Origin of the sequence: Levilinea saccharolytica, assembly GCF_001306035.1 — a bacterium.
Taxonomy (GTDB): Bacteria; Chloroflexota; Anaerolineae; order Anaerolineales; family Anaerolineaceae; genus Levilinea; species Levilinea saccharolytica.
The window spans coordinates 1-57671 of the sequence record NZ_LGCM01000064.1 but is presented as its reverse complement, the minus strand read 5'-3'; the positions used below and the strand labels follow the sequence as shown (position 1 = coordinate 57671).

The window sequence follows — 57671 nt, the reverse complement described above, 5'->3', positions numbered from 1 at the left end:
CAGCCTGGCTCAGCGCCAGGCGGCGCGCGCAGCTTCCCCAGGCGCGCACACTCTGCCCCTCATGCTCATAAAAATGCACACGCCCATCCGCCCCCTGGCTGCGCGTGTGCGCCTTGCCCGCGTCGTGATACAGCGCCGCCAGAAACAGCAGCGCGCGCATGGGGCGGTCCATGTGCACCCGCTCGGCCAAATGTTCAGCAAAGCGCTGACGGTAGCGCCCCAACTGCGTCACCGCCAGCCCCATCATCAAATTGGCGGACGCCTCTTGATCAGCGTCCTGGGCCAGGGCCGCCAGCACATCTTCCAATTCCTGCACCACCGCCAGGGTGTGTTCCCAGGCGTCCAACTGGTGCGGCGGAGATTGGCTTAGCCCTTTCAACGCGGTCAGTTCCGGCAAAACCGCCTGCAAAGCGCCCAGGGTGTCCATCAGGCGCAGGCCGCTGCTCACCTGGCCGCCTTCCAGCAGCCGGAAGAGCTCATCCCGCCGCCGCTCGCCCGAAACGCGCTCCAGCCCAGCCGCGGCGGCGCGCATCCAGCCCAGGGTGGCCGCTTCCACGCGCAGCCCCAGGCCTAGCGCCATGCGCACCCCGCGCAGCACACGCAGAGGGTCATCCTGCATGGCGCTCTCCGAGCAAGCCCGCAGCCGTTTTTCCCGCAAATCGGTTTGCCCGCCGGTGGGGTCAATCAGACGCGCCTCATCCCCCAAAGGCAGCGCCATCGCGTTGATGGTGAAATCGCGCAGCCGCAAATCGCCTTCCAACGTATCCGCGCGCAGCCGTGAAAAATCCAAAAACAGGCGCCCGCCGCCCTCCTCAGCCAGCACCACGCGCATCGTGCCGCGTTCTTCGTCCATCGGGTAAAAGCCCCCGCCCAGGGCATCTGCCGTGCGGCGGGCCATCTGGCGCACATCCCCGCTGGTGACGAAATCCAGGTCGTGCAGCCGCACCCCACGCAGCAAATCGCGCACAGCACCTCCCGCCAGATACAAGGGGTGCTGCACGCTTTCCACACTGCGCAAAACCGGCATCGCCCGGGCCAGCAGCGGATCAGCTTGATACCAAGTCATCAGGGGCCTGCGCTTTACTTACGCGGCGGGGTGATATTTGTCCAGATCCACCACACCGATAAAGGGCAAATTGCGGTACAAATCGTCCAGATCCAATCCGTAGCCAAACACAAACCGGTCGGGGATGGTGAAGCCGCAGTAGCGGATGGGCACGTACACCTCGCGCCGCTCAGCCTTGTCCAGCAGGGTGCAGACCGTCAGGCTGTTGGGTTTGCGCGCCGAAAGCAGCTCCAGCACCGAGGCCAGAGTCCGACCGCTGTCAATGATGTCTTCCACCAAAATCACGTCGCGGTCCTGGATATTGATGTTCAAATCCAGATTGATGCGCACATGCCCGGTGGATTCGCGCTGCCCCACCCCATAGGATGAAACCGCCATGAACTCAATCGCATGCGGGATGGTGATGCGGCGCATCAAATCGGTCAAGAACATCACCCCGCCGCGCAGAATGCAGATGAGCACCGGCGCGCTGTCCGCGTAATCGCGGCTGATCTCTGCCCCCAGTTCTGCAATACGTGTTTGCAGTTCGTCTTCTGAAATCAGGACCTCTTTCAAAAAAGTGTGAAAGTCTTCCATTCAGTCCTTTGCTCCTTCAACAATGGGGGTCTATAAATGATCTTCGCGTCCCGGGACGACATGATGCAGACGGCAGCGCGCCTCGTACATTTCAGCCGCGCCTACGATCACAATCGGGTCATCGTAGCGGGCAGGCTGCCCGTTCACCAGGCGCTGCGTGCGTGTGGCCGGTTCGCCGCACACCATGCAGATGGCCTGGAGTTTATCCACGCGCTCCGCAATCGAGAGCAGCACCGGCATACTGCCAAAGGGTTCACCCCGAAAATCCGTATCCAAACCCGCCACAATCACGCGAATATCGCGCGCCGCCAAAATACGGCAGACGGGTACAATCTCTGCGTCTAAGAATTGCGCCTCATCAATGCCCACCACGGTCGTATCGCGCGCCACGAGATCCAAAATTTGGCGGGCACGTTCCACCGGAACCGCGTCAAAAGCCATCCCCGCGTGTGAGGTGACCTTCTCCCCGCCGTCGTAGCGCTGATCCAAAGCGGGCTTAAATACCTGAACGCGCTGCCGTGCAATCACCGCCCGCCGCAGCCGCCGGATCAATTCCTCCGTTTTGCCGCAAAACATGGACCCGCAAATGACTTCCACCGAACCAGTGGAATGCTTCATAAGGCCTCCCGGAATCGAGATTTCAAACATTCTACCCTAAGAATGCCCCCGCGCACACCAAAACAACCTTAAGGAATTGGAAATTTTAAACAAAAAACAACCCCGCCTTTTTGGGCGGGGTTGTGCACACACACATGAAAATCTAGGCAGCTTCTTCGCCGCCGGGCAGTTCATAGCCCAACTGGCGCAGTTTCTTCTTCATGTCAATGAAGGACTTGCGGCCAAAACCGGCGATATCCAACACAGCCTGTTCGCCTTCAGCCAGTTTCGCCATGAACTCACCCACGGTGGTGATGCCGGCCTTGGCCAGCGCTTCGGTGGGGCGGGAGCCCATTTCCAAATCGGTAATGGGGCGAGCAGGAGAAACGCGCGATTCTTCGCGGGTCTTCTTGTCTTCGATGTAGTTCTGGCGCGCCTGCAAACGGCGGTAGAAGCGGTCCACCTGGCCTTCGATGTCAATCAGGCGCTGCTGCTGGCCCGTGAAGAAGGGGTGGCACTTGGAGCAGATTTCAGTCTTGATGACTTTGCGGGTCGAACCGGTCGTCCAGGTGTTGCCGCACGAGCAAATCACCTGTGCGTCGGGGTAATACGTGGGGTGCGTATCTTTCTTCATTCTTTCCAACGATCCTTTCAATCAGTCTCCTACATCCGTTAACCGCGAGTCGGTTAACGCTGCAAGAAGTGATCGCGTTTGGTTATTCTTCCGCCGCAGGGGCTTCGGCTGGGACAATGCTGACCAGCTTACGGCCATTCGGCAACGTTTCATACAGAACCACGCCGTCTGCCGTGGCAAACAACGTATCGTCCTTACCGACGCCCACATTCAAACCGGGTTTAATCCGCGTCCCGCGCTGCCGGACCAGGATATTGCCAGAAAGAACTACCTGCCCAGCATAGCGTTTCACACCCAGGCGTTGAGCGTTACTATCACGACCATTGCGGCTGGAGCCGCCACCTTTTTTATGCGCCATGACTGCTACTCCGTTTCAATCGTTTCAACTTTAAGAAGCGTGTACTGTTGGCGGTGGCCAGTCTTGACCCGAATGCGCTTCTTGGGGCTGTACTTGAAGACCACAATCTTGGGACCTTTGGTGTGGGTCACCACGGTGGTTTTCACACATACGCCTTCCAACACCGGCGTACCGACGGCAACGTTGGCATCATCAGCCAGCAAAAGCACGTTGCTCAACAATACCTGATCGCCAGCTTCTGCCGGCAGACGGTCGACTTCAATCAGACCGCCTTCGACGGCTTTGAACTGCTTGCCGCCACTTTCCACAATCGCATACTTCATAGTCCTCGCTCCAATCTTCACTTCACCGCCCATCTTGCGCCTTCCTCGACGCCCGACAACGGGGAAGTTGGAAATACAGATGAATGCCCCAGCATCCTCCGCTGGGGTCCGAAGCACCGGCAATTATACAGGCTGTATGCGACTCTGTCAACGGATGAATTTTCGCCCTCAGCGCCGCCGCCGCAGGGTGCGGTAATCCCCCGCTCGCGCGGTGACGCCCAGCCCATCCAGGTATTCCAGAAAGGCCAGGGCGTATTTGCGGCTGGTGTTAAATGCATCGCGGAACTCCGCCGCGGTCAGTTGGGGCTGCTGCTCAAAATGGGCATACACCCACGCCTCCATGCGCGCCGCGTCCTCCGGCCGAAACACCACCTCCGGCGAAACGCTCACGAGACGGCCGTCTTCCAGCAGGGTGCTGAACACATCCTCGCCCACCGCCGCCTGACATTCCTTCAGCGAGGGCGGGCTGAAAGGCGCCTCAGCAAATTGGCGCAGCAAGCCGTCCACCTGGGCCTGCTGCTGCGCGCTCAGGCGCACCGCAAAGCCGGGCAGGGCCAGCAAGGTCTCGTTCACCTCCACCAGGCTGCCGTCCGCCGTCCAGCGCCGTACCGCGCTGTTAAACACACGCGGAGCCAGCTTCAGGCGGCTTTTCAAGGCCTCACGCGGCATACCGCGGCGCAGAGGGGAGGCCTTATGGAACTGCCCCACTTCTTCCCGCGCCCGCTGGGTCAGCCCGTTCCACCAGCCCACGGGCGCCAGCAGCCCGTCTGCACCTGCTTCCAAAGCTGCCACCTGCCCGCCGTCCATCAACTCCTTCAGGGCTTCCTGGGCCGTATCCATCTCCAACCGGGCGCGGTTGGCAGCCTCGCGCAGCGTCACCGCCCCCAGCGCCGCCATGGATTCCAGCAGCAAATCCACCGGCGACCCCTGACGCAAAGCCTCCAGGCGCGCCAGCACCTGCGGGGCAAAGCGCTTCGAGCGGCCCTTGGGGTGTGCGTCCACCACCGCCCCGCCGCCCAGGGTTTCCCCCGGCGAAGGCCGCCGCAAAATATAGCGGTCGCCGCGCACGGCCACCACCGGCGCATTCAGCTCCAATTGCAGCCAGCCTTCCTGCCCCGGCAGCAGCTCTTCTACGCCCAACAGGCGCACTCGCGCCTGCACCTCGGCCGCCCCCAGAAAAAATTTCACCTGACTGGAATGTTTCAAAGGGCCGCTGGCGTCTGGCAGCAAGCGAAAAGAAGCGTCCAGCCGCACGGTGGGGCGGTAACGCCCCGGCGCCGCCAAAACATCCCCGCGCCGCACCTGATCCAGCTCAATCCCATTGACGTTCACCGCCGCCCGACTGCCCGGCGCAGCACGTTCCACTTTCCGTTTGTGGCTTTGCAGCCCGCGCACCCGCCCGCGCAAACCCGCCGGAAGCACTTCCACCTCGTCCCCCACCTGCAAGGCCCCATCCAGCAGCGTGCCTGTCACCACCGTGCCAAAACCCGGCATGGTGAACACCCGATCCACCGGCAGCCGCGGACGACCGAAATCGGCCCGCGGGGGGCGCCCGGCCAGGCATACCGCCAAGGCTTGCCGCAGTTCATCCAGCCCGCTGCCTGTGCGCGCCGAAACGCGCAGGATGGGCGCGCCCTCCAGCACCGTTCCGGCCAACACCTGCATCAAATCCATCTCCACCAGTTCCAACCAGTCGGGGTCGTCCGCCATGTCGCATTTGGTCAGGGCCACCACACCCCCCGGCACTTGCAGTAGATCCAGAATGGCCAGGTGTTCGCGCGTCTGCGGCATCACGCCCTCATCTGCCGCCACCACAAACATCACCGCGTCAATGCCGCCCACCCCCGCCAGCATATTTTCAATGAAATCGCGGTGTCCGGGCACGTCCACCACGCCCACCTCTTCGCCGTCGGGCAGAGTCAGCCAAGCAAAGCCCAGCTCGATAGTCATCTCGCGGCGCTGTTCTTCCTTCAGCCGGTCGGGGTTAATCCCCGTCAGCGCCCGCACCAGGGTGGATTTGCCGTGATCAACGTGACCTGCGGTACCAATCACTCGCATCGCGCCGCGCCCCTATGCCCGGTTGCCCAAATTGCGGTCAAATTCCTCGGCGCTCTGCCGCACCGCCCCCAAAAGGATTTGCAGCCGCTTCTGGGTTTCTTCCACCACCTGCTGCAGCAGGTCGCGGGTGTCTTGCGACAGATCTTCCAGAGCCACCAGCCGAGTCTGATAGCGTTCAAACTGGCGGGTCACTTCACGGCCCTGCTCTTCCTGCGACAAAGTGTAGTTGGTCCAGCGCTTCTGATCATCCGCCTTAAAGTTGGCCCAATCCTGCCGGAAACGCTCTTCGGTCAGGCGCTGCATTTCGGTAATCTCATTAATGCGCCGCTCAAACCGCTGGGTGATCTCGTCGAAGGCCTCCTGGGCGCGTTTCACCGAACGGTGGGTGGCGTCAATGGACTGCAGCTGCGTATCCAAATTGGACGACTGCGCGGCGATACTGTCGAAACGCGTCTGCCAGTCTTTCCAGGTGCGCTCGCGCTCCACCAGGAGCATATTTTGTTTCTCAATAAAAGACACCTGATTTTGCCGCCGGTCGTTTTCGGCAGATTGGATCTCGTTCACGCGCAGGTTCAGCTTCTGAACGCTGTCCGCGGCCAAATCCACCTTGCCGCGCTGTTCATCCAACCGCTTGCGCAAAGCCGAAACCTCAGCCTGCAAATCCGCCAGACGTTTGGCATCCTGCTTGCGAGATTCTTCCAGCAGGCGCTGCGCCCGCCGGCTTTCATCATCCAGGCGGGAAGATTCATACAGCTTATGTTCCAACTCTTCAATCTGGCGGCTGAGGCGGAATTCTTCCTCCGTGCGGGCCTGCAGGCTCTTTTTCAGCTCCGGCAGAGCTTCCAGCCCCTTGCGCAGCTCCAAAATAGATTTGGTCATGGATTCAAGGTCGGCCCGGCGGCTCTTTTCCATCTCCCGCTCCCGCTCAGCGCGGGCTTTCTCGGCGGCTTCCAACGCACGCGCCGAATCCACTCGCATTTGCGCCAGAAGCGCGTCCATCTGGTCAAAACGGGTCATAGCCGTGGTGAGGCGCGAAACATCGCTGGCAAGATCGCCAATTTGCTTGTTCAGCGCCGGAAGCTGATTTTCCATGCCTGCCAGGCGTTCTTCCAGCATGGCGATGGTCAGCTTATCTTTGCGGCGCTCGTCATCCAGCCACTCTAACCGCTTAATGATCTGTTCCAGGTCCATAGTTTTCTACACCTCACTTTTTCAGTTCTTAGAGCAGACGCTCAAAAGCCTGCAATATTTGTATCAAACCGTTCGACAGCCACCCCGGGAACCAGCCCACCAACAGCAGAACCACAATCCCAACCGCAACCCACACCCGCCGCGGCCAGTTCATGCGCAGCGGGGCAGAATCCGGCGGGGAAACCTTCACCAGAGCGTTCAGCAAACGGAACCCGCCAATCAGAAAAGCCGCGCTGCCCGCCGCTGCCCAAACAGCCGCGCCCACCGACACACCGCCCAGCCGCTCCAACAGGGCCTGATGCACCGGAAAGCCTGCCAAAAGCGGCAGCCCCCCCAGCGAAAACACCGCCGCCAGCAGCCCTAAAGACGGCCAGGGCGCCCGCCGCAGCATCCCCGCCAACGCCTCCAGGCGCAGATCACCGCTTTGCTGCCACAGGAAGCCCACCGAAAAAGACCACAGGCTCATCACCGCCATGCGCGGCAAGAAAGACACCGCCAACAGCGGCAGTCCGCCCTGGTTGGTCAGGCTGAGGGCGATCAGGGCAAAGCCGTTTTCAAACACCACCCCATACCCCAGCAGGCGCGCAGCGTTCTGTTCAAAGGCGGCCCACACCCCGCCAATCACCACCATCAGCACCCCCAGGGTACGCAGGGTCTGCGGCAGCAGCGGGTACAGCCGCAGCCAGGAAAAGGCGTTCAAGAAGTCCAAAGCCAACAGCAGCGCGGCCACCGGGAACAAAGTCAAAATGAAACCGCTCACCAGGGGGTTCACCTCACCCGCCAGCAGCGGCACCCAGGTGTAAAAGGGAAAGGCCGCCAGCCACAAACACAACCCCAGAGCCAGCAGCACCACCGCCATCTGCAAAAACGCCTCTTGCGCCGGGTTGGCTTCAATGGCGCTGGCCGCCCAGCCCGCCACCAGAATACAGGGCACCGCCAGGGTTTGAAAAATCAAATAGCGCAAAACACCCTGGCGCATCGGCTGCCCCGGCGGGGCCAACAGCGGCACACTCATCAGCACCGCCATTTCCACCAGCAAGGCCGCGTACATAAACGGTTCCACCGCCACCGCCGCCACCAGCAAGGCCGTGATCGCCAGGGCAAAAGGTACAAAGTAGCGGTGGCTGCCAAAAACAGCCGAGCCCACAAACCAGGCCGCCGCGAACCCATATACCAGACTGATCACCGCTTGATCGCCGCTGCCCAACACGAAGCGGCGTCCCAACACGCTGAACACCGGGTCAATGGGCAGACGGGCAACCCCCAAATCCACCACGCTGCCAGGCGGCATGATCTCCACCAACACGGTCAGCCCCAGGCAAAGCCCAGCCGCCAGGCTGGCGGTCAGCATCGTCCGGCGCCGGATGAAAAACAACCCCAGCGCCGCCGCCACCGGGAAAACGATCCAAATCAGCGGGGCGCTCATGCGGCTGGCTCCTGCTCTTCATCCAGCGGCGTTTCCGCAAACTGCCCCGACAGCATCCCATAGCTGCCCGCCAGGGCCAGGCCCAGGTTCACCACGCCCAGCAAACCCGCCACCAACACCGAGCGTTCCAGCCCAGAATACAGCACCTCAAAGCCCGCGATCACCGTCAGCAGGCCCATCACCACCCGCTGCGGGCGGGCGGTCATGCCCAGGTGCAACAGGCCGATCCCAGCCAGGAGCATCCCCCCTTGCAGCACCGGGGTCTGCACAGGAAACCATTCGCGCGCCTGGGGAGAGATGGAAAAGACCAGCGCCCAAACCAAAATCGCCGCCAGCCCGCGAAAAAGCTGCCCAGCCCGCCCCGGAAAGCGCTCTTCGCGCAGTTCATCTTCCGAGCGCGAGGCCGCGATGACCGCCACGGCCATCCAGCCTACCACCAGCTTGGCCAGCGACAGGCCCAAGGGCCAGTTGTTGGCCACCAACCAAAAGACGCCCACATACTGCAAGGCCAAAGCGCCCAACGACCAATACCAGCGTTCGCTGACCAGCACAATCAGCGAAGCCGCCAGAATCACAATCAGCGCCAGTCCAGCGGTCTGAGAGAAGATCATCCTCCCCCTCCCGCCCGCACCAGTGAAGCCAGCAGCGCCAGCAGCACCAAGGTCCACAGCACGCCGCCGTCCCCTTCCAAAATGACTGTAAAAAAGCGCACCAGGCGCTGAACCCAGCCAAAAAGGCCCATTCCCAGGCGGTACAGCCAGTTTAGACTGAGCAGCGCCGAAAAAAAACTGCCCACTCGCCCCACCACCACCGCCGCCCAGCGCATACGATCCACCGTCTCCGGGCGGCTGTGGCGCAGCCGCCAATCGGCCAGAAGCAGCACAACCGCCAGCACCGCGCAAGAAGCGCTGATCCACCACGCGCCCAGCACCCACGGGGAATCCAGCCCCAGATACAGGGCCGCGTACACCGCGCCGGTCAACAGGGCAATCCCCACCGGGTAGGTCACCCACACCCAGCGTTCCTGCCCGGCAAAGCCGTTTTCTGATCTCAAGCTGTGGCGCGCGTACCCCGCCAGCAGCACCGCATAGGTGGCGATGAAAATATAATCCACCACATCCCAGGTGGTGCCCGCCAGGCCCGCCCAGGCCGGGGCCGCCGGGGTAAAGGGCAGGCCGCTCAGGGCCAGCAGCGCCAACCCCGGAAACAGGCGCATCCCCACCGTGCGGATGGAGAACAGGAACAGCAGCCCGCCCGCAGTAACCAGCAGCGATCCCCACACCAGCGCCGCCTGCGGGTCGCCGTTCACTGCCCCCGCCACCGCCAGGCTGCCCAAGACCGCCAAAAAGTAGGGCCGTCCAGCCAGTTCATCCTGAGCAGCGAACCAACGGCCCGCGCCGTACACCGCCGCGATGGCCAAAAAAGCCAACAGCCAGCCTTTTGCCTCTGCGGGAATCGTCACCGCCGCCACCTTGGCTAACACCGCAAGACTGGCGGCCGAAATCGTCAGGCGCAGCACCGTGCCAATACCGCGCCGCAGCGGGGCGTCTGTGTAAGGCAAATGCAGCGGGATCACCCCCAGGCGCAGCCCAGCTGCCAACAACAGCAGAATCGCCACCGGCGTGCTGGCCTGTTCAAAGGTGAAAGGCTGTCCCTGCGCCTGGGCAATCACCACCGCCACGGCCACCAGCAGCGTGCCGAACACGCGTACGCTGAAAGCCGTGGTCTCGCCCACCGTCTGCCGCCCGCCGCGAAGATTGGCCAGGAGAATGCCCAATTCCAGGGCGTCCAGCAGCGTCCAACCCAAAATCAGCGCCATCGGACTGGCCGACAGCACCGCCAACATGCCCACGCTAATCACAGCCGTCATCCCAGCCCAAATGACAGGACTGACGGGCAGCAAACGCACCGAAGCCGTGAACAGCGTGGCCAGCAGCAGACTGCTCAAACTGAAGGCAAATACCCAGCCGGAGCGGCTCCATTCAAAGCGCATACTGCCGGCGCTCATCCCTCCCGGCAGCCAGTTTTCAATTAGCAGCGGCGCCGGAGACCACCAGTGCAGCGAAAGAGTCAGCCCCCAAACCAACAAGGCTGCCCCCACCGATACCAACCAACACACGCCGGTATTCACGCCCCGCAAGCGCAGCGTCAGCACCACCCCAGCAGCCAGGAGCAGCAGGAAAACCGGCAGCAGACTGAGCATAGAAGCCTACATCATCCCCGCGAAAGGCTGGCGGCGGACAAAGCGGCCCATGCCGGGCTGACCGTTCCAACGGCCCTCATCCACAATCAGCTGGCCGCGCAGGAAAACCTTCACCGGGTAACCAGTCAGTTCCCAGCCCTCATACAGGTTGTAATCTGTGCGGTGGTGGGCCATCGCCACCCCATAGCGCACCTTGCGCTGCGGGTCCCACAGGGCAATATCCGCGTCTGCGCCCGGCATCAGCGTGCCCTTTTGCGGGTACATACCAAAGATCTTGGCCGGGTTGGTGCAGGTCAGGGCCACAAACTCGTTGGGGGTCAGACGGCCGCTGCCCACCCCGGCTGTCCACATCACCGGCATGCGGTCGCCCACGCCGGGCAAGCCGTTGGGGATCTTGGTGAAATCACCCGCGCCCAGTTCCTTACCAGGAATGGCCACCGGCTGGCCTTCATATTGGATCGGACGCGAACCGTCGTAGAAGAAGGGGCAGTGATCCGTAGCCACCACCTGCAAAATGCGGTTCTCCAGCCCTTCCCACAGCCTTTCGTTGTCTTCCGCCAGGCGCATGGGCGGCGAACAGATCCATTTGGCCCCGTCTGGGCGGCTCAAATGGCTCTCGTTAAAGAACAGGTACTGCGGGCAGGTCTCGCCCATCACCGGCAGGCCGCTCTGGCGGGCATATTCCAGCTGATCCACCTCACCCGCCACGTTCATGTGCACCACGTACAGAGGCGCCTGCGCCTGGGTAGCCAAAGCCGCCCCGCGCAGCACTGCCTCCACCGCGCCCCAGGCCGGGCGGGTATGCGCGTGCCATTCGGGCGCCGTGTGGCCGGCCGCAAGCGCCTCGGCCACCAAAATATCAATCACATCCCCATTTTCGGCGTGCAGCATGGTGAGAATACCGTGCTGCCCGGCGATACGCATCACCCGGAAAATTTCGCCGTCCTGCAAGCGCAGCCGTTGGTTGTAAGCCGTGAACACCTTAATGCTGGTAATGCCTTCCTCCACCAGGCTTGGGATCTCGGCTTCCACCTGCGCATCCAGGCGGGTGATGTTCATATGAAAGCTGTAATCCACCGCCGCCTTGGCTTCGGCCTTGGCCTTCAGCGCGGCCACATTCGCCAGCAGCGGGCTGCGGTCCTGCGAGATGAAGTCAATCACCGTGGTGGTTCCGCCAAAAGCCGCGGCCTTCATGCCGGTGTAGTGGTCGTCTGAAGAAACCGTGCCAAACATGGGCAGGTCCAAATGCACATGCGCATCCACCCCACCGGGCAAAACCAGCATGCCGCTGGCGTCCACCACCTCGGCGTCGGCGGGGGCGGTCAAATGCGGGCCAATTTGGGCGATCTTACCGCCCTCCACCAGGATATCCGCCTGAAAAGTCTCTGCCGCGGTCACCAACGTCCCCGAACGGATCAGCAAAGCCATGTGAACACCTCCTCCAGGTCAAAAAATGCGCTCATACCCATCTACCAGTTTTCACGCGCCAAAACCGCGCGCGGTTTGGCCGTTCGCATTAATTCTACCAGTTTATGCCCGCCCCTAGGGGAATTTTTTCAGGCCGCGCCCGCCCCGGGCGCGGAGTTCTCACGCGGCGGGCCTAACCGCCCGACATGCGCAGCAGGCCCACCACCACGCTGCCCCCTGCGCAGCACAGCAGCAGCACCCCCAAAACGCCCAACCCAATGGCCAGCCCCATGCTCAGCTTGGTGCGCTTGGCCTGCGAACGCTCCAGGGCCGCCCGATCTAACCCAGTGATCACCAACGGCCCCTGGGGCGGTTTTTCCACCTGCACCCCCGCGCCCGTGCCGCGCACCGCGCCGTACACCGTCACCGTGTCACCCTGGCGCAGCTCCCAAAGCTGGTAGCGCGCCCGTTTTCGCCCCAAGCCCTCCAGCGGCAGATCCAAAATCCGGCTGGCGTCGCTGATTTGCTCTGGGGTGGGCTCGCTGCCCGGCCCCAAAAAGCGCGTCTTATCCGCTCCGGCCGGGTCCACCCATACCTCCCCGCTGGGGTCGGCCAACAGGAAAGGGGTGGTTTTGATCTTATCGCCCCAGGGACGCCAGTTGTTCTGCTCGTCAATGGGGTCGTATTCGTACACTTCTACCCGCATGCGGATCAGGGCCAGCGGTTGGGCAGCATGCACATCCAGCAATTCGCCTACACGCATAATCTGCCCGCGCAGGCACACCAATGATTTCGTCGGCCGCAGCTGCGCCACGCTCAGCGATTGGGCTTCTTTTAACGTGCCTTCCGTCTTTTTCTGCTTCCACCCCACAAAAGTCAACAGCGCGTCAAACGCCAATACCATCACGCCCAACGAACCCAAACAGGCCGCCGCCGCAATCAGCGTCACCCAGTTATTTTGTGCTTCCATCCACACCTCCCCAGCCCCCCAACATGGCTAATAAAGCCGGTTCTATAGGGATCTCTGGCAAATCCTCAGCGCGGTAGCGGCTGGCGCTCAGCGCCCGCTCGCGCAGCGCCCGCCACAACACATCGCGCTCCTCTGAACGCACCACCAGATCGCGAATCTCCTGGGCCTGCGCCATCAGCTCGCCCGTGGTATATAAAAATGTGATGCGCCGCCACCGCCCGGCCGCGATGGGCGCGGGTAAGGCCTGCAGCGGGCCGAGCTGCAATTTATAATATTCCTCACGCGCGCGCGGATGCTGCGGCTCACTGCGGAACAAGTCCGCACGGGTGGTCAGCTCGTGCCCGCGCACCTCTGCGCACCAGTGAATCTTCCAGCGTTCCGCCTCGCCAAACGCGCCCGTCTGGTAAAAGGCCAGGTAATCCACGTCCACCACCTTGGGAGCGGAGCGCAGGGGAATGCGGTACCAGCCCAACACCCGCGCAATCTCAAGGTCGCGCGGCGAGGGCACCACCGCCACCAGGATGATCGCTGAAGTAGGGGGGGAATAGCTCACACTGGCCGCCTTTCTCTCGAAAGGAAGAATCCGGTTTGACCTGCCTGAAATTAGTTTACCACTTTCTGCTCGTTGTATAATAAAAATATCCACTCTTAAAAACAAGGAGAACCGCATGGACCTTACCGGTGTACGCATGGACCTGGTGCAGGCAGCATTAGGCCGCATAGCCTTCGACGCCCTGATTCTTAACGTACAGGTGGTGAACGTGTACAGCGGCCTGGTGGAGCCGGGCAATATTGGCATCAAACACGGCCGCATCGTCACCTGCCAGGCCCCCAAAGACGCCCCCGCCGAATCCATTTGGGATGGGCAGGGGCGTTTTGCGCTGCCAGGATTGATTGACACGCATGTGCACATTGATTCCACCCTCCTGACCCCAGCGGGATTGGCTGAATTTATGGTCCCCCACGGCACGACCGCCGTGTTTGCCGACCCGATGGAAATTTCCAACGTGGCGGGCATCGAGGGCCTGAAAGCCTTCTTCGCCGGAAGTGACCAGCTTCCCTACCATGTATTTTTAGAGGTTTGCTCGCGCGTGCCCACCGCCCCCGGCCTGGAAACCACCGGCGGCGAACTGGGCCTGGCCGAAGTGCAAGAAGTCCTCGCCTGGCCGCAAAGCATCAGCCTGGGCGAACTGGACCCTTCCAAAATCCTCGGCCTGCGCGAAGAATACTTCGCCAAAGTCACCGCCGCTCACGCCCTGGGGAAAATTGCCAATGGGCATGCCGCCGGCCTTTCGCCCGAAGCCCTCACCGCCTATGCCTGCGGCGGTCTGGCCGACGACCACGAATGTGTGGATTACGCCGAGGCCAAACAGCGCGTGGCCCTGGGGCTGTCCGTTCTCATCCGCGAGGGTTCCACCGAGCGCAACCTGAAAGAATTGGTGGGGGGGCTGCTGCGTGAAAACGCCGACACGCGCCATTGGATGATGTGCACCGACGACAAGCACCCCAACGAAATCCTGCACGAAGGCCATATCAACTACATGGTCGAACAGGCCATCGCCCTGGGCATGCCCCCCGTGCGTGCCATTCAGATGGCCACCCTCAACGCCGCCCAACATTTCCGGCTGGATCACGAGCTGGGTTCCCTGGCCCCCGGCCGCTGGGCCGATATCCTCCTCATCTCCAGCCTGGAGCGCATTGCCCCCGAAGAGGTCTTCTTCAAAGGGCGGCGCGTGGCCCAGAACGGCAAGATGATCATCCCTACCCCCGCCCCCGCCTACCCCGATTGGCTGCACCACACCGTGAAGATCACCCGCGGGCTGCAGGCCGAGCATTACCGCCTGGCGGCCCAGGGCGCAGCGGTTCGCGCGCGGGTCATCGAAATTACCGGCGATCAGATCATCAACCGCGCCGGAGAAGCCCTGCTGCCGGTAGTGGACGGCGCCGTGCAGACCGATCCCCAGGCGGATGTGGTCAAGCTCTCGGTGGTGGAACGCTACGGCAAAAACGGCAACATCGGCACCACTTTTGTGCGCGGTTTCGGCCTGAAACGCGGCGCCATCTCTTCCACCGTGTCCCACGACCATCACAACCTGGTCATCGCCGGGGCGGACGACCTCTCCATGGCCACTTGCGCCCGCGCCACCCAGGAGATGCAGGGCGGCTTGGTGGCCGCCCTGGGGGATCAGGTGATCGCCCAACTGCCCCTGCCCTTTGGCGGACTGATCAGCGAAGCGCCGCCCCTGGAAGTCATCCGCGTGCTGGAAGCCCTCAACGCCGCCGCCCATTCCCTGGGCTGCGTCCTGCCGGCCCCCTTCATGACCCTGGCCTTCATCTCGCTGCCCACCGTCCCCGAACTGGGCCTCACCGACCGCGGCCTGGTGGATGTTCACCAGCACGCCCTCATCAGCCCCCTGCTGGGTTTGGATTAGCCCCTCACGGCCCAGGCCCGCCCTACCCTCACATCGGGAGCAGCCATGCAAACCTTTAACTACCTCCGGCCCGCTCACCTGGACGAGCTTTGTCAGGCGCTGCAGCAGCCCCATGCCAAAATCGTCGCGGGCGGCACGGATGTTCTTCCCCAAATGCACACCGGCCGCCTGCAGCCCGCACTGCTGGTGGATATCAGCCGAGTCAGCGAGCTGGAAGGCATCCGCATCCACAACACCCAGGTGGAAATTGGCGCGCTGACCACCTTCGCCGCCATTCAGGCCCACCCCACCCTGCGCGCCGCCGCCCCGGCACTCACCCAGGCCGCGCAGTGGGTGGGCGCGCCCATGACCCGCCAGCGCGCCACGCTGGGCGGCAACCTGGCCAATGCCTCACCCGCCGCGGATGCCGTCCCCCCCTTGATGATCTACAACGCCGAGGTCACCCTCACCAGCGCTAAAGGCTCGCGCAGCTTGCCCCTGGCGCAATTCCTGCTCGGCCCCGGTCAAACCGCCCTGCAGCGCGGTGAGTTCATCCAATCCGTGCGCTTTGAGCTGCCCGCCGAAGACCTGGGCAGCGCCTTTCTCAAAATCGGCCCGCGCCGCGGCATGACCATCGCCATCGTCAGCGCCGCCGCCGCTGTGCGCCTCAGCCCCGAAGGCCGTCTGGAGCAGGTGCGGGTGGCTGTGGGCGCCTCAGCCCCCACCGTCATCCGCTGCCCTCAGACCGAGAACCTGCTCCACGGTCAACTTCCTTCCGCCGAACTGTGGCAGTCTGCGGCCCAACAGATCGCCGTCGAAATCAGCCCCATTGATGATGTGCGCGCCAGCCGCGCCTACCGCCGCCGCGCCGCGGGCGTTTTGGCGGTGCGCGCCCTGCAGGCTGCCCTCAGCCAGGCCCAGGAAGCCGCCCAAGCGAGGACCGTATGAAACCCATCGAAATCACCCTCACGGTTAACGAAACCACGCACACCCTCATCACCCTGCCCAACCGCACCCTGCTGGACATCCTGCGCGAAGATTTAGGCCTCACCGGTGCCAAAAACGGCTGCGAATCCGGCGAATGTGGGGCCTGCACCGTGCTGATGAACGGGGCCGCCGTCAATGCCTGTCTGGTGTTGGCGGGCCAGGCCGACGGCTGCACAGTGGAGACCATCGAAGGGCTGTCCAAATCCGGCCAGCTGCACCCCATCCAACAAGCCTTCGTGGATGCAGGCGCGGTGCAGTGCGGTTTCTGCATCCCCGGTATGGTCATGGCCTCCAAAGCTCTGCTGGACCACAACCCCCAGCCGCAGGAAGAAGATATCCGTCAGGCGCTGGCGGGCAACATCTGCCGCTGCACCGGCTACACCAAGATCATCCAGGCGGTGCAGATGGCCGCCGAGGAGCTGCGCCATGACTGATACCCCTCTGCACCTGGGAAAATCTTACCCGCGCCGCGACGCCCTGGAGAAAGTCACCGGACAGGCGCAGTACGTGGCCGACACCGACCTGCCCAACCTGACCCACGGGCGCATTGTGCGCAGCCCCCACCTGCACGCCCGCATCCTGCGCATTGAAACCGCCGAGGCCCTGGCCGTCCCCGGCGTCATCGCCGTGCTCACCCACGCCGATATCCCTGGCGCCAAAATCTACGGCGATCTGCTGCCCGATCGGCCTGTATTGGCCAGCGACAAGGTGCGCTTCATGGGCGAGCCGGTGGCGATCGTGGTGGCCAAAACCCGCCAGGCTGCCGATGAAGCCCACAAACGCGTTCAGGTCACCTACGAACCGCTGCCAGCGGTGATTGATCCCTTCGCCGCCGCCCAGCCGGATGCGCCCCAGGTTCACGAGAACGGCAACGTCCTCAGCCATTTCACCGTCTGCCACGGCGACACCGCCCAGGGGTTAGCCCAGGCCGATCTCATCCTGGAAGAGACCTTCCACGTCCCGCGCGTGTACCCCGCTTATCTGGAGACCGAAGCCTCACAGGCCGTGCTCAACCCCAACGGCACGCTCACCGTGTGGGTTTCTTCGCAGAAGCCCTTCCACGACCGCCACCATATCGCCGCCGCTGTGAATCTGCCCGAAGAGCAGGTGCAGGTGTGCGTGGCCGCCATTGGCGGCGCCTTTGGCGGTAAGGAAGACGCCAACATGCCCGTGCTGGCCGGGCTGGCCGCCTACTGCACCCGCGGGGCGGTGCGCCTGGTCAATTCGCGCGAAGAATCCATGCTGGCTCACCCCAAGCGACACTCCGGGCAGCTGCATTACCGCCTGGGAGCCAAACAAGACGGCACCATCACCGCCGTAGAGATCACCACCCACCTGGATACCGGCGCTTACGCTTCCTACGGGCCGGCCGTGGGCCAACTGCTCACCGAAGTGGCCGCCGGGCCGTACCGCATTCCCCACGTGCGCTCTGAGACCTTTGTGGTTTACACCAACGCCCCTATCGCCGGGGCCATGCGCGGCTTTGGCGCGCCCCAGGCCAATTTCGCCATCGAAAGCCTGGTGGACACGCTGGCCCACCGCCTGGGTCTCGACCCGCTGGAGGTGCGCCGCCGCAACATCTGGCGCCCTGGTGACTTCAACTTCACCCGCGTGCGCGTCAACCAGGCCGAAAGCACCAGCCTGGCTCTGGAAACCGCCGCGCAGGAGGTGGCGCGTCTGAAAGCCCTGCCCGCCTCCCCTGGCAAAAAAGCGGGGGTCGGCATGGCGATGGCCCTGCAAACCATGGGCCTGGGCTGGGGCGTGCCGGATGACAGCACCAACCGCCTGGAATGGCAGCCAGACGGTCAGGTGCTGCTGCGCATCGGCGCGCCCGACCTGGGGCAGGGGTTAAACATCGCCGCCGCCCAGATCACCGCCGAGGCGCTGGGCGTAGACCTGTCCCAGGTGGAGGTGGCCCCCATCAACACCCTCCTCTCCCCAGACGGCGGCGTCACCTGCGCCTCGCGCATGACTTACATGGTGGGCAATTCCTCCATGCTGGCCGCCGTGCGCCTGATCGACATGCTGAAAGAGGAAGGAGCCCGCCTGTTGGGCGTGCAGCCCGATCAGCTGGAATACCGCGGCGGCCAACTGCTGCGGTTGGATCAGCCCCACCTGCCCCCCATCCCCGCCGCTGAAATCACCAGCCGCCTGGCCGAAGAAGGCCGCGCCCTGCACAGCACAGCCACCTTCTCCTTCCCTTACGGCCCCGAAATCCCCACCGACCTGGGAATCGGCATGCCGCACGTGCTCTTCTGCCTGGGCGCGCAGGTCATGCGCGTGGAGGTGGACAGTGAGCTGGGCAGCGTAGAAGTCACCCACGCCACCGCCGTCCACGACGTGGGCCGCGTGATCAACCGCGCCGCGCTGGAAGGTCAGGTGGAAGGCGGGCTGGCGATGGGCATGGGCTTTGCCCTGTCGGAAGATATGATCCTGAAAGCCAACGGGCAGTGGGTGGACGGGCTGGCTGAATATGTGCTGCCCACGGCGATGGATATCCCCGGCGAGGTCAAGATCATCCTGCTGGAACAGCCGGAAAGCAGCGGCCCCTACGGCGCCAAGGGCATCGGCGAAGCTGTCACCGCGCCCACCGCCGCCGCCGTGGCCAATGCCGTGTTTGCCGCCACGGGTGTGCGCGTCCATGCCGCCCCCATCCGCCCTGAGATGCTGATCCGTCCAGCTTAAATCCCCCAAGGAACGCCAAAGCGGTACGGGTTGTGCGCCCGTACCGCTTTTTTTGTGTTTTCTGACGTGCGTTGTTCAGCCCAGGGTGACCGCGTCAATGGCCGCCAGTTCTTCGGCCGAGAAGGCCGGATACGTCAGTGCACCCACGCTGTCGGCGATCTGTTCCGGGCGGCTGGCCCCCACCAGCACACTGGTCACCTCTGGCCGCCGCAGCACCCATGCCAGCGCCATCTGCGCCAGGCTTTGCCCGCGCGCCTGCGCCAGCCGGTTCAGGGCGCGCACCTTTTCCAACTTTTCGGGTGTGATCTGATCCGGCTTCAAAAACACCCCCGATTTCACCGCGCGCGAATCCTCCGGCAGCCCGCTCAAATAGCGGTCGGTCAGCAGCCCCTGCGCCAGCGGCGAAAACACGATGCAGCCAATGCCCTCCTGCGCCAGGGTGTCCAGCAGTCCGTGTTCATCCGTGCGCTCAAACATATGGTAGCGCGTCTGGTGGATCAGGCAGGGCGCGCCCAAATCGCGCAGGATCTTGGCCGCGCGCACGGTGTCTTCCGGCGAATAGCGCGACAGACCCACATATAAGGCCTTGCCCGCCCGCACCGCGCTGGCTAAAGCCCCCATGGTTTCTTCCAGCGGGGTTTCGGGGTCAGGCCGGTGCGAGTAAAAAATGTCCACGTATTCCAGGCCCATGCGCCGCAGGCTCTGATCCAGGCTGGCCAGCAGGCTTTTGCGCGAACCCCAATCGCCGTACGGCCCCGGCCACATGCTGTAGCCCGCCTTGGTGGAGATAACCCATTCGTCGCGGTACGCGCCAAAATCAGATTTCAACAGCCGCCCCAGGGTCTCTTCCGCCGAGCCCGGCACCGGCCCGTAGTTGTTGGCCAGGTCAAAATGGGTAATGCCCAAATCAAAGGCGCGCCGCAGCATGGCCCGCGCGTTTTCCAGGCTGTCCACGCTGCCAAAGTTATGCCACAGCCCCAAAGAAATGGCGGGCAGCCGCAAACCGCTGCGCCCGCAGCGCGCAAAACGCATGCTCTCGTACCGCCCCTCCGCTGCTGTATACGTCATCCTTCGCCTCCTCACCCGGTTTTCCCGCTCCAATAAAAATGCGAGAGGCCGCATGCGGCCTCTCGCAAGTATACTCGTTGAGCGCGAAAAAAGCTTACTTCATCAAGCCGACGCGGGCGTTGAATTCCTTAATCAGCGCATCAATCTCTTCCACCTGGCCCTGAACGTCCGTCCAGTAGGTGGGTTCGTACCACTGCGCCTGAATTTCTTCGTAGCTGCGGCCCTGCTGCTCAACCCAGGTGTAGTACTTGAGGTTGTGAACGCGCTTGCGTTCTGCGTAGGTCAGTTCGATCAGGTGATCAGTAGTCTCGCCGAACAGATCGCGGGCAAAAGCCTCCGCCGCGTCCGAAGCGGTGAACGGGCCGAAGTCCTTGCGGTATTCTTCGATGCGGGTGGCGTACAGTTCCATCGAGTCGGTGAAGATCACCACCAGGACGTCATTCTCGGTCATTTCATAGTACTTGGCCATCTTGATCGCCGAGAGCATGTTGGCGATGCCGGAGAAGCCCAACAGGTGCAGTTGGCTGACGATTTCCGCCGGAACGCCTTTGCTGCGCAGATATTCCTGGCCCGCGGGTTCATTGAACAGGCGCATCACGTTCACCACCGACATGTCGTCAATGGCCACGACCATGTCGGTATTCTTGATGTTGTGAATCCACGGCACGTGCTTGTCGCCGATGCCTTCGATGCGGTGCGCGCCGAAGCCGTTGTTCAGCAGGGTCGGGCACTGCAGCGCTTCGCTGGCACAGATTTTGCTGTTGGGGAATTTCTGCTTGAGGTAATCGCCGCAGGCAATCGTCCCCGCCGAGCCGGTGGTCAAAGCCACACCGCGGAACTGGTCGTTGGGCCCCATCACCTGGTGCAGCGCGTCTTCAATCGCGTGACCGGTGACTTCATAGTGCCACAGATAGTTGCCGAACTCTTCGAACTGGTTGAAGATCATCAGGTCCTGGCCCGATTTGCGCAGTTCCCAGCACTTGTCGAAGATTTCTTTCACATTCGATTCGGTGCCCGGGGTGGCGATGACTTCGCCGGCGATCTTCGACAGCCACTCAAAGCGTTCCTTGCTCATGCCTTCCGGCAGAATGGCGATGGACTGGCAGCCCAAGAGGGCCGAGTCATACGCGCCGCCGCGGCAGTAGTTACCGGTGGAGGGCCACACAGCCTTCTGCGTGGTGGGGTCATACTGGCCGGTCACCAGGCGGGGAACCAGGCAGCTGAAAGCCGCGCCCACTTTGTGCGCGCCGGTGGGGAACCACTTGCCCACCATGGCGATGATGCGCGCCGGGGTGCCCGTCAGGCTGGAGGGCAGCTCCAGGAAGTTGGGGCCGCCAAAAGCGCCGCCCTTGGCCTTGGGCTCGTTCTTCCAGGTGATGCGGAACAGGTTGCGCGGGTGAACATCCCACAAACCAATATTCGCCAGCTCAGCCTTCACCGAGTCCGGAACCAGAGCAGGGTTCTTCATCTGCGCGTAGGTGGGAACGATAATATTGCGTTCCCGCGCGCGCTTCACAGCCCGTTCCAGCCGGTCAGGATGTACTGTTAAGTCAATCTTCGTCATTTGAAAAGTCTCCTAAACTAGAATGGTAAAAATGGATTATTGTTTATCTTCATCAGAAGGCCCCTGGCTGACAATGTACAGCGGGCGGCCCTTGACTTCATCGTATACGCGGCCCAAATACTCACCCAAAATGCCCAGACTGATGAGCTGAACCCCACCCAAAAGCAGCACCGCAACCAGGGTGGTGGCCTGTCCAAAAAATGCCTGCTGCCCGATCAAGCGCATCACCACAATCACCGGGATGGTCAAAATGCTCAGCCCCGCGGCAAAAAAGCCCATATAGGTGGCCAATTGCAGGGGGAAATACGAGAAGCTGGTGATGGCGTTCAGCGCCAGCCGCAGCATCTTGCTGAACGGGTATTTGGTGACCCCCGCGAAGCGCGCCGCCCGCCGGTAGGTGACACCCACCTGGCGGAAGCCCACCCACGAGGACATCCCCCGCAAAAAGCGGTGGCGTTCGCGCATCTGGTTCATCACGTTCACCACCTTGCGGTCCATCAGGCGAAAATCGCCCGTATCCAGCGGAATTTTGACATCCGTAATGCGGTAAATCAGGCGGTAAAACAGGGATGCGGTGGTTTTCTTAAACCAGGTTTCACCCTCGCGCTCGCCGCGCACCGCATACACCACTTCAAAGCCTTCTTTCCATTTGGCAATCAGTTCGAGAATCACCTCCGGAGGGTCCTGCAAATCCGCGTCAATAATCACCACCGCCTGCCCGCGGCTGTAATCCAGCCCAGCCGTCACAGCAATTTGGTGGCCAAAGTTGCGCGCAAAAATCACCGGCCGCACGCGCTCATCCTGCTCCCCCAAGGCGCGGATGATCTCGGTCGAACCGTCGGTAGAACCATCATCGACCAAAATCAGTTCCCAGGACTCGCCGGTGGTATCCATCACGCCCTGCAGCCGGTCCAACAGAACTGGCAGGCTTTCGCGTTCGTTATACACTGGCGCAATAATCGAATAAGTAGGCTGCATCGTGACCCTGGTTCCTGTTTGTCCCTATCGTGCTCTCTAGCGGTTGGCCGCCAGATGCTTTTCAAGCGCCGCAAAGGTCGGCTCGATAATCGGAGCTTCCTTCACAGCCGCCATCGCCGCGCGGATGTCTTTCATACCGTTGCCCGTGTTCAGCACCAGCGTGGGCTCATCCGCCCCAATCACGCCCTCTTTCAGGGCTTTCTTCAAGCCGGCGTAGGCCGTTGAACCCGCCGGTTCGGCAAAAATGCCCACTTTGCCCAGATCGGCAATGGCAGAAATGATCTCCTCATCCGGCACGGTGATGTAAGCCCCGCCGGTTTGCGTGGCGGCGCGCACCGCGCGCACACCGTCGCGGGGCAGATCCACCGAAATGCTGTCGGCCAGGGTTGTGGCCGCCACCGGCACAATCGTCTCCGTGCCCGCGAAGAACGCGTTGGCCACCGCCGCCGATTTGTCGGACTGAATGCCGAAAATGCGCGGCATCACCTTCAGCCAGCCCAGGGCCATGAGGTCCTTGAACCCTTTGTGAATGCCGGAGATGATGTTGCCGTCGCCCACCGACACAAACACGTTCAAAGGCTGGGTGCTGTCGCCCAGGGGCAAAATCACATTTTCCCAAATTTCAAAAGCCGCGGTTTTCTTGCCTTCCGCCGTGAAGGGGTTGTAGCCCGTATTGCGGCAGTACCAGCCGTAAGCGTTAGCCGCCTCGATGGTCAGGTCGAAGGCCGAGTCATAATTGCCGTCCACCAGGATCACCTGAGCGCCGTACACCAACAGCTGCGCCACCTTGGCCGGGGGGGCCGTGCGCGGGGCAAAGATGACCGCCCGCTGACCCACCGCCGCCGACATGCCCGCCAGGGCCGCACCCGCGTTGCCGGTGGAAGCCGTCACCACCACTTCGGCCCCAATCTGGCGCGCGCGCGCCACCACCACCGAGCTGGCGCGGTCTTTGAACGAGGCGGTCGGGTTGCGGCCTTCGTCCTTCACCCACAGCTGGCGCATGCCCAGCGTCTTGGCCAGGGCCGGCGGCTGATACAGCGGCGTCCAACCCGCGGCGCGCAGAGGCGTGCCCTCGCCGCCCGGATCTGTCACCGGCAGCAGCGGCAAGTAGCGCCACAGCGAAGCATCCGTGCGCGTGGTGATGTCTTCCACCTGATATTTTTTGCGAATACCTTCGTAATCTAAAACCACATCCAAATTGCCGCCGTCAGCCGGGCAGGTGTACTGCACGTCCTCAGGGCCGTACTCCTTGCCGCACAATGAACAGCGGTAACCAACGAACGTCTTTTCCATAGATCCATGCCCTTTCATAAAAGTTAACAGCAAGGTTTACAAACCGCGTTGCCCGCGGACATAGGGTAACCCCAAAGCCGCCGGTGTGCCCATGCGCTTGCGAATGGCCTCGCGCGAGCCCAGAACCAGCACAACCACCGTGAAGGCGTAGGGGAGCATTTGCAGGAAAAATCCGTAATAGGGGTTGTAGTAGAAAGGATTGCGCAGCCCCAGGATGGTGGTCGGCCCCTGAATGTCCAGGATCAAGCGCCGCAGCGCGCCGAAGATGTAGGAGCCGCCCGCCGCGCGGATGGGATCCCATTGGGCAAAGATCACCAGACCCACCGCGATCCAGCCCAGGCCAGCCGAGGTCTTCTCGCTGAACCAACCCGGCGAAATCGCCAGGCTGATGGCTGCCCCGCCCAGCCCCGCCAGCAGACCGCCCACAAAGGTATAGAAATAGCGCAGGCCAATCACGTTAATGCCCTGCGAATCGGCCGCGGACGGGTATTCACCCACCGCGCGTAAATGCAGCCCGGGGCGGGTGCGGTTGATAAAATACCAGGCCAGCGGGAACAGCAGGTAACCAATATAGACCAGCACGCTTTGATTTTTGAAAAGGATATCGCCCAGAATGGGGATATTCACCAGCAGCGGAATGCTGAAAAACGGCAGAGCCGGCACACCCTTCAGGCTGTTCAGACCTTCGCCCAACACCAGGCTCACACCCGAAGCCAAAAAGTTCAACGCCAGGCCGCTCACCACCTGATCCGCCTTCAACGTGATGGAAATGTAGGCGTGGATCTGACTGATCAAACCGGCTGCCAACATGCCCGCCAGGGCGCCCAACCAGGGCGAGCCGCTAGAAGCTGACACACTGTAGGCCGTCATGGCCCCCAGCAGCATCATGCCTTCCACACCCAGGTTCATCACCCCAGACCGTTCGGCGAAGATTTCTCCCACGGTGGCAAACAGCAGCGCTGTTCCCGTGGCGACCCCCGCGGATAATACGATGATCAGGTCCATCTTACTCCTCCATGCGGCGAGTGATGCGAATTGTATACCGGGTAAAGAAATCGCTCGCGATCAACAGCACCATGATCACCCCCTGGATCATGGTGGGTATGCCGTGCGGCTGCATCTCACGTCCCGCCAGGATCAAAGCGCCGAACAGGATGGAAGCGATGATCACACCAAAGGGGTTCAGCTTGGCCAGCCAGGCAATGATGATGCCGGTAAAACCGTAGCCTGGCGAAATGGCTCCTTGAAGCCGGTGAACCACACCTGTGATCTCTGACATACCTGCCAAACCCGCCAGGCCGCCCGAAAGCAGCATCACCAGGATGATGTTTTTGTTGATCGAAATGCCGGCGTAGTGGGCCGCGTTGGGGTTATCGCCGATCAGGCGAATTTCATACCCCCACTGGCTTTTGGTCAAAATCAAGTACACCACCACCGCCGCCAGGAGAGCAAACACCAGGCCCAAATGCGTGGTCAGTCCGCGGAAGGCGGGGATCTCTTTGGCATAGTCGGCCAGGCGCGGCAGCCAGGCGTTGCGCTGGAACATGCGCGTCATCTGAAAACCGCCGTCCGACCACACCGCATAGATAAAATAGTTGTTCCACGAGATGGCAATGTAGTTCATCATCAGGGTTGAGATGATCTCATTGACATTGAAGCGGGCCTTGAGCACCGCAGGAATGAGACCCCACAGCGCCCCAAAGAGAATGCCCGAAGCCATCGTGGTGAGGATGAAGAGCCACTGCGGCGCGTCCTCTGGCAGCACCGGCAAAAGCACGATCAGGCTGGCTCCCCACGCGCCCAGAAAGAACTGCCCCTCCGCGCCGATGTTCCAAATGCGCATGCGGAAGGCAATGGAACAGGCCAGACCCACCAGGATCAACGGAGTGGCTTTCACCAGCGTATCGGAAATCACGCCCACGCTGCCGAAGGACGACTTGGCAATGTGCACATAGGTTTTCCAGGGGTCGCCGCCCGCCAGATGGATGATGAAGGCTCCGATAAACAGCGAAACCACCACCGCCGCCAATGACAGCATCGGTGAAAACCAGGCTGGGGGTTCTTTCAGGCGCGGTTCAACTTTAAAGCGATAGGGAAACCAGTTTTGTCCCGCGGGTTTCGGGGATGGTGAATCAGTCATGGTTGCTTTCTCCTTCCGCGGTCTCAAGCTGTTCCGTGCGCGCGCCCAACATCATCTGGCCGATCTTCTCAATATCGCCGTCGGTCACTTCACCCATAATCTGACCTTCGTAGATGACGTAAATGCGGTCGCTGAGCGCCAGCAGCTCTTCCAGTTCTTCAGAGATCAAAAGGATGGCCGCGCAGTTTTTACGCTGTTCCAGCAGCAAATGCTGCACACCCTCAATGGCGCCCACATCCAGGCCGCGCGTCGGCTGCACCGCCACCATCAAAGCCGGCTGGCTGGAAATTTCCCGCGCCAAAATGACCTTTTGCAGATTGCCGCCCGACATCAAACGCACCGAGGTCTGGGTGGAGGGGGTCATAATATCGTAGGTGTCTTTCAGGCGCTTAGCGTAATCATCCGCCGCCGGAGCGTTAATCATCCAGCCGCGCCCAATCGGCGCCTGTTTGTAATTCTTCATGATCACGTTGTCGGTCATGCTTAAATTGGGGGCCGTGCCTACGCGGGTGCGGTCCTCAGGAACCAGCGACACCCCTGAGGTGATGCTGCGCTTGACCGATTGGTTGGTGATGTCCTCCCCCTGCACGAAGATCTTGCCGCCCGTCACCTTGCGCAGCCCGGCGATCACCTCGGCCAATTCACTTTGGCCGTTGCCCGCCACGCCCGCCAGGCCCACAATCTCACCCGAATTCACCGTCAGCGATACCCCGCGCAGCGCGGGCAGGCCCTTATCATTCATGGCCTGCACATTCTGCACTTGCAGCACCATGCCGCCTACCTGGCAGGGTTCTTTTTCGATATTGAATTCCACATCGCGCCCCACCATCAGGCGCGCCAGATCTGCCCGTGTCACCCCATCCACGCTGATGCCCTGCGAAGTCACTTTGCCCTTGCGCATCACCGTCACGCGGTTGGAAATGCTGGTGATTTCGTGCAGTTTATGGCTGATAAAGATGATGGACTTTTCCTGCTTCGTCATCGAGCGCAGGGTCATGAAAAGCTCTTCAATTTCTTTCGGCGCCAACACCGCCGTGGGCTCATCCATAATCAAGATGTTAGCTCCGCGGTAAAGCGCCTTTAAGATTTCAACGCGCTGCTGTTCACCCACCGATAGCTGCCAGATCTTCGCACGCGGGTCCACTTTTAACCCGTATCGCTCGCCCAGGGCTGCCACCGCATCTTCGTACTTGCGGATGTTCATGATAAAGCGCGGTTCTTTCAATCCCAACAAAATGTTTTCAGTCACATTTTGCGAAGGAACCAGCATGAAATGTTGGTGAATCATGCCGATCCCCGCACGGATGGCATCAGCTGGGGAAGTAAAGTTCACCGGCTGCCCATTCACCGTGATCGTACCGTAATCAGGGCGGTACATACCCGCCAGAATGTTCATCAGGGTGCTTTTTCCAGCGCCGTTTTCGCCCAGCAGCGCGTGGATCTCACCCTTTTGAAGGTCAAAATTAACATGATCATTTGCCAAAACGCCCGGAAATCGCTTGACAATCCCGCGCATTTCAACCACATTCACCGCTAGGTTGGCGTTGCTCTCCTGATCCATAGCTCTACCTCTACACCCTTCCAGGGTCTCTCTCTCCGGGTGTTCCGGAAGAAAGGGGACAGGCCCCAAACCGTGCGGCCTGTCCCCCACAACACTTACAGACTACTGAGGCAGTTCAGCGGTGACGCCCTCAGCCCAGAAGCGCATGCAGTACTTGCACTCCAAACCAGGAGCTCCCGGAGGGAACTGATCCAGATCCGACTGCGACATCTTCTCGCCTTCCGGAACGACGATATTGCCAGCGTTGTCCTTCAGCGGGCCAGCGAAGACGTCAAAGCGGGTAAATTCGCCCGCCAGCATTTTGGCCAGGGTGTCTTTCACCATCTTCATATCTTCTTCGGGCAGTTCCTTCTGGCCCTTGGTCATTTCCTGGCCTTCCATCAGGCCGTAAATGCCCAGACCGCCGGTGCTCACATCAAAGTAATCCCAGCCCACTTTGTAGGTGCCGTCTTGCAAACCGGTGATCACGCGCACGAATTCGGGGCCCCAGTTCCAATAGGGGGCGGTCAGACAAGAATCCGAGGTGCAGGAGCCGGACCAGTCATAGGTGATGCCCCACTTGCCCGGGCGAGCCTCAGCGGCCAAAGCCGGGGCGGGGGTGTCGGCGCCGGTGTAAACGATGTGGGCGCCCGCGTCAAACAGGGAGTCGGCACCCTGGCGTTCGATCACAGGATCGTGCCAGGTGTTGATCCAGCGCACATCCATCGTGCACTCAGGGCAGGTCTTGCGCATGCCGATGGCAAACGCGTTGCCCAGGCGCAGTTCTTCGGGGATGGGGAAGGTGGCGATGTAGCCGATCTTGGTCTCGCCGTCCATCTTGGCCCGCGACCCAGCCATCATGCCGGCCAGGTACTTCATCGATTCCATTGCGCCAAAGAGGTTACCAAAGTTGGTGCTGTTGGATTTGTAACCGCTGATGTGGATGAAATAGGTATCCGGGAAGTCAGGGGCAACCACTTCCATGGAGTCCATATAACCAAAGGAGCCGCCAAAGATCACATTGAAGCCCTTGCGAGCCAGCGCGCGGAAAACCTGCTCCGCGTCGGCGCCTTCAGCCACGTTCTCAATGTAAGCCGCATTCACATCCGGCATTTTTTCCATGACGTATCGCAGGCCGTCGTACTGCGCCTGAGACCAACCACCGTCATCGTGAACACTCAGCATCACGAAAGCCGCGTTGTATTTGCCTTCCACCACGTCCGGGATTTGCAGTTCGCCCGTCGCGGGGGCCGCCGGTTCGGCGGGAGCCGCCGGTTCCGCAGGGGCCGCAGGTTCGGCCGGGGCAGCCGGTTCAGCCGGAGCCGCCGGTTCCGCCGGGGCGGCCGGTTCGGCAGGGGCCGCGGGCGTGCAGGCAGTCATCATAAAGATCACCACCAACAGCGCAGCCATCATGCGCCACAACACTGTCTTTTTCATTTCAACTCCTCCATACTTACTTAAGAATGGAACATCAGTGGACTCATAAGCGACTTCACTCAAACTACACAGATCGCAGGATCATCACCTCCTTCCGATCCAACTCATTTGAAGGCTGATACGGGGGAACGCAATCGTCGTTTCCTCGCAAACTCGCCCCCACCTGTGAGAATCACAGGCCTGGCGCGTTCGTGAAACTGCTTTTGCACGTTCAAGAATAGTTTAATTTTACAGCCAATTACAAGTGCCATCTGTCAAACAACATTAAGATATATGGTCAAACCATCACGGCCAGTCGGCGTTCACGCCCGCCGACCACCACTTCATGCACACTTTGCAGCCCAACTGCATTTCAGGGAATTGATCCAGGTCAATCTGCTCCAATTTATATCCATCTGCAACGATCAGATTACCCTTGTTGTCGGTGATTGGCCCCTGGAAAACACTGAAGCGGTTAAAACCGCCGTCCTGCATCTGCCGCAGCAGGGCGCGCACCTGGTTCAGCGTCCCATCCGGCAGTTCCGCCGCCCCAGCGGTCAGCTCCTGCCCAGGCATAAATCCGTATAAGCCCAAACCGCCCGAATCGCCGTCAAAATAATGCCATCCGGGTTTATAGGTCTTGTTCAGCAAGCCTTCCACCACCTCTTTGTACACCGGTCCCCAGTTCCAATACGGCGCTGTCAAACAGGCGGGGCTGGTGCAGGAGCCTACCCAGTCAAACGTCACGCCCCATTTGCCTTTGATTTCAGCTGCATCGGCCACTGCGGGCGTATCCGCTCCCGAAAGCACCACCTGCGCCCCGGCGTCAAACATTTCCAACGCCACGCGTTTTTCCACCACCGGGTCGTGCCAGGTGTTCAGCCAGCGCACATCCATGGTGCATTCTGAGCAGGTCTTGCGCATCCCCAGGGCAAAAGCGTTCCCCAAACGCAGCTCTTCCGCAATCTGGTAGGTGGCCATATACCCCAGGCGCAAATTGCCGTCCATCTCAGCCCGCTCTCCGGCCAGCATGCCCGCCAGATACAGGGCTGTTTCCATCGCGCCCATCAGGTTGCCAAAATTGGTTGTGTTCGATTTGGTTCCGGAAATATGAATAAAATAGGTATTCGGAAAATCGTTGGCCACCCGCTCCATCTGATCCATAAAGCCAAAGGAGGTTGCAAAGATCAAATCGAACCCTTTGGCCGCCAACGCTCGGATAACAGGCTCAGACTCATCCCCTTCCGGGACGTTTTCCACATAAACAGTCTGTATGCCTGGAACTTGCTGTGCCACATATTCCAGGCCTTCGTAATGTGCCTGGGACCAGCCCTGATCGTTCTTCGGGCCGATTAAAACCATCGCCACACTGAACTTGTCCGGATCGGGATCCGGCACAGAAACCCGCGGGCCGCAGGCCGTTAACGCCAGACCCGCCACCAACACCACGCTGACCAACCGCCACATCGTCCGAAAGGACATAGGTCCTCCTAACTCCGGGTTTCGCAGGGTGGGTTTGTCAAACCTGACAAACCCACCCAATTGTTGTTATCGTATTTGGTTACGGAACAATCCAGGTTCCGGTCTCGCCGCGCAGCGCACGCCCGATATTTTCCGGGTTGGTGATCAGCGCCTGCTTGCCGCCGTTTTCCAGGAAGCGCAAAATGGCCTGGATCTTGGGCAGCATGGAGCCCTTCGCAAAGTGGCCTTCTTCCATATACTGCTTGGCTTCAGCCACCGTCATGCGGTCGATCCATTTCTGATCGGGCTTGTTGAAGTTGATCGCCACTTTTTCCACAGCGGTGGAGATGACGAACAGATCCGCGTTGATCATGTTGGAGAGGATCGCGGAGCCAAAATCCTTATCAATCACCGCTTCCACGCCGTGCAGTTTGCCGGCTTCGTCTTCCACCACCGGGATACCGCCGCCGCCCACCGCGATGACCACAAAGCCGCTCTTCACCAGCGACTGAATGGCATCCGCTTCCACAATCCGCTGCGGGATGGGGGACGGAACCACACGCCGCCAACCGCGGCCAGCATCTTCCACCACCACCCAGCCTTCTTTCTCAGCTTTTTCATGCGCCATTTCCGCGCTCATGAACGAGCCAATCGGCTTGGTGGGGTTCTGGAAAGCCTTGTCGTTGCGGTCCACGATGGTCTGGGTCACCACAGCCACGGCTTGCTTGTTCATGCCGCGCGCCACAAACTCGTGATTCAGCGCCTGGGCGAACATGTAACCGATGGAGCCTTGCGAATCAGCGCCGCAGTAATCCAACGGAACTTCATGCAGCTCATGGCGCGACAGCTCGGAGCGGCGCAGAATGAACCCCACCTGGGGGCCGTTGCCGTGCGAAATCACCACATCCCAACCCTGCTCCAGCATGTCCACAATGTGATGCATGGACTCGGCGCCGGCGTCAAATTGATCCTTAATGCTCTTGCGCTTCTCATCTTTAATCAGCGAGTTGCCGCCCACAGCCACAACTGCTACGCCTTTTTTAACCATTGGTAATCTCTCCTCAAATTCGTTAAATCGTTTTAATCGGCGCCAGGGGGCAGGGTGCTAAGGCCCTGTCCCCCTGACCAGTTTGACTGCTTAGCTCATGGTCAAAGCCATGACCGCTTCCTGCGCGTGCATGCGGTTCTCGGCTTCATCGTACACCACAGAGTGGGGGCCGTCCATCACGCCGTCGGTCACTTCGATGTTGCGGTCCGCGGGGAGCGGGTGCATGTAGATGGCATCCGGTTTGGCCAGGGCCATCTTGCGCTCGTCGGTAATCCAGTGGGAGTACTTCTTGATGATCTCGGCGCCCTGAGCGGCATCCGGGGTGTGCACCATCGCGCCCCAAGATTTGGCGTAGATGATATCCGCGTCTTTAAAGGCGGCTTCCATGTCATCGGTGACTTCAAAGCCAGCCCCATAGCGGCGCGCCTGTTCCTGGGCCATTTCCATGATTTCGGGCATCAGTTTGAATTCCGGCGGATGAGCCAGAACCACGTCCAGGCCAAAGCGGGGCATTTGCAGAATCAGCGACTGCGGAACCGACATGGGTTTCTGGTAGGAAGCGGCATAGGCCCAAGATACCACCATCTTCTTGCGGCGCAGATCGCGGCCCTTCTTTTCCACAATCGTCATCAGGTCGGCCAGGCACTGGAAGGGGTGGTAGATGTCGCACTGCATGTTGAGCACAGGCACGCGGGAGTATTTGGCAACTTCATTTAAATAACCATTGCCAATGCCCCAATCCACGTGGCGGATGGCGATGCCATCGAAATAGCGGCCGAAGATCTCACCAATTTCTTTGGGGGTGTCGCCGTGGGAAATCTGGGTGGTCTTGCTTTCGATGAAGGCCGCGTGGCCGCCCAGGTGGGCCATACCCGCTTCAAAAGAGCCGCGGGTGCGGGTGCTGCTGAAGAAGAACAGCATGGCCAAAACTTTGTCGCGCAGGATGGCGGTCGATTCGTTCAGCGCGCGCTTGCGCTTCAGATCAAACGCCACATCCAATACGGTTTCCACTTCTTCTTTGCTGAAGTCCAGGTCACCAATCAAGTCACGACCGTGAAGAAACGTTTGCATTTTTAACTCCTTCGTAGTGTTTTTAGATTAAGGTACAAATGAACCGTGTTTGCTCAGATGTTCAATCGATACGTTCGGATCGCTCTCGAACACCTCCTCATGGGTTTGTCTTATTATTCCGTCTCACACCCGAACTGCGTCCGCATCTCTGCGGCCTGCGAACGCTCCTGCGGGCTAAGTTTGGAGTTTTCGGCCGTCTGTTTCCACAAGGCACACACCGCCGGGCGCGCGTCGCCGCTTTGAGCGGCCTGCTCACTCAGGCGCTGCGCCTGAGCCCAATCACCCGTGCGGGCGAAACCTTCGATAAAGGGCAGCAGTTCCACCAGGTCTTGCGCCTGATATCCCTGAGCCGCCGCTTCATTCCACAAATCCACTGCCTTGGACCATTCCGCCGTCTGGCGGGCCAGATCCGCTTTCTGATAATAATAACACCAGTCTTGTTCCGGCTGCGGGCCCAGTGCATCGGGCGGGGTCGCCGCGGAGGGGCTGTCTTGAATCTGCTTCAGGTTCGAAATCGGCAGCACCTTGCGCACCCGTTCCGGCATCCCGCCGCGCACCTTATCTTTGGGGGCTGCAAAATGCAGGCAGCCGCCTTTGCGGTTATACACCGCCACCACGCTGTCGCTGCTGCCCGAAAAGCGCAGGTTGCGGTAGCTGTGTTCCACCACCTGCCCCTTCTCCACCGTCAGGTCCTTGCCAAGCCGCAAAGAAAGGTCAAAATACTTATACGCCAAATCCCGGCGGGTTTGCTGAGGCGCATAAGTCCAATCCAACACCGGCCACAGGTCATTATCGCTGAAGCGGAAGAGCGGAATCTCATCCGAAACCACGATGGTACCCGGGGCCAACTGCGGCGCGCGCCAGGTCATCTGCCAAAAATAAGCGCGCAGGTTTTGCCATTCCTCGCGGTACACCAACGCATTGTTAAAATGCGCCCCCACTGCCAGCGCCAGCAAGACCGAAAACACCAGGGCCTGTTTGCCGGGCCGCAGGAAAAGGTCCACCAGCGCCACGGTCACCAGACAGGCCCCCAGCATAAACGGCAGCATGGAGCGGTCCCAGGGGAAACTGGTTTCCAACGGCACGCCCGCCGCCCAAAACGGCACGCCTGCCCCCGCCAAAGCCAGCCCGCCCAAACCCAAAGCCCCGCGCGCCCAGGAAGCCGACTCAGACTGCGGTTCGGAGTTCCAGCGGCTCAGGTAGAACCAGGCCAGCGCCAGTGCCCCCAAAACCAGCCCCGCCATCATCACCCGATTTTGCCAGCCGCCCGCCGGAAGCACCGCCGCCTGACGCCAGGAAAGGGCCGTCACCGTCAGCACATCCCCCGCCGCGCGCTGAAGCAAATGCAGCAGCGCCTGCACAGGTTGGGCTTTCAGCTCATCCATCAGACTCAGCTGGTAGGTGGGGAACTTAAAGATCAGCGTGCGCCACACCCCAAAAGCCGCCAGCGCGACCCAAAACGGCAGGGTGTGCAGCCCAACGCGCCGCAGCAGCCGCCGTCCCAGCGGTTCGCCCGCCTGCCGCAGCCGCATCCCCACCAAAACGGGCCGCAGCAGCTCCAGCCCCACAAAGTATTCCAACGAGAAAAAGCCCAGCGATGAAACCCAGGCGCCCACCCGCCAAAACCAGGCGGTTCGCCCCGGCTCCAGCGATTTGAGCATGGCGCCCAACGAGAACAAGAAAATATTAAGAATGGTAAAGTGCAGAATAAATTGAACAGCGATCGGCTGCTGCTGAAAGCCCGGAAAGAGCACAAACAACAGCGCCGCCCAACCCAATTTACGCTCTTCCTTCGGCCACACCAGGCGCAGCACCCACCACAGCAGCATGCCGCTCCCCCAGCGCAGCGCCAGCAGCAGCAGGTGATAGCCCAGCGGGCTTTCGCCCAGAATGGGCGTCACCAGGGTGTACACCCACCCCGAAAACGGCCGGTCGGCCGCCACAAACGCCCGAAAACTGCCCGGTCCCAAAACATGAAACGTGTAAATGTACAGCCAATCATCCCCATAAAACCCAAACCAGGGGATAAACACCCCAAAACCCAAAATCACCGCTGCCGCCAGAGCGATGGGAAAAGAACGGTGGGTGAGCCGGGGCAAAGACATCAATCGATCGGTGAAGGGTCTCAAAGGGGCGGGAAAGGGCCAAAAGCGCCCTCCCCCGCCCCCAGGGTTAACCTGGAATTACTCCATCTTGCCCAAAACGAGCGCGATCAAGGCCATGCGCATGACCACACCGTTGAAGGCTTCCTGCCAGTAGCGCGACCAGCGGGTGATGTCGACATCGGGAGGAATTTCGTCCATGCGGGGCAGAGAGTGCAGCAGGATCGCATCGCTCTTGGCCTTCTTGGACAGCAGTTCGCGGGTGATCTTGTAGTTATCGGGGGTCATCCCGTGTTCGCCAGCTTCCTGGCGGGACTTGGTGTAATCGGGCTGAACCACAGGCTCGACCAGGATCACATCGGCTTCGGCAATCGCCTGTTCCACATGCTCAACTTCGCGGAAGTCCACGCACAGATCGGTCAGTTCCTGCTTGAATTCCGGCTTCAGGCCCATGTCGGGGGGCGCCACGAAGGTCACAGGGCAGTCGAACTGGGAGAGGGCATAGCCCAGGGAGTGCATGGTGCGCATGCGCATATCGCCAACCGCCAACCAGCGCAGACCGTCAATGCGGCCCTTCTCGCGCAGCACGGTGTACAGGTCGGTCAGGATCTGGGTGGGGTGTTCGCCCCAGCCGTCACCACCGTTGATGATCGGAACCGAAGACCACTTGGCGGCTTCATGGGGAGCGCCCTGCTGGAAGTGGCGCATGACGATCACGTCGCCGTAGAACTCCAGCATTTTGACGGTGTCTTTGATCGATTCCTGATACCAGTCGCCCGCGCGGGTCATCTTGGCATCGGAGAAACCGGTCACATGGCCGCCCAGGCGGTGCATGGCCGATTCGTGGGCCAGGCGGGTGCGGGTGGAGGGCTGATAGAACGCCGTCACCAGCGTCTTATCCGCGCACAGGTCATCGTTGCGGCGGTTGCGGGCAATCGGTTCCAACTGTTCGGCGATCTCGAACACGCGGAAGAACTCCTGGCGTTCGAAATCTTTCAGGGACAGAATATCACGACCAGCAAAGCTACGCATTTTTAAATCTCCTTATCAAAATAGTGTTGTTTGGGTTACAAAACGTTCAAACCAGTGTCTGGTGGATTGAGTGAGTCTCGGTTGAGCAGCGAATGAACCTCCTTGTTTTAAGATGAGATGACGGATCATCCCACGCGGCGTACCACGTGGAAGCGGAAATATCCGGGGAGAAAATAGCTGTAGGAATAGTCCACCACCTGCCCCTCACCGCTGAACAGGCGCGCCGTGAACATCAGCAGCACGTCGCCGCGCTGAATTTCCAGCGCGCGGGCAATTTCGGACGAAGCCGCCACCGCGTGAATTTCGGTGAGTGAATTGACCAGCGGTGGCGAGCCTCGCCGCAGCAAAAAATCGATAACGGAACCAGTAAAACCATCCTGTAAATCATCCAGGGTCAGGAATTCTTCCGGCAGCAGGTCAATCAAATAGGCCACTGGCCGGTCTTCGGCCTGAATCACACGCGATACCTCTAAGAGGGGCGTTCCCTCTGGAACCGATAAAATAGCCGCCTGATCCTGGTTAGCGCTCAAACGCATCACTTGCAGCGTTCCCAGCGTCACTTCCAACCCAATTTTTGCCGCGAGGCTTTCAATGCTTTGCAGCACTTCCAAACCGCTTTCAATCACATGGTTATGACTGACCACGAAGGTGCCCACACCCTGCCGCCGCCGGATCAACCCCTGGCCTTCAAAGGTGCGCATGGCTTCGCGCAGGGTTGCGCGCGAAACGCCCATACGCCGCGCCAGTTCGGGCTCGGTCGGCAGCCGGTCGCCCGCAGGTGTGAGCGCAATCAAATCCGCCAGCTGAGACTGCAGCCGCTGAAATGGGTGGCGCTCGGAGGTATGCGGGGCATTAAGCGATGGCATCTTCAATCTCTGACCTATCTCTTTCGCCTATTCCAAAACCGGCACAAAGCCAAACTGGGTCACATCCACCAAACCCAGGTCCGAAATGCGCAGTTCGGGGATGACCACCAGCCCCAGCAGGCTCACCTGCATATTGGGGTTGTTCAACGTGCATCCACAGGCGCGGTAGCCTTCCAGCACCGTAGCCGCAGCCGCCGCCACCTGCCCCGCCGGTTCCGACGACATGATCCCGCCCACGGGCAGCAGCAGCTTGCCGATGACTTCGCCGTTGCGCACCACCACCTGCCCGCCGCCCCATTCCGCCAGGGCGTTCACCGCCGCGGCTATGCACTCGTCATCCGAGCCCACCACAATCAAATGGTGGCTGTCGTGCGCCATGGTGGTTGCCACCGCACATTTTTGGTCAAAGCCCAGGCCGTGAACCAGCCCCAACTGCACGCGGCCCGAGCCGTGGTGGCGCTCCACCAGAGCCAGCTTGGCCACATCTTTTTCAAAGGATGCCCGCACCTCACCGTCCTGCACCGGCAGCTCCAGGCGCAGGTGGCGCGTGGGGGCCTGATTCTCGATGATCCCAATCACATTGGCCGTCACACAGGCGCGCCCCGTGGGCGAAGTCAGCCGAAAATCAGCGGCGTTCAGCTTGCGCGGCAGATGCACCGAATGCAGCGCCCAATCGGGCACACAAGAAGGCGGAAGTTCCACCACCCACTGGCCATGTTCCGCCAGCACCCGCCCCTGGGCAATGACCACTTCCGCCTGGAAATTCACCAAATCCCGAGTCAGCACCACATCCGCGTACCGGCCCGGGGCAATCATGCCCATCTCGCGGCTCACCCCGAAATGCTCCGCCGTGTTGATCGTGGCCATTTGCACGGCCGTCATAGCCGGAATGCCGTTGGCGATGGCGTGGCGCACAGCGCGGTCCATATGGCCTTCATAGGCCAGGGTGGCCGCGTGCGCGTCGTCGGTGCACAGGATGAAATTGCGCGGGTCGAGGCCCATCTCCGTCACCGCTTTGGACTGCTCAGCCACATCGTGCCAGGCCGAGCCGTAGCGCATCATGGATTTCATCCCCTGGCGCACGCGCGCCGCGGCGTCTTCTTTGCGGGTTCCCTCATGGTCGTCAGACGGGCCGCCCGCCGCATAGCCGTGGAAAGCCAGGCCCAAATCCGGCGTGGGGTAATGCCCGCCGATCACCTTTCCAGCCGCACGCGCAGCCGACATTTCCGCGTGCATTTTCTCATCACTATTGAACACACCGGGGAAGTTCATCACCTCGCCCAGGCCGATGATGCCCGGCCACTGCACTGCCGTTTCCACATCCTCCGGCGTAATCGCCGCGCCGGGGGTTTCCATGCCGGGGGCCGAGGGCACGCAGGAGGGCACCTGGGTAAAGACATGCACCGGCTGTTGGGCAGCTTCGTCCACCATCAGGCGCACGCCCTTCAAGCCGAACACATTGGCAATTTCATGCGGGTCAATGAACATGCCGGTTGTGCCGCGCGGGGCCACCGCGCGCACAAACTCAGTCACGGTCAAATTGCCCGACTCAACGTGCATATGTCCATCCAAAAGCCCCGGCACCAGATAGCGCCCGTTGGCTTCAATCACCTGCGTGTGCGGGCCCACCGTATGGCTGGCGTCTGGCCCCACATAGGCAATGCGGTCCCCCACCACGGCGATATCCGTATCCGGGATAAATTCGCCTGACTGCACGCACACCCAAATACCTTTGCGAATCACCATATCAGCGGGCTTGCGGCCCACAGCGCAATCTACCAGCGGACGAGCATCTTTGAGAATAAAATGATCCAGGCTCATGCGGCTCCCATCCTCTCAGGCATACCGAACCAGGTAAAGCGGCCTCACTCGCCGCGAACCAAACGGCGCGAAGCGCGGTTGTGGCGCTCCACATGTACGGGCAGATCCAGCCCCACCAACTGCTTTTCGCGAACCACCACCTTGCCTTGCACCACGTTCCAATCCACCCGCGGGGTGCTGCACAGCAGCACCGCCGCCAGGGGATCGTGCAGAGCCCCGGCAAAATCTAATTGATTCAAATCCACCGCCACGAAATCGGCGCATTTCCCCACTTCCAACGAGCCGATATCGCTGCGCCCCAACACCTGGGCGCCGCCGCGGGTGGCAATTTCCAACGCCTCGCGCGCCGTCATAATCGGCGGGGCCTTGGGGTCCGAAAGGGACGCGCCCAACAGGCCCGCCCGCAGCCGCGCCACCAACAGCGCCTGGCGGGCTTCCAGCATCAGGTTCGAGCTGTCGTTGCTGGCCGAGCCGTCCACGCCCAGCCCCACCTTGACCCCCGCCCGCCGGTATTCATAGATGGGGGCAAAGCCGGAAGCCAGGCGCATGTTCGAGCCGGGGCAGTGGGCCACGCCGCAGCCTTCGCGCGCGAACATCTTGACTTCTTCTTCGTTAATATGAACCGCGTGGGCAAACCACACGTCCTGCCCCACCCACCCCAGCGATTCCATGTACGCGCCGGGCCGATGGCCGAATTTCTCCAGGCAGAAGGACTGCTCATCCTCCGTCTCGGCCAGATGGGTGTGCAGATGCACCCCGTACTGGCGCGCCAGCACCGCGCTTTCGCGCATCAGCGCGCCGGTGACGCTGAACGGCGAACAGGGCGCCAACACAATCTGCACCATCGAACCCGCTTTGGGGTCGTGGTAACGTTCAATCAGGCGCACACTATCTTTCAGGATGAAATCTTCGCTGTCCACCACGCTGTCGGGGGGCAGCCCGCCCTGACTTTCGCCCAGGCTCATCGAACCGCGCGAAGCGTGCAGACGCAGCCCCACGCTGGCCGCAGCTTCAATTTCGTCATCCAGACTGGAGCCGTTGGGGAACAAGTACAGGTGGTCAGAAGCCGTGGTACAACCAGACAGCGCTAGCTCGGCCAGCGCTGTCTGGGTAGAAATCGCGATATCTTCGGAGGTCATACGCGCCCAAATCGGATAAAGGGTCTTCAGCCAGTTGAACAGGTTGGCGTTTTGGGCCTCCGGCACGGCGCGCGTGAGGGTCTGGTAAAAATGGTGATGGGTGTTGATCAGCCCCGGCAGAACCACGTGCCCGCTGAGGTCCAGAACCTCATCGGCGCTTTGGGGTAAATCCTGACTGAGCCCCACCTGCTCAATAAACCCATCGCGGATAAACAAACCACCGCCAGGAATCTCCCGACGGTGGTCATCCATCGTCACTAACAGGGTAGCGTTCTTAACCAGAAGAGTAGCCATTTTGAGATTCCTGAATATATCAGTGGGTCGGCTAATGGGGATTGCTCAACAATTGATATATTCAGTTTAATAACAAATTCTCAAAATGTCAATTGTCTGACAACATGACTTTTGTCACTTGTCTGACAATTCCGCCCCCCGCAAGGTGTTCTGCATGAGCATGGCGATCGTCATCGGCCCTACACCGCCCGGAACGGGTGTGATGGCCCCGGCCACTTCCTTCACTTCCTCAAAATCCACATCCCCTACCAGGCGGCTGCCCTTGGGATGGGTGGGGTCTTCGATGCGGTTGATGCCCACATCAATCACCACCGCGCCGGGTTTCACCCAGCTGCCCTTCACCATATTCGGCCGCCCCACGGCAGCGATGAGCACATCCGCCTGACGCACCACCGAAGGCAGGTCTTTGGTGCGCGAATGGCAAATGGTCACCGTGGCGTTGGCGCGCACCAGCAGCAGCGCCACCGGCATACCCACAATGTTGGAGCGGCCCAACACCACCGCGTTGCAGCCTTCCAGCTTGGGGATAACCGTCTGCGCCAGCACCAGCGAACCGGCGGGCGTGCAGGGCACAAACAGCGGGTCGCGGCCCTTCTGCGCCAGGCGCCCGATATTGATGGGGTGGAAGCCGTCCACATCTTTCTCAATGCTGATGGCGCGCAGCACCTTTTCTTCATCCAAATGCGAAGGCAGCGGCAGCTGCACCAAAATGCCGTGCACGCGCGGGTCAGCGTTGAGCTCGCTCACCAGCCCTTCCACCTTGTCCTGGGTGGCGTCCGCGGGCAGTTCAAAACCAAAGGATTCAATCCCCAATTCCGCGCAGGCTTTGCGCTTGGAGCTGACATACACATGCGAAGCCGGATCGTCGCCCACCAGCACCGTCGCCAGTCCCGGCCGCGATTTTCCTGCCGCCACCCGTTCCGCAACCGCCTTGCCAACCTCCGCACGCACATTTGCAGCAACGGCTTTTCCATCAATAATTTGTGCAGTCACCGTCGTTTCTCCTTTCCATGCTCACAGTTGATTCACAGCGAGAATCCGCCTCGCTTAAAGATCCCAAAACTCTAAAATCATTATATCTTAACCAGCCTTCGCAGGCGGCTGCTTTTGTTCCATCCAGCCAGGGCTATTTCATATTCCACTGTCATTCCCTTGACGACAGATTGAAGGATGTAAGATTACAAAAGAAAGATGAGGCGAGCTGCGCTTCAACACACAGCCCGCCTTTTATACTGTTTGAAAATAATCAAGTTAAGAACGGTTCAGCGCAGGATCAGCGGCAGGAACAGTGTGTGTCCTTTCACGGTCAGGGTAATCTCCTGCACGTATCCCTCTTCAGTCATTGCTACCTGCTCCCAGTATTCATCGTTGCTCATCTGGAACACCGGGCTAGTAGGGTCATTGCCCTGCACAAGGATGAGAATGGGGATATCCGCCGGAGGCGGCTCCAAATGCAGCAGTTCCTGGTTCTCGGCGGTCAGTTGGAATGTGCGTATATACTGCTGTTCGCCGAGTGGGGACAGAAACGTGACCTGCACATCCCCTTCACCCAAAGGGAAACCTGTTCTGGATTGGAGATTGAGCAGCAGATTGGCGCCTTCCACCACAGGCAAGTTGGGGCGGTTTTCACGACCTCCTTCGCCAAGGTCTTCGCCGCTTTCCCAATCCCGGTTGCCTCTAGAGGTCACAGCACATCCAGAAACGGTCCACCCCGCATCACCAAAGAATCCGTGCCAGAAGAACACTTTATCTGCGTCTTCGCCATAGGTTTCATGCAGGATATTATAGACCTGCTGCATATTGTCAATCTGAGTATATGTGCCGCCTGCCTGTTTTTGCAGGAGGAGATCTTTGATGTCTGTAAAAGAGAGGGAAAACGGGTCGTCATCGCTCGCAGGGCTGTCATGCAGGTCATACAGGATAGCGGCAACAGCAACATCTTCTCGTTGAAGTACGCTGCCGTCGCTGCCAGTTTCTGTATGCCAGGGTGTGTACTGGGTTTCCAGATCCAGGAATCCGCTGTAGATTCCCGCTGTGCCCTGGTTGACATATTCCCCCAGGGCATCTGCCCAGAACACGGCCCAGCCTTCAGCCCACGAATCGCTGGTGGTTGAATTGAGGAATCCCTTGTGATTGCCGCAGTCCCTCGTCACATGAGCGGTCATATTGGTTTCAAACATCACGTGGTGGAAATATTCATGCCATTCCCGGTTTTCCGGGCGGTTCCGCGAGGTAATGGTTGAATCATCGGCAAAAATGGTAATGGTATTCGTCGAGTAATAATAGGCGGTTCCGTGATCAGAAAATGCTTCTACGATCACAGGCGCGAGGTTATTGGCTTCCAGCACCTGAACGGTAAAATCTTCTGCCTGTTCCAGATGATAAAACATGTATCCCAAATCATTCAGATTCAGCATGTCTGCAAGGGGCAAATTGGTATTGCCGCCAGAGAGGAGGTAGGAGCTGCTGAATTCCAGGTCTCGTCGAATTTCGGTTTTCTTAACCAGAAAATTTGCGGTCTCCACGTAAGGAAGGGGATCATCCAGGAGTGGGGGCATGTAGTGGATGGTAAAACCGCCCAATCCCGGGCTGCTGCTGTGCGGCTGGATAAGAGATGCCCGCACACGGAAATTCCCTGCTGTATCCTGCGGTACTTCGAATTGATATTCTCCAGCGTCTGCGCCGTGGCCGCCTTTGGTGGTGGTGCTTCCGAACACATGGCCGTCTTGGATCAAATCCACCTTAAGGTTTTTCAAGGGAAGAGCGGGCTGGCCGCGTTGCGCATTGGGGACTCTCACCGCACCGTGGATGATGATGGTGGGCGGCGGGGGAGGAGCAGATCCCACAGACGCTCGTTCCACGGTTTTGTAGATCGTTCCAGATGCCGTTCGTCCGCCGATGGCGTAGATGGAACTGCCTAATGAAGCCGCGCCCAAGGCTTCACGCGCTGTTACCAACGAAGGCTCCGTGCTCCAGGCGGAAAGATTGCCGTCCGATTGAATGGCAGCGCTGATGACGGTCTTGAGCGGTGCGCTGCCCACGGACGGATTATATCCACCCATCACATAAACCCTTCCATTGCTGATGGTGGCCGCCGCCGCAATTCGCATATTTGGAATAGCGCTGGTTGTGCTCCACACAATGCTGCCGTCACCCTGAATGGCACCAACCTGCGTGGTTGTGTCATCTTCGTCCTCGCCATAACCCCCAATTAAATAAATGCGGTTTTCCTGTGCTGCCGCGGCAAATACGGAGCGGCCTTCCGGCAGCGGAGTGGTCGCCTCCCAACTGCCCAGCGAGCCGTCACCCTGGATGGGCGCACGAATGCAGTCGGTGATCTTGCCGCCCATATCATCCATTCCGCCAAAGACGTACAGGTATCCAAGATATGCGGCAGCTCCAGGTGTGTTTCTGCTTTGAGGCAGCGAGGTGGTATCCTGCCAGGTTCCCAGGGAACCATCCGTATTGATGGACGCAACTTCAACCGCATCGGTGCTGCCGCCCACAACATAAAGAAAGGAATCAGCAGCCAGCATGGCAGGATTGTAATGCTCATGATTCAGTGGTGAAGTATCGTTCCATGTAGAAATTGTGCTGCCGGATTGCAGGGCAAATTCCACGCTGGTCAGCGCGTCAAATTGACCCTGTCCTCCTGCTACATAAATCGCATTGGAGGTGGCGGCAGTACCAAAATATTCGCGTGTGGCATTCAGCGCCGGCGCTGTCTGCCAGTTCCCCAGGGAACTGCCCTCCAACTGCAGCGGGCTGGATGCACTGGCTGCGGAGGAAGGTTGAAATACACCCGGCATTGACAGTGTAAATATCAAGATCGCAATGAATACGTGCAGAGGAGCTTTATTCATGGGATCACCGATTGTTGAGGAAGGAGGAAATGGATTCGGGCAAACGCCTCATCTGCAAATCATTCTAGCAAAAAGCGAATTGCATTTCAATAAGCCAGATTTCACTGTTTTAGGCCGCAGCGCCCAATTCTCACCCAGAAATCCCAATTACTAAGGCCCTAACTTCTTTCCCCATGATATAATAATCATGTTCGATTTCCCTTCTATTCTCTGCGGAGGCTCCCTCATGGAAATTTCCAGCACTCAGTTCAAGCACTGCGACCTTGTCAAAATTGTCGGTCGCGTGGACAGCTCCACCGCCCCTCAAATGGCCGAGGCGCTCAATGCAATCATGGATGCCGGACGCTATAAAATTATCATTGATTTCAGCGGGGTTGAGTTCATTTCCAGCGCGGGTCTGCGCGTGTTGGTCAACGCTCAAAAGACCTGCCGGCGCTACAATCGCGGCGAAGTGGTCCTCGCCAAAATCCCTCAAAATATCTACGCCGCTCTTGATCTGGCGGGTTTCACCACCCTCTTCCAGATCTTTGACGAAGTCATCACGGCGGTAGGGTACTTCTAGACTGTCCAGCTTCCATGCCGACCAAAACCTTTCCGGGCCGCTATTCCAGCCTGGCAGACATTGCCATATTCATCCGCCAGGCCGCCGAAGAGGCCGGTCTGGAAGGTTTTGCCATCTACGCGGTTGAAACTGCCGTGGACGAAGCCTGTTCCAACATCATTGAACACGGCTACCAGGGGCAAGAAACCGGCGAAATCCGCTGTACCACGCTGACAGACGCAAAGGGGCTGACCATTATCCTTGAGGATCGCGGCCGCCCCTTTGATCCCTCTTCCGTCCCCGACCCCCAACTCGATGTGACCTTAGATGAGCGTCAGGCCCACGGCCTGGGGTTGTTTTTTATGCGCCAGCTGATGGATGAGGTCACTTTTTCGACCCGCGGCCCCGTCAACGTGCTCACCATGCTGAAGCACAAGGAGCACAAGACGGAATGAACCCGGCTCTTTCAGCTCTCCCAGAATGGAAACAATATCTGCTTCTGGGTGAAGCGCTGCTTGACCAGCCCAACACCACCGCACAATGCGATCTGATTCAGTCCACGCTTAAACAGCGCATGCAGGTTGATGCGCGCGTTTGGCTGGCCCGCCCCTTTTACCCCCTGCCGGGTGAGGCCGAGCCGCTGTTGGTTTCCAACACCGACACCCCCGACATCGTGCGCCGCGCCTTTGGCGATTGTCAAACCTGCTCTCAGGCGGGTGAAGACGACTCCTGCCAGGTGGTGGCTTTTCCCCTCACCACCCAGGGTTCTATTTTGGGCATCCTGGAAGTGCGCCGTCCGCAAGGCCCCTGCCTGCAGGCAGATGAACTCAATTTCCTGCAAGGTCTGGCCGAACACGCCGCCCTTTCCATGCAAATTTCCCGCCAGGTCAAACTGAAAAACTGGCGCTACGAGCAAATCAGCCTGGTCTCCAAGGTCAGCAATCAAATCGCCAACGTCACCGATCTGAACGACCTCTGCCGCCGTGTGACCCGCCTGATTCAGCAGACCTTCAACTATTATTACGTCGCCATTTTTACCCTGGAAGAGCAGGGCAGCGCGGTGCGCTTTCGGGCCAGCGCCGGCCAGCCGCGCCCCAGCGGCCTCTCCCCCGAAATCGCCACCCAGCTCGGCCAGGGGCTCATCGGCTCTGTGGCCCAATCGGGCCAGGAATTGCACAGCCCCGATGTGCGCTCTGAGCCGCGCTATCATTATGTCGATCTGCTGCCCGAAACCCGCTCCGAAGTATCTTTTCCCCTCAAGGTGGAAAACCGCACCCTGGGTGTTTTGGATGTGCAGTCCGACCGCCTGAACGCCTTCCACGAAATTGATTTGATGGTGCTGCGCGCCCTGGCCGATACGATCGCCCTGGGATTGGAAGGCGCCGAACTGTATCAATCGCTGGAAAAACGCGCCGAACAAATCGCCGCCATGTTGGAGATCAGCCATACCCTGGTCTCCCAGCTAGACCTGGACATTCTGCTGCAAGAGGTGGTTCAGGTCATGCAGGAGCGCTTCGGCTACCCCTACATCCATGTCTTCACCGTCCACCCCATCCGCCGCAAAGTCATCTTCCGCATCGGCAGCGGCGAGCGCAGCCAGGCCATGCTGGAAGCCTATCTGGCCTACGACCTGGATTCACCCAACGGGCTGATCCCTGCCGCAGCGCGCAGCGGGGTGACCATCATTGCCAACGACATCTCGCAGGAACCGCGCTACCGCCCCAGCCCCTTTTCCCCCGATACCACCCGCGCCGAGATGGCCATCCCGCTCACCTTCGCCAACGAAGTCCTCGGCGTGCTCGATATCCAAAGCGAACAGGTTAACGCCTTCCAGACCGAAGACGTCTCCCTGATCCAATCCCTGGCCGCCAGCATCGCCGTGGCCCTGCGCAACGCCAACCTGTACCGCACCGAAAAATGGCGCCGTCAGGTGGCCGACAGCTTCCGCGATATCTCCGGCCTCATCTCCGCCAACACCGCCCTCGACCAGCTTCTGCACGCCATCCTCACCGAGTTGGAGCGCAACTTGCCCTGTCAGGCCTCCGCCATTTGGCTGGTAGATGAAAACAACGGCGGCCAGCGGCTGCAATTAGCCGCCTGGCACGGCGTGGACCCGGGGCGCATCAACCAGGCTATGCAAGAATCCGAAGGGGTGCGCGCCTGGCTGCAAGCCGCCCTGGAAGGCAGCCAGCCCCACATCCGAGAGGCGGGCGATCCCTACGGCCCGCTGGGCATCGCCATGGATTTCCCCCCGGATTACTCCTCCATCGCGGCCCCCCTGCGCGCCGGAAGCCAATCGCTGGGCCTGCTGACTCTGGCCCATCAAACCACCGGCCGCTACGGCTCCGAAGCCCAATCCATGACGACCACTTTCGCCAGCTCCGCTGCCGTCGCCATCCAAAACGCGCGCCTGTACAACGACGCCCAGTCTCAGGCCTGGGTGGCCACCGTGCTGCTGCAAGTGGCCGAAGCCTCGCAGGCCCATAACAACCCGGACGACCTGCTGGAGACGATGGTACGCCTCACCCCGCTGCTGGTGGGGGTGAAGAAATGCGCCTTCTTCGTGTGGGATGATTATCAGAACGCGTTTCTCCTGAAAACCTCCTATGGGATTGACCTGAGCGGCCTGAGCCAAACCGTTTTTTCGGAACGCGACGTGCCCGCCCTGGCCCAACTGCGCGCCACCAACGTTCCCTTGTTTATTCACGACGCCGTGACCGAGCTAAACCTGCCCGCCGCGCAAATGCCCGCCGACACCGGCACCCTGGTGCTCATGCCGCTGACCGCCCACGGCAGCCTGCTGGGCGCCTTTTTGGTAGCCCATCAGGTGGAGCCGCAGCCCGGCGTTCAGAAGGTCTTCGATGAGCAGAATCTGGCCATTCTGCAAGGCATCGCCCACCAAACCGCCACCGCCCTGCAAAGCCTCAGTTTCCTCGAATCCCGCCAGCAGGAAGGTTATGTCACCGCGGTCTTGCTGCAAGTGGCCCAGGCGGTGGCCAGCCAAAATGATCTCAGCGACATTCTGGACACCATCGTACACCTCATGCCCATCCTGGTGGGCATTGACGCTTGCATCATCTATTTATGGGACGCCTCAACTGGAAAATTTACCCCCGCCCAAGCCTTCACCGGCTCCCATCAGGCAGAGGCCCTGGTGCTGCAGCAAAGCTACACCCCCGCCCAGTTTGACCTGCTGCGCAAAGCCCATCAAGAGGGCCACCCCTATTTCAGCCCCCTCACCAGCCGCGACCTCACCCAGGATACCTGGCCCATGCTGCCCTGCGTGGTCAGCGAAGATGTGGGCGCGCTCAACAGCCTGGCGGCAGGCGGCTGGCTCATGGCTTTTCCCCTCACCGTCAAAGGCGAGAATTTCGGCGTGCTCCTCGCCCAGCAGTCCGCGAGCAGCCTGGCCTTTTGGGAGCGCCGCCTGGAAATCCTCTCCGGCATCACCCAACAGGTGGCCCTGGCGATCCAAAATGAGCGTTTGAACAAAGAGATGGTCGAACGCGAACGCATGGAACGCGAAGTGCAGTTGGCCCGTCAGATTCAGCAGACCTTCCTGCCCTCTGAGCTGCCCCAACCCAAAGGCTGGGACCTGGACGCCCGCTGGCAAACCGCGCGCACGGTGGGCGGCGATTTCTACGACATCATCCAGCTCGACCGTACGCATCTGGCGCTGGTGATCGCCGACGTCTCCGATAAGGGCATGCCCGCCGCGCTGTACATGACCGTCACCCGCACCCTTATCCGCGCCAATTCACAAAGCATCTCCTCCCCTGCTGCCATGCTGGAGCAAATCAACCGCCTGCTGCTGGCCGATGACGCCCAGAACGGCATGTTTGTCACCGCCGCCTATATCATCGTCAATCTGGAAAACGGAAAAGTGGTTTACGCCAACGCCGGTCACAACCGCCCCATTTTGCTGCACCACGACAGCGGAGAAATTGAAGTTCTGCCCAAGGGCGGCATGGCCCTGGCCGTGATGGAAGAAAACCATCTGGTCAATTACGAACATCACATGGCCCCCGGCGACGGTCTGCTGCTCTACACCGACGGTGTGACGGAAACTTTTTCTCCCAACGGTGAAGCCTTTGACACCCAGCGCCTGCAAACCGTGATTCAAGACTGCACCGGTCAGCCCGCGCGGGCCCTCTTAGACCGCGTGGATCAGGTGCTGCGCGACTTTCGAGAAAACGACAACCTCACCGATGATCTCACCATGGTCGCCGTCCGCCGCCTGCCCGCAGACGCGGCCCACCGCGCTAAGGGTCGAGCAGCTCAATCCGCCCATTCGAACCATTAACCCGAATACGCTGACCGTCGCGCAGACGGTGCGTGGCCCGATCCACCCCCACCACAGCCGGAATGCCGTATTCACGCGCCACGACCGCACCGTGGGTCATCATGCCGCCCATTTCCATCACCAGCCCTCCCGCAGAGAGGAAAAGCGGCGTCCAGGAGGGGTCAGTGCCCGGGCAAACCAGAATTTCTCCCGGCTGCAAACCCGCCTGCCGCGGGTCTAAGACCACGCGCACGCTGCCTTCCACAATCCCAGGCGATACTGGGCTGCCGCTGATGGCGTTTTCTGACTGTTCCGCCGCGAACATACCATCGTAAAAGGCGCGTCCATCGCTCAGCAGCAGGCGAGGAATCTGCCGCCGCAGGCGTTCCCGCGCAAAGGTTTCCCGCCGCTGGGCGGCCCGGTCGCGCCAGGTGGGGTCATTTTGCTGAGCCCATTGGCGCATTTCCGGCAGGGTCAGGAAGAAAATGTCCTCGGCCCGCTCCAGGTCTCCGGCGGCGGCCAGTTCCTGACCGCTTTGCAGCAGTTCCTGGCGGATGGCCCACAAAAAGCGCACAATCAGGAATTTGGGAGCCTCGCGCACCCCCATCCACTGGCGCGCCCGCCCGGCAAAGAAGCGCACCAGCCGTTCCCGCAGCCAGCCGTGCCGCTGCCGCACACGCTGAGCCACCTGCTCAACGGCCTGCTGGGCGCGTTCCGCCCCGCGTGCAAAGACCACATCCGGCCCCAGGGCTTCATTTTCAATTTGCATAAAACTGGAAAGCATCTCAAAGACATGCGTGGGATCTTCGGCCCAACGGGTATGCCCCAAGTCAATCTCGCCGTAGCCGCGAGCCCCGTACACCGCCAAAAATTCCGCCGCGCCGTTTTGAAGGCCGTGCGGCAGCTCCTCGCGCCGGTAGCGCTCGGTGAGTTCCTGGGGGCTGAACTGGGCAAACGCCTGAGCCGCTTCCCCATCGGCCCGCAGCCGCCGCGCGATCTCCCACAGGGTCAAATCCATCTCGGTGGTCGGGTTGTTGGGCATCCCGCGGGTCACTTCCAGGATCAAATCCGGCTGCCCCACCGCCTGAGCAGAGAGCATATCCAAGAACCGCCAAGCGGCCATGCCGGTGGCCACCCCCGACACAAACCGGCGGAACGTGCGCGGGATTTTTGCCAGGACAAATCCGTACACCACCTCCACCCGCAGGTTCAGTTTTTGCCAACGGTCCCCCGTCACCCGTGAAAAGCGGTCTTGCAGGTCTTGCAGCAGCTTTTCACCAAATTGGATCAGAGCCGCCCGCCGCCGCACCGGAGCCGCCATATTCAGGAGCACATTCATCACCACGGGGATCACGGCGCGGGCAATCTGCAGCCGGGCGCGCAGGCTGACCCCCGATCGTTTGGGCTGCAAACGCGGATCCTCCCAAATTTGCTCCAGGGCCTGCTTTACCGTGGGTTCCACATAATCAAAAATGGTCGGCAGCACCTTGCGCCCTACCGAATTGGACACCAGGGCAGTGATATTGGCCCACAGACGCTCGCCGGCGCTGAAGAGCACATTCTGACTAGTCTCTGTCACGCGGATGCCGTACAGCGTGGATAATGCCCGCACCAATAACAGCATAAAACTCCGTCCGACAGGAGAGATGGGATCGTACATGCCCTGCACCGCCGCGAATGAGAACATCACCCGCAGCGGTTCTTCGCTCATGCCTTCAGGGAGGGGAAATAGGGAAGTGATCGGACGGGATTGCAGCAGATACAGCTTTTCGCCCGCCCAGGCCCATTCCATATCCTGCGGGAAGCCGTACAGTTCCGCCGCGCGCTGACCCCACCCGGCCAGTTCCAAAATGGCCGCATCCGGCAGGGCCTGTTCCTGGCTGCGGTCCTGGCGCTGGGTGTGCGTTCCGCCGCCCGCCTGCCCGTGAATGGACACCTCTTTGCGCCCCAGGGTTTTGGAGAGAATGCGCCCGGCGCGCGGCTCCACCACGTATTGGTCCGGCTCAACCTGCCCCGAGACCAAAGCTTCGCCCAGGCCCAGTGTGGCTTCAATCACCGTTTGCGAACGCAAGCCCGTCAGCGGGTTGGCCGTGAAGAGCACGCCGGAAGCCTGGCTTTCCACCATGCGCTGCACCACCACGCACAGAGACGTTTCCAACTGCGGAACCTGATTGCGCATACGGTAACCGATGGCCCGCGCCGTCCACAGGCTGCCCCAGCAGTCCGCCACCGCCCGCAGCACCGCCTCAGTACCCACCACATTCAAAAAGGTATCCTGCTGTCCGGCGAAGGACATCTCCGGCAAATCCTCCGCGGTGGCCGAAGAGCGCACCGCCACGGCTGCACCGGGCATGCTCGCCAGCGCGTCCCGCACTTCCTCGGCCAGCCCAGGCGGCAGTTCCCCCGCCCGAAACCGCGCGCGGATTTGGGCTGAGGCCGCCTCCAACGCATCCGGCGACTGCGCGTCCAGCCCAGAGAGCAGCCCCCGAATGACCTCATCCAGTTGGTTGATGCGCAGGAATTCGCGATAGGCCGGGGTGTGAACCAGGAACCCTTCCGGCACCGGAAAGCCCGCCCGCCGCATGCGCGCCAAACTAGCTCCCTTGCCGCCAGCGGCTGCCAGATCCGCGAGTTCCGAATTCAAAGGCAGCACCCATTTTGCCTCGATGTTCATTGAATTGCGCATACGCCTCCTGTGTCCTACCGCGAGTCATGACGGTTGATCCTGTGCCGTAGATTGCATTAAGCGTACACCCATTTTCAAAAAAGAGGATTTGCCGCGGCACTTTGCTCCCAAAGATTTCCCAAAAGTGCCCGTTCACCTCTATAATTAACCCATGTCCTTCAGGGTATGCGCATGAACCAGACCTTCCTCGAAACCAAATTTCACATTCCCCCCTGGCGCGCGGGCAGCATCAGCCGCCCGCGCCTGGTGCAGCGCCTGAACGCGGGCCTGGAGGAGGGGCGCAGCCTGACCCTCATCTCGGCCCCGGCGGGTTACGGTAAAACCACCCTGGTGGCGGAATGGATTCACAGCAGCCAAAACCGCGCCAAAACCGCCTGGCTTTCGTTGGACGATGCCGATAACGACCTGGGGCGCTTCTTAAGCTACGCCGTCGCCGCCCTGTGCCGCAAGGATGAGAGCCTGGGCTGCGGCGCCCAGAACCTTTTGCAGATGACGCGCAGCGCCTCCCCCACCGCTGTGTTGGACGCCTGGATCAACGAACTGGCCGCCCTTCAGCAGCCGGTGTGCCTGGTGCTGGATGATTACCATGTCATCGCCCGCCCCGAAATTCACGAGGCGCTGGAATACTGCCTGGATCACCACCCGCCCCATTTCCATTGGGTCATCACCACCCGCGCAGATCCGCCCCTGCCCCTGGCGCGCCTGCGCGCCCGCCAGCAGATGACCGAAATCCGCGCCCAGGATTTGCGCTTCACCCCACAGGAAGCCCACCAGTTTTTCGCCCATTCCACGCGCAGCCCCCTGCCCGCCGAGACGCTGCAGGCCCTGGAGACGCGCACCGAAGGCTGGGCGGTGGGGCTGCAGTTGGCCGCGCTGGCCCTGCAAAACCGCAGCGACCCGCAAGCCTTTGTGGAAACCTTCCGCGGCAGCCACCGCTACGTATTGGATTACCTGGCCGAAGAGGTGCTGCACCAACAAAGTGAAGAGATGCAGCGCTTTCTGATCCAAACCTCCATCCTCGACCGGCTCAACGCTTCGGTCTGCGAGGCCCTCACCGGACAGGCCAACAGCCAGGCCCTGCTCACCCATCTGGAGCAGGCCAACCTCTTCATCATCCCGCTGGACGATCAGCGCGGCTGGTACCGCTACCATCACCTCTTTGCTGATTATCTGCGCACCGGGCTTTCCTCCGCCGAATCGGTCGAGCTGCAGCGCAAGGCCGCCCTGTGGCACGAGGCCCAGGGATCCTCCTTTGAAGCCGTGCGCTATGCCCTGGCCAGCAAGCAGCCCGATTTTGCCGCCGAGGTCATCCAGCGCGCCCTGGAACGCGAAACCACCTGGTCGGGCGGCAACGTTGCCCTGCTGTCTTCCTGGTTAGATGCCCTCCCCGCCCAGGCCCTGCGCAGCCGCCCGCAGCTCAGTCTGAACGCCTCGCGCATTCTGTACCTGTGCGGGCGCTTTGATCAGGCCGAAAAATGTATCGCGCAAACCGAAGAGGCTCTCCAGGCCCTGCCGCCCTCGGAGGAAGTGGAAGAAATGCGCGCCCTGGCGCATATCTACCGCGGCGCCATCTTCGCCGTGCGCGGCAAGCTGCCTCAGGCGCTGGAAGAAACCGCCGCCGGGCAGCTGCGCCTCTCACCCGACCATCACCTCGGCCAGGCGCGCGCCTTCTACAGTCTGGGGTTGGTGCATGAACACAGCGCTCAGTTTGAGACCGCCCTCCGCCATTACTTACGCGCCAGTGAAGAAGCCGAAACCGCCGGAGTGCTGTCCCTGGCCATCCATGCCCGCTGCGCTGCCGCCCAACTCGAAATCCGGCAAGGCCGCCTGGGGCGCGCCGAGCAGATCTGCCGCACCGCCCTCGCCGCCGCAGAGAACACCCCCATCCCGCCCCTCGGCCTGGCCAAAATCATCCTCGGCAGCATCCTCTTAGAGCGCAATCAATTGGAGGACGCCCAAAATCTGCTGGAGGAAGGCACCGCCCTGGCACGTCAGGGCGGGCTGACGGATGATGTCATCGCGGGGTTGGCCTCCCTGGCCCGCCTGTACACCCTGCAAAACCGCCTGGACGAAGCCGAAGCGGCTGTTCAGTCCATTCGCACCCTGCTCACCGTCTACGATCTGCCCCACCTGGCCCGGTACGCCGGGGCCTACCTGGCTCGTTTGCACCTCTACACAGGCCGTCAGGCTGCCGCGGAAACATGGGCCGCGGATTATCGCGCTGTGCGCGCCGCCGCCCCTTTCCCCTTTGGCGAGCTGACACTGGCGCGCGTGCTGCTGGCCGCGGGGGCCTGGGACGACATTCCAGCTGTCCTGGAGCCCATTCTGGAACAGGCACAGCGTTCCGGTGAAAATCAAACCGTCATCGAGGCTGCGATGCTCCTGGCGCGCTGCCGTCACGCCCGCCGCGAGACCCAAGCCGCAGTAGCGTACATGCTCCAGGCGCTGCGGCTGGCCGCCCCCGAAGGCTACGCCCGCCTCTTCCTGGACGAAGGCCCGCCCATGCAGGAGCTGCTGCGCCTGGTGCGTCCCCAGGCCCCCGCATGGGCCGATGCCCTGCTATCCGCCATTCCTGGGCAGCCGGCCTCCAACCCCGCCTCTCCCGCTAACGCGCTGCCCGACCCGCTCAGCGAACAGGAAATGCGCGTGTTGGCCCTGATTATGGAAGGTCAATCCAATCAGGAAATTGCCGACCAACTGGTCATCAGCGTGGGCACGGCCAAATGGCACGTGCACAACGTCCTGCAAAAGCTGGGGGCCAAAAACCGCCCCCAGGCCATCGCCCGCGCCAGGGAATTGGGCTTTTAAGCCCGTTCTCCCCTACCCTGCCGCACCCAGCCGCCTCGGCGGCTTTTTGTTTTAACCTACCCACAAACCTATCTGCGGGTAGGGGACAAAACCTCCCTCTGCGCCTAAACTTAGGCTGTTCCAATCAATCAAAGCTTGTTTCAAGCAGAAGGAGAATCTCATGAAATCCATTTTTTGGCTGATCTTCGCCGCCCTCATGATCGGTCTGACCGCCTGCAGCGCGGACATCACCCTCAACACGGACGCCGATCAGGTGGCCCAAAACGCCGCTCAAATTGCCGATTTTGAGCCCCCCTCCGGCTTTTCCCCGGAGTTCAGCGCCTCGCTCAAAGGCTATATTCTGGTGTCGTACAGGGTGCAGGGTGAAAACAGCCACCTGTACCTGATCCAGTCCAGCGACCCGCAGGACGCTGATCAACTCACCCGTATGCTCGGCCAGATGGTCCCCAACACCCGGGATGTGCAAAGCCGCACCACCGTGCTGGAAAACCGCACCATCACCCTGCGCGGCGAAGAAACCACCCTGATCCTGTCCGAAGGCGTCAATTCAGAAGGCGACCGCTACCGTCAGGCCACCGCGGCCTTCACCGGCAAAGGCGGCCCCGCCCTGGTGTCCTTTTCTCAGCCGCTGGAGCGCTGGAGTACGGATACCGTCCTCACCTTCCTGGTCTCGCTGCGCTGATCCTCTGCGCATGACCCGCATTTTGGAGAAAAAATCATGGAAACAACCCAAAGTCACTTTGGTCAATGGGGTTACGTCATCATCTGGGCCTTGTTAGGCGCCGTCTTCCTGCTCTTCACCCCCTTTTACAAGAAAAGTCAGCGCAAGCCCGCCAGCGTGTACCTGGCCTTCATGGTGGCGATGGCCTTCGAAATGTTCGGCATCCCCATGAGCATGTACATCCTCGCCTGGGTGTTCGGAACCTCCATCCCCGAAGGTTTCTTCTGGGGCCACACCCTGGTGGCGCAGTTCGGCCACCTGGGCATGTACATCGGCACCGCCCTGGCCTTGCTGGGGATTGTACTGGTGGTGTTGGGCTGGAAAGAGGTCTACCGCCGCTATTGGAGCCGCGAGTCAGGCCGCGGCGAGCTGATCACCGACGGCATCTACGCCTACATCCGCCACCCGCAGTACACCGGCTTCCTGCTCATCACCCTGGGCATGCTCTTGGATTGGGCCACCCTGCCGATGCTCATCATGTGGCCGATCATGGCCGTGCTGTATTACCGCCTGGCGCGCCGCGAAGAGCGCGAGATGGAAGCCGAGTTTGGCCCTTCCTACCGCCAGTACATGCAGCGCACCTCCATGTTCCTGCCCTGGCCAAAATCCAACCCGGCCTGAGCCGGGTACGCACAAAGGTATGCTTTTATGACACCCGAGCATCAGCCGCACAACTATCACATCTGCATCGCCGGTCACCTGGATGACCGCTGGCTGCGCTGGTTTGAAGGCTTCCAGGTGACCTGCTCCCCCCTCGGCCACACCGAAATCAGCGGGAGGATGGATCAGGCCGCGCTGCACGGCATCTTCAACCGCATCCGCGATCTGAGCCTGGAGATCCTCTCCGTCCAGCGCGAACCTAATGAAGCATAGAGCGATACATATGACTCAATCGATGTATGAACCTGCGGGTCTAGAGATTTTCTTAACCCTGGCATTGGGGCGCACCCTGCTCTCGCCCTACTACCGCGGCTTCGTCCGCGATCTGCACCTCGACCCGCGGGAACGCGTGCTCGACTTCGGCTCCGGCTCCGGGGTGTGCACCCGCCACATCGCTGCCCAGGTGCGGCAGGGGCACCTGGCCTGCGTGGACATTTCCCACAAATGGATGGAGGTGCTGCGCAAGACCCTGCGCACCTACCCGCAGGTCAGCTATCACCTGGGCCGCATCACCGAGTTAGAACTGCCCGCCGCGTCCTTCGACCGGGTGATCCTGCACTTTGTCCTGCACGATATCCCCGCGGAGGAGCGCCCGGCGGTGATGCAGGCCCTGGCTCGCTGCCTGCGCCCCAACGGACGGCTGCACCTGCGCGAGCCCCAGGGGCACGGGCTGGAGGCCGCGGAGCTGGCCGCCCTGGCCGCGGCTGCCGGGCTGCGCTGTCAGGATTTCAGCGCCCACAAAACCGCCGCCGGGGCCGTATTTGACGCGGAATACAAACCATAGACAGACCATCAAAGGAAACCGGATGAAATCCTATCTGCAAAACCACCCTGTTCTGACCTTCCTGGGGATCAACTTTGCCTGGACCTGGCTGTTTTGGCTGGGGGCCGTCCCGCTGCGCGGCGATCGGCTGCTGCTCACCGCTCTGGTGATGATCGGCGGCTTCGGCCCAGCCCTGGCGGGCGTGCTGACTCTGGGCCTTTCTGCCCCGCGCCGCCCCACCGGCATTCATTTCAAACGTCTGTGGGCCGCCCTGGGGTTTGCGGCGCTGCTGCTGGCCGTGTTTGGCGTACGCTACGCCGTGGGCAATATCCCCGCGCTAGATACCCTGGCCGACGATCTGCACCTCACTCTGCCAGTGCTGGCCGCGGTGGCAGCCGCCGCTGCGGTGGGCGGCTGGGTTTATTCCAGCGCCTTTTCTTCGCAGGCCCCCGTGCGCGAACGCATGGCTTCGCTTCTGCCGCGCGGGCGTTCGCTGGGATGGGGGCTGGCCGCTCTGCTCTTTTACCCGGCACTCATCCTGCTGGCCTGGGGGCTGGCCGCCCTGCTGGGTTTGGGGGTGGAGTTCCCCGGCCTGTGGGGGCGATCCGTCCAGGAAACCTTGCCCCTTTACGCCCTGATCTTCACCCTGACTGCCCTGGCCCAGGGCGGCAACGAGGAACCGGGTTGGCGCGGCTTCCTGCAGCCGGAGCTGGAAAAACGTTTCAGCCCGCTGGCATCCGCCCTGTGGGTATCCGTGGCCTGGTCGCTCTGGCATCTGCCCCTGTACCTCAACGGCTTCTACGCGCAGGATCTGGTGGGCGGCATGTTGGGCGGCTTCATCTTCCGCATCCTGCTTTCCATTTTCCTGGCCTGGGCCTACCGGCGTTCGGGCGGCAGCCTGCTGGCCATGATCCTTCTGCACGCTAGCTTCAACTGCATGGTCAACTTCCTGCCTACCTCCGACGTGGGCCTGCTGATCCTATGGGTGCTGACCGCCGCCGCGGTCGTGATCTACGGAAAGATGTGGCAAAAGCCGCGCCCCAACCCTGCTGGATAAAATCCATCAAAAAAGGCCAGACGAAAAACATCTGGCCTTTTTTGAGGTTAAACCGACTCAGCGCCGCCGCCGGCGCCCGCCGCCGCGCAGCAAGCGCAGCACAAACAGCAGCAGCACCGCCCCCGCCAGCGACATCAGCATGGTCGGCAGGGTGATGGCGTCATTGATCGTCCCGATTTTGAAAATGGGGGTCAGCAAATATCCGGCGATGAAAGCCCCCGCCACGCCCACCACAATATCCAGCAGCAGGCCCTGACGGGAGTTGGTGCCCATGATCCGGCTGGCCACGTAGCCCACAATTGCACCAGCGATCAGGTAAATGATCAGATTCATGTTTCCTCCTTCGTGCGCTCCGCAGCCCCGCGGACGGGGTGCGGCTGAAAGTACTTACCTTCATTATAGCCTATGTGCATCCCCGAAGTTCACCGCGCGTTTTTTGGGAGTGGATAAAAGTTGGGCTTAGATAAATTGGTAAACATGAGCAGGGTAGTTGGGAAAGCGTTGCTTATGCAATTGGCGTTGATTAAAACAGTACATGAAGAGCTTCAAAGCTGCTTTCAGGGCT

48 protein-coding genes and 1 pseudogene (1 of these 49 running past the window's edge) are annotated in these 57671 nt (G+C 60.9%); 14 read left to right on the top strand and 35 right to left on the bottom strand.

Annotation, left to right across the window (positions count from 1 at the left end; all coding sequences use genetic code 11):
• From ADN01_RS17115 to ADN01_RS17050, 15 genes and pseudogenes are all read right to left on the bottom strand, one after another.
• Window positions 1–1066 carry the 5' portion of a CCA tRNA nucleotidyltransferase gene (locus ADN01_RS17115; protein ID WP_062419323.1) on the bottom strand. It extends 473 nt beyond the left edge of the window, so the window shows 1066 of its 1539 coding nt (coding positions 1–1066); it begins with the start codon at window positions 1064–1066; the stop codon falls past the left edge of the window.
• An 18-nt stretch (window positions 1067–1084) separates the two neighbouring features.
• Window positions 1085–1642 carry a hypoxanthine phosphoribosyltransferase gene (gene hpt / locus ADN01_RS17110; protein WP_062419324.1) on the bottom strand — a complete coding sequence of 186 codons (558 nt, stop codon included), beginning with the start codon at window positions 1640–1642 and terminating at the stop codon, window positions 1085–1087.
• Window positions 1643–1672: 30 nt separating this feature from the next.
• Window positions 1673–2260: a thymidine kinase gene (locus tag ADN01_RS17105; protein ID WP_062419325.1), complete on the bottom strand. Its 588-nt coding sequence runs from the start codon at window positions 2258–2260 to the stop codon at window positions 1673–1675.
• 142 nt (window positions 2261–2402) lie between these two features.
• Window positions 2403–2681, bottom strand: coding sequence for a DNA-directed RNA polymerase subunit alpha C-terminal domain-containing protein (locus tag ADN01_RS20375; protein WP_369425833.1), 279 nt, complete (start codon window positions 2679–2681; stop codon window positions 2403–2405).
• Window positions 2667–2873: pseudogene (rpmE, locus tag ADN01_RS20370) on the bottom strand (50S ribosomal protein L31); the annotation flags it as partial. The pseudogene rpmE and the gene ADN01_RS20375, both read right to left, overlap by 15 nt.
• An 82-nt stretch (window positions 2874–2955) precedes the next feature.
• The gene (gene rpmA / locus ADN01_RS17095) at window positions 2956–3231 is read right to left on the bottom strand and encodes a 50S ribosomal protein L27 (protein WP_062419326.1); all 276 of its coding nucleotides are present in this window, start codon (window positions 3229–3231) and stop codon (window positions 2956–2958) included.
• Between the two features lie 5 nt (window positions 3232–3236).
• On the bottom strand, window positions 3237–3587 hold the full coding sequence (gene rplU / locus ADN01_RS17090) for a 50S ribosomal protein L21 (protein ID WP_236691032.1): 351 nt from the start codon (window positions 3585–3587) through the stop codon (window positions 3237–3239).
• A gap of 135 nt (window positions 3588–3722) precedes the next feature.
• On the bottom strand, window positions 3723–5612 hold the full coding sequence (selB, locus tag ADN01_RS17085) for a selenocysteine-specific translation elongation factor (RefSeq protein ID WP_062419328.1): 1890 nt from the start codon (window positions 5610–5612) through the stop codon (window positions 3723–3725).
• 12 nt (window positions 5613–5624) lie between these two features.
• Entirely contained in the window at window positions 5625–6803 is a 1179-nt protein-coding gene (locus ADN01_RS17080; RefSeq protein ID WP_062419329.1) for a coiled-coil domain-containing protein, read from the bottom strand.
• A gap of 28 nt (window positions 6804–6831) precedes the next feature.
• Window positions 6832–8229 (bottom strand): proton-conducting transporter transmembrane domain-containing protein, encoded by a 1398-nt coding sequence (locus ADN01_RS17075; protein ID WP_062419330.1) that lies wholly within the window; start codon window positions 8227–8229, stop codon window positions 6832–6834.
• Window positions 8226–8840, bottom strand: a complete 615-nt coding sequence (locus ADN01_RS17070; RefSeq protein ID WP_062419331.1) for a hypothetical protein — start codon at window positions 8838–8840, stop codon at window positions 8226–8228. Before ADN01_RS17070 ends, ADN01_RS17075 begins: the two co-directional genes overlap by 4 nt.
• Window positions 8837–10432, bottom strand: a complete 1596-nt coding sequence (locus ADN01_RS17065) for a hypothetical protein (RefSeq protein WP_062419332.1) — start codon at window positions 10430–10432, stop codon at window positions 8837–8839. Before ADN01_RS17065 ends, ADN01_RS17070 begins: the two co-directional genes overlap by 4 nt.
• Window positions 10433–10438: 6 nt before the next feature.
• Window positions 10439–11860: a dihydropyrimidinase gene (hydA, locus tag ADN01_RS17060; protein ID WP_062419333.1), complete on the bottom strand. Its 1422-nt coding sequence runs from the start codon at window positions 11858–11860 to the stop codon at window positions 10439–10441.
• A gap of 172 nt (window positions 11861–12032) precedes the next feature.
• Entirely contained in the window at window positions 12033–12809 is a 777-nt protein-coding gene (locus ADN01_RS17055; protein WP_062419334.1) for a GIDE domain-containing protein, read from the bottom strand.
• Window positions 12793–13362: a hypothetical protein gene (locus ADN01_RS17050; RefSeq protein ID WP_062419335.1), complete on the bottom strand. Its 570-nt coding sequence runs from the start codon at window positions 13360–13362 to the stop codon at window positions 12793–12795. Before ADN01_RS17050 ends, ADN01_RS17055 begins: the two co-directional genes overlap by 17 nt.
• Window positions 13363–13477: 115 nt before the next feature.
• On the opposite strand from ADN01_RS17050, the gene ADN01_RS17045 reads away from it, so the two are divergent.
• The 4 genes from ADN01_RS17045 to ADN01_RS17030 are packed head-to-tail and all read left to right on the top strand — an operon-like array spanning window position 13478 to window position 18892.
• The gene (locus tag ADN01_RS17045; RefSeq protein WP_062419336.1) at window positions 13478–15241 is read left to right on the top strand and encodes an adenine deaminase; all 1764 of its coding nucleotides are present in this window, start codon (window positions 13478–13480) and stop codon (window positions 15239–15241) included.
• A 45-nt stretch (window positions 15242–15286) separates the two neighbouring features.
• Window positions 15287–16168: an FAD binding domain-containing protein gene (locus ADN01_RS17040; RefSeq protein ID WP_062419337.1), complete on the top strand. Its 882-nt coding sequence runs from the start codon at window positions 15287–15289 to the stop codon at window positions 16166–16168.
• Window positions 16165–16641: a (2Fe-2S)-binding protein gene (locus ADN01_RS17035; protein ID WP_062419338.1), complete on the top strand. Its 477-nt coding sequence runs from the start codon at window positions 16165–16167 to the stop codon at window positions 16639–16641. Before ADN01_RS17040 ends, ADN01_RS17035 begins: the two co-directional genes overlap by 4 nt.
• Complete coding sequence (locus ADN01_RS17030) at window positions 16634–18892, top strand: xanthine dehydrogenase family protein molybdopterin-binding subunit (RefSeq protein ID WP_062419339.1); 2259 nt, start codon at window positions 16634–16636, stop codon at window positions 18890–18892. The genes ADN01_RS17035 and ADN01_RS17030 overlap by 8 nt, the downstream gene beginning before the upstream one ends.
• A 75-nt stretch (window positions 18893–18967) precedes the next feature.
• Here the strand turns inward: ADN01_RS17030 and mgrA are convergent, their stop codons facing one another.
• The 18 genes from mgrA to ADN01_RS16935 all read right to left on the bottom strand — a co-directional run bounded on the left by mgrA (window position 18968) and on the right by ADN01_RS16935 (window position 43588).
• A complete protein-coding gene (gene mgrA, locus ADN01_RS17025) occupies window positions 18968–19960 on the bottom strand; it encodes an L-glyceraldehyde 3-phosphate reductase (protein ID WP_062419340.1) in 993 nt (330 codons plus the stop codon).
• Between the two features lie 94 nt (window positions 19961–20054).
• Window positions 20055–21524 (bottom strand): pyridoxal-phosphate dependent enzyme, encoded by a 1470-nt coding sequence (locus tag ADN01_RS17020; protein WP_062419341.1) that lies wholly within the window; start codon window positions 21522–21524, stop codon window positions 20055–20057.
• Window positions 21525–21560: 36 nt separating this feature from the next.
• A complete protein-coding gene (locus tag ADN01_RS17015; RefSeq protein ID WP_062419342.1) occupies window positions 21561–22502 on the bottom strand; it encodes a glycosyltransferase family 2 protein in 942 nt (313 codons plus the stop codon).
• Window positions 22503–22538: 36 nt separating this feature from the next.
• On the bottom strand, window positions 22539–23795 hold the full coding sequence (gene thrC, locus ADN01_RS17010; protein WP_062419343.1) for a threonine synthase: 1257 nt from the start codon (window positions 23793–23795) through the stop codon (window positions 22539–22541).
• Window positions 23796–23831: 36 nt separating this feature from the next.
• A complete protein-coding gene (locus tag ADN01_RS17005; RefSeq protein WP_062419344.1) occupies window positions 23832–24800 on the bottom strand; it encodes an ABC transporter permease in 969 nt (322 codons plus the stop codon).
• A 1-nt stretch (window position 24801) separates the two neighbouring features.
• Window positions 24802–25935, bottom strand: a complete 1134-nt coding sequence (locus ADN01_RS17000) for an ABC transporter permease (RefSeq protein ID WP_062419345.1) — start codon at window positions 25933–25935, stop codon at window positions 24802–24804.
• Window positions 25928–27496 carry an ABC transporter ATP-binding protein gene (locus ADN01_RS16995; protein WP_062419346.1) on the bottom strand — a complete coding sequence of 523 codons (1569 nt, stop codon included), beginning with the start codon at window positions 27494–27496 and terminating at the stop codon, window positions 25928–25930. The genes ADN01_RS17000 and ADN01_RS16995 overlap by 8 nt, the downstream gene beginning before the upstream one ends.
• 102 nt (window positions 27497–27598) lie before the next feature.
• Window positions 27599–28912 carry a BMP family ABC transporter substrate-binding protein gene (locus ADN01_RS16990; RefSeq protein WP_062419347.1) on the bottom strand — a complete coding sequence of 438 codons (1314 nt, stop codon included), beginning with the start codon at window positions 28910–28912 and terminating at the stop codon, window positions 27599–27601.
• A 285-nt stretch (window positions 28913–29197) separates the two neighbouring features.
• Window positions 29198–30373, bottom strand: coding sequence for a BMP family ABC transporter substrate-binding protein (locus tag ADN01_RS16980; protein ID WP_062419348.1), 1176 nt, complete (start codon window positions 30371–30373; stop codon window positions 29198–29200).
• Window positions 30374–30452: 79 nt separating this feature from the next.
• Window positions 30453–31400, bottom strand: coding sequence for a carbamate kinase (gene arcC / locus ADN01_RS16975; RefSeq protein ID WP_062419349.1), 948 nt, complete (start codon window positions 31398–31400; stop codon window positions 30453–30455).
• A gap of 90 nt (window positions 31401–31490) precedes the next feature.
• Window positions 31491–32471: an ornithine carbamoyltransferase gene (locus tag ADN01_RS16970; RefSeq protein WP_062419350.1), complete on the bottom strand. Its 981-nt coding sequence runs from the start codon at window positions 32469–32471 to the stop codon at window positions 31491–31493.
• Between the two features lie 113 nt (window positions 32472–32584).
• Window positions 32585–34576 (bottom strand): hypothetical protein, encoded by a 1992-nt coding sequence (locus ADN01_RS16965; RefSeq protein ID WP_062419351.1) that lies wholly within the window; start codon window positions 34574–34576, stop codon window positions 32585–32587.
• Between the two features lie 78 nt (window positions 34577–34654).
• Window positions 34655–35605, bottom strand: coding sequence for an aspartate carbamoyltransferase (pyrB, locus tag ADN01_RS16960; protein ID WP_062419352.1), 951 nt, complete (start codon window positions 35603–35605; stop codon window positions 34655–34657).
• 125 nt (window positions 35606–35730) lie between these two features.
• Window positions 35731–36471 carry a GntR family transcriptional regulator gene (locus ADN01_RS16955; RefSeq protein WP_062419353.1) on the bottom strand — a complete coding sequence of 247 codons (741 nt, stop codon included), beginning with the start codon at window positions 36469–36471 and terminating at the stop codon, window positions 35731–35733.
• Window positions 36472–36498: 27 nt separating this feature from the next.
• Entirely contained in the window at window positions 36499–38292 is a 1794-nt protein-coding gene (gene ade, locus ADN01_RS16950; protein ID WP_062419354.1) for an adenine deaminase, read from the bottom strand.
• Window positions 38293–38336: 44 nt separating this feature from the next.
• On the bottom strand, window positions 38337–39725 hold the full coding sequence (locus ADN01_RS16945; RefSeq protein WP_062419355.1) for an 8-oxoguanine deaminase: 1389 nt from the start codon (window positions 39723–39725) through the stop codon (window positions 38337–38339).
• Window positions 39726–39839: 114 nt separating this feature from the next.
• A complete protein-coding gene (folD, locus tag ADN01_RS16940; RefSeq protein ID WP_062419356.1) occupies window positions 39840–40718 on the bottom strand; it encodes a bifunctional methylenetetrahydrofolate dehydrogenase/methenyltetrahydrofolate cyclohydrolase FolD in 879 nt (292 codons plus the stop codon).
• A gap of 269 nt (window positions 40719–40987) precedes the next feature.
• Window positions 40988–43588, bottom strand: a complete 2601-nt coding sequence (locus ADN01_RS16935) for a Kelch repeat-containing protein (RefSeq protein WP_147238913.1) — start codon at window positions 43586–43588, stop codon at window positions 40988–40990.
• Here ADN01_RS16935 and ADN01_RS19750 point away from each other — a divergent pair.
• From ADN01_RS19750 to ADN01_RS16920, 4 genes are all read left to right on the top strand, one after another.
• The gene (locus ADN01_RS19750) at window positions 43587–43742 is read left to right on the top strand and encodes a hypothetical protein (protein ID WP_160318460.1); all 156 of its coding nucleotides are present in this window, start codon (window positions 43587–43589) and stop codon (window positions 43740–43742) included. The two genes, ADN01_RS16935 and ADN01_RS19750, sit on opposite strands and share 2 nt — an antisense overlap.
• Before the next feature lie 72 nt (window positions 43743–43814).
• Window positions 43815–44150 carry an STAS domain-containing protein gene (locus ADN01_RS16930; RefSeq protein ID WP_062419358.1) on the top strand — a complete coding sequence of 112 codons (336 nt, stop codon included), beginning with the start codon at window positions 43815–43817 and terminating at the stop codon, window positions 44148–44150.
• Between the two features lie 14 nt (window positions 44151–44164).
• Window positions 44165–44584 carry an ATP-binding protein gene (locus ADN01_RS16925; protein ID WP_062419359.1) on the top strand — a complete coding sequence of 140 codons (420 nt, stop codon included), beginning with the start codon at window positions 44165–44167 and terminating at the stop codon, window positions 44582–44584.
• Window positions 44581–48432, top strand: a complete 3852-nt coding sequence (locus tag ADN01_RS16920) for a GAF domain-containing protein (RefSeq protein WP_062419360.1) — start codon at window positions 44581–44583, stop codon at window positions 48430–48432. Before ADN01_RS16925 ends, ADN01_RS16920 begins: the two co-directional genes overlap by 4 nt.
• Here the strand turns inward: ADN01_RS16920 and ADN01_RS16915 are convergent.
• Entirely contained in the window at window positions 48392–51097 is a 2706-nt protein-coding gene (locus ADN01_RS16915; RefSeq protein ID WP_062419361.1) for a PEP/pyruvate-binding domain-containing protein, read from the bottom strand. The two genes, ADN01_RS16920 and ADN01_RS16915, sit on opposite strands and share 41 nt — an antisense overlap.
• A gap of 171 nt (window positions 51098–51268) precedes the next feature.
• Here ADN01_RS16915 and ADN01_RS16910 point away from each other — a divergent pair, with 171 nt between their 5' ends.
• The 6 genes from ADN01_RS16910 to ADN01_RS16885 all read left to right on the top strand — a co-directional run bounded on the left by ADN01_RS16910 (window position 51269) and on the right by ADN01_RS16885 (window position 57106).
• Complete coding sequence (locus ADN01_RS16910) at window positions 51269–53905, top strand: LuxR C-terminal-related transcriptional regulator (RefSeq protein ID WP_062419362.1); 2637 nt, start codon at window positions 51269–51271, stop codon at window positions 53903–53905.
• A gap of 160 nt (window positions 53906–54065) precedes the next feature.
• Window positions 54066–54587 (top strand): hypothetical protein, encoded by a 522-nt coding sequence (locus ADN01_RS16905; protein ID WP_062419363.1) that lies wholly within the window; start codon window positions 54066–54068, stop codon window positions 54585–54587.
• A 36-nt stretch (window positions 54588–54623) separates the two neighbouring features.
• The gene (locus ADN01_RS16900) at window positions 54624–55247 is read left to right on the top strand and encodes a methyltransferase family protein (RefSeq protein ID WP_062419364.1); all 624 of its coding nucleotides are present in this window, start codon (window positions 54624–54626) and stop codon (window positions 55245–55247) included.
• Between the two features lie 27 nt (window positions 55248–55274).
• Window positions 55275–55499 (top strand): hypothetical protein, encoded by a 225-nt coding sequence (locus tag ADN01_RS16895; RefSeq protein ID WP_062419365.1) that lies wholly within the window; start codon window positions 55275–55277, stop codon window positions 55497–55499.
• A 22-nt stretch (window positions 55500–55521) separates the two neighbouring features.
• Window positions 55522–56070 (top strand): class I SAM-dependent methyltransferase, encoded by a 549-nt coding sequence (locus tag ADN01_RS16890; RefSeq protein WP_062419366.1) that lies wholly within the window; start codon window positions 55522–55524, stop codon window positions 56068–56070.
• A 22-nt stretch (window positions 56071–56092) separates the two neighbouring features.
• Complete coding sequence (locus ADN01_RS16885) at window positions 56093–57106, top strand: CPBP family intramembrane glutamic endopeptidase (RefSeq protein WP_062419367.1); 1014 nt, start codon at window positions 56093–56095, stop codon at window positions 57104–57106.
• Between the two features lie 57 nt (window positions 57107–57163).
• On the opposite strand, the gene ADN01_RS16880 is transcribed toward ADN01_RS16885, so the two are convergent.
• Entirely contained in the window at window positions 57164–57439 is a 276-nt protein-coding gene (locus ADN01_RS16880; protein WP_062419368.1) for a GlsB/YeaQ/YmgE family stress response membrane protein, read from the bottom strand.
• Window positions 57440–57671 lie beyond the last annotated feature (232 nt).

Excerpts from the sequence above, each read along its gene's own strand:
- ADN01_RS17020 (WP_062419341.1), bottom strand. The coding sequence starts at position 21,524 with ATGACGAAGATTGACTTAACAGTACATCCTGACCGGCTGGAACGGGCT.
- selB (WP_062419328.1), bottom strand. The coding sequence starts at position 5,612 with ATGCGAGTGATTGGTACCGCAGGTCACGTTGATCACGGCAAATCCACC.
- ADN01_RS19750 (WP_160318460.1), top strand. The coding sequence starts at position 43,587 with ATGGGATCACCGATTGTTGAGGAAGGAGGAAATGGATTCGGGCAAACG.
- ADN01_RS17055 (WP_062419334.1), bottom strand. The coding sequence starts at position 12,809 with ATGGAAGCACAAAATAACTGGGTGACGCTGATTGCGGCGGCGGCCTGT.
- ADN01_RS16900 (WP_062419364.1), top strand. The coding sequence starts at position 54,624 with ATGGAAACAACCCAAAGTCACTTTGGTCAATGGGGTTACGTCATCATC.
- arcC (WP_062419349.1), bottom strand. The coding sequence starts at position 31,400 with ATGGTTAAAAAAGGCGTAGCAGTTGTGGCTGTGGGCGGCAACTCGCTG.
- ADN01_RS17105 (WP_062419325.1), bottom strand. The coding sequence starts at position 2,260 with ATGAAGCATTCCACTGGTTCGGTGGAAGTCATTTGCGGGTCCATGTTT.
- ADN01_RS17065 (WP_062419332.1), bottom strand. The coding sequence starts at position 10,432 with ATGCTCAGTCTGCTGCCGGTTTTCCTGCTGCTCCTGGCTGCTGGGGTG.
- hpt (WP_062419324.1), bottom strand. The coding sequence starts at position 1,642 with ATGGAAGACTTTCACACTTTTTTGAAAGAGGTCCTGATTTCAGAAGAC.
- ADN01_RS16895 (WP_062419365.1), top strand. The coding sequence starts at position 55,275 with ATGACACCCGAGCATCAGCCGCACAACTATCACATCTGCATCGCCGGT.
- thrC (WP_062419343.1), bottom strand. The coding sequence starts at position 23,795 with ATGGAAAAGACGTTCGTTGGTTACCGCTGTTCATTGTGCGGCAAGGAG.
- pyrB (WP_062419352.1), bottom strand. The coding sequence starts at position 35,605 with ATGCGTAGCTTTGCTGGTCGTGATATTCTGTCCCTGAAAGATTTCGAA.
- ADN01_RS17080 (WP_062419329.1), bottom strand. The coding sequence starts at position 6,803 with ATGGACCTGGAACAGATCATTAAGCGGTTAGAGTGGCTGGATGACGAG.
- ADN01_RS17045 (WP_062419336.1), top strand. The coding sequence starts at position 13,478 with ATGGACCTTACCGGTGTACGCATGGACCTGGTGCAGGCAGCATTAGGC.
- rpmA (WP_062419326.1), bottom strand. The coding sequence starts at position 3,231 with ATGGCGCATAAAAAAGGTGGCGGCTCCAGCCGCAATGGTCGTGATAGT.
- ADN01_RS16970 (WP_062419350.1), bottom strand. The coding sequence starts at position 32,471 with ATGCAAACGTTTCTTCACGGTCGTGACTTGATTGGTGACCTGGACTTC.
- ADN01_RS16965 (WP_062419351.1), bottom strand. The coding sequence starts at position 34,576 with ATGTCTTTGCCCCGGCTCACCCACCGTTCTTTTCCCATCGCTCTGGCG.
- ADN01_RS16930 (WP_062419358.1), top strand. The coding sequence starts at position 43,815 with ATGGAAATTTCCAGCACTCAGTTCAAGCACTGCGACCTTGTCAAAATT.
- ADN01_RS16920 (WP_062419360.1), top strand. The coding sequence starts at position 44,581 with ATGAACCCGGCTCTTTCAGCTCTCCCAGAATGGAAACAATATCTGCTT.
- ADN01_RS16915 (WP_062419361.1), bottom strand. The coding sequence starts at position 51,097 with ATGCGCAATTCAATGAACATCGAGGCAAAATGGGTGCTGCCTTTGAAT.
- ADN01_RS17000 (WP_062419345.1), bottom strand. The coding sequence starts at position 25,935 with ATGACTGATTCACCATCCCCGAAACCCGCGGGACAAAACTGGTTTCCC.
- ADN01_RS17070 (WP_062419331.1), bottom strand. The coding sequence starts at position 8,840 with ATGATCTTCTCTCAGACCGCTGGACTGGCGCTGATTGTGATTCTGGCG.
- ADN01_RS16990 (WP_062419347.1), bottom strand. The coding sequence starts at position 28,912 with ATGAAAAAGACAGTGTTGTGGCGCATGATGGCTGCGCTGTTGGTGGTG.
- hydA (WP_062419333.1), bottom strand. The coding sequence starts at position 11,860 with ATGGCTTTGCTGATCCGTTCGGGGACGTTGGTGACCGCGGCAGAGACT.
- ADN01_RS17005 (WP_062419344.1), bottom strand. The coding sequence starts at position 24,800 with ATGGACCTGATCATCGTATTATCCGCGGGGGTCGCCACGGGAACAGCG.
- ADN01_RS17030 (WP_062419339.1), top strand. The coding sequence starts at position 16,634 with ATGACTGATACCCCTCTGCACCTGGGAAAATCTTACCCGCGCCGCGAC.
- ADN01_RS16905 (WP_062419363.1), top strand. The coding sequence starts at position 54,066 with ATGAAATCCATTTTTTGGCTGATCTTCGCCGCCCTCATGATCGGTCTG.
- ADN01_RS17035 (WP_062419338.1), top strand. The coding sequence starts at position 16,165 with ATGAAACCCATCGAAATCACCCTCACGGTTAACGAAACCACGCACACC.
- ADN01_RS16880 (WP_062419368.1), bottom strand. The coding sequence starts at position 57,439 with ATGAATCTGATCATTTACCTGATCGCTGGTGCAATTGTGGGCTACGTG.
- ADN01_RS16955 (WP_062419353.1), bottom strand. The coding sequence starts at position 36,471 with ATGCCATCGCTTAATGCCCCGCATACCTCCGAGCGCCACCCATTTCAG.
- ADN01_RS16885 (WP_062419367.1), top strand. The coding sequence starts at position 56,093 with ATGAAATCCTATCTGCAAAACCACCCTGTTCTGACCTTCCTGGGGATC.
- ADN01_RS17015 (WP_062419342.1), bottom strand. The coding sequence starts at position 22,502 with ATGCAGCCTACTTATTCGATTATTGCGCCAGTGTATAACGAACGCGAA.
- ADN01_RS17075 (WP_062419330.1), bottom strand. The coding sequence starts at position 8,229 with ATGAGCGCCCCGCTGATTTGGATCGTTTTCCCGGTGGCGGCGGCGCTG.
- ADN01_RS16910 (WP_062419362.1), top strand. The coding sequence starts at position 51,269 with ATGAACCAGACCTTCCTCGAAACCAAATTTCACATTCCCCCCTGGCGC.
- mgrA (WP_062419340.1), bottom strand. The coding sequence starts at position 19,960 with ATGACGTATACAGCAGCGGAGGGGCGGTACGAGAGCATGCGTTTTGCG.
- ADN01_RS16890 (WP_062419366.1), top strand. The coding sequence starts at position 55,522 with ATGTATGAACCTGCGGGTCTAGAGATTTTCTTAACCCTGGCATTGGGG.
- ade (WP_062419354.1), bottom strand. The coding sequence starts at position 38,292 with ATGAGCCTGGATCATTTTATTCTCAAAGATGCTCGTCCGCTGGTAGAT.
- rplU (WP_236691032.1), bottom strand. The coding sequence starts at position 3,587 with ATGGGCGGTGAAGTGAAGATTGGAGCGAGGACTATGAAGTATGCGATT.
- ADN01_RS16935 (WP_147238913.1), bottom strand. The coding sequence starts at position 43,588 with ATGAATAAAGCTCCTCTGCACGTATTCATTGCGATCTTGATATTTACA.
- ADN01_RS16945 (WP_062419355.1), bottom strand. The coding sequence starts at position 39,725 with ATGGCTACTCTTCTGGTTAAGAACGCTACCCTGTTAGTGACGATGGAT.
- ADN01_RS16980 (WP_062419348.1), bottom strand. The coding sequence starts at position 30,373 with ATGTCCTTTCGGACGATGTGGCGGTTGGTCAGCGTGGTGTTGGTGGCG.
- ADN01_RS17040 (WP_062419337.1), top strand. The coding sequence starts at position 15,287 with ATGCAAACCTTTAACTACCTCCGGCCCGCTCACCTGGACGAGCTTTGT.
- ADN01_RS16995 (WP_062419346.1), bottom strand. The coding sequence starts at position 27,496 with ATGGATCAGGAGAGCAACGCCAACCTAGCGGTGAATGTGGTTGAAATG.
- ADN01_RS16925 (WP_062419359.1), top strand. The coding sequence starts at position 44,165 with ATGCCGACCAAAACCTTTCCGGGCCGCTATTCCAGCCTGGCAGACATT.